Annotated in this window: 46 protein-coding genes, 1 pseudogene and 1 other annotated feature; of the genes and pseudogenes, 6 read left to right on the plus strand and 41 right to left on the minus strand. The window is 33.3% G+C overall.

The genetic code is table 11. The features are described 5' to 3' along the window. The 4 genes from HMPREF2647_RS11110 to tadA all read right to left on the minus strand — a co-directional run. Positions 1–296: YSIRK-type signal peptide-containing protein (locus HMPREF2647_RS11110; protein ID WP_083277827.1), on the minus strand; the 296-nt coding region annotated here is incomplete at its 3' end. Positions 297–611: 315 nt separating this feature from the next. Continuing rightward, positions 612–1178 carry an NADPH-dependent FMN reductase gene (locus HMPREF2647_RS00030; RefSeq protein ID WP_070859257.1) on the minus strand — a complete coding sequence of 189 codons (567 nt, stop codon included), beginning with the start codon at positions 1176–1178 and terminating at the stop codon, positions 612–614. 27 nt (positions 1179–1205) lie between these two features. Further along, on the minus strand, positions 1206–2072 hold the full coding sequence (locus HMPREF2647_RS00035) for an HAD family hydrolase (RefSeq protein ID WP_049415729.1): 867 nt from the start codon (positions 2070–2072) through the stop codon (positions 1206–1208). A 117-nt stretch (positions 2073–2189) separates the two neighbouring features. Further along, a complete protein-coding gene (gene tadA / locus HMPREF2647_RS00040; RefSeq protein ID WP_049415730.1) occupies positions 2190–2678 on the minus strand; it encodes a tRNA adenosine(34) deaminase TadA in 489 nt (162 codons plus the stop codon). Between the two features lie 63 nt (positions 2679–2741). Here tadA and HMPREF2647_RS00045 point away from each other — a divergent pair, with 63 nt between their 5' ends. Then, positions 2742–3359, plus strand: a complete 618-nt coding sequence (locus tag HMPREF2647_RS00045) for a deoxynucleoside kinase (RefSeq protein ID WP_070859258.1) — start codon at positions 2742–2744, stop codon at positions 3357–3359. Continuing rightward, a complete protein-coding gene (locus tag HMPREF2647_RS00050; RefSeq protein ID WP_049415736.1) occupies positions 3352–4014 on the plus strand; it encodes a deoxynucleoside kinase in 663 nt (220 codons plus the stop codon). The genes HMPREF2647_RS00045 and HMPREF2647_RS00050 overlap by 8 nt, the downstream gene beginning before the upstream one ends. A 130-nt stretch (positions 4015–4144) precedes the next feature. Here the strand turns inward: HMPREF2647_RS00050 and HMPREF2647_RS00055 are convergent, their stop codons facing one another. Next, complete coding sequence (locus HMPREF2647_RS00055; RefSeq protein ID WP_049415740.1) at positions 4145–4846, minus strand: HAD family hydrolase; 702 nt, start codon at positions 4844–4846, stop codon at positions 4145–4147. Positions 4847–5832: 986 nt separating this feature from the next. On the opposite strand from HMPREF2647_RS00055, the gene HMPREF2647_RS00060 reads away from it, so the two are divergent. Then, the gene (locus HMPREF2647_RS00060) at positions 5833–6027 is read left to right on the plus strand and encodes a hypothetical protein (RefSeq protein ID WP_002449037.1); all 195 of its coding nucleotides are present in this window, start codon (positions 5833–5835) and stop codon (positions 6025–6027) included. Positions 6028–6661: 634 nt separating this feature from the next. Here HMPREF2647_RS00060 and HMPREF2647_RS00065 read toward each other — a convergent pair. From HMPREF2647_RS00065 to HMPREF2647_RS00090, 6 genes and pseudogenes are all read right to left on the minus strand, one after another. Further along, entirely contained in the window at positions 6662–7741 is a 1080-nt protein-coding gene (locus HMPREF2647_RS00065; protein WP_049413884.1) for a branched-chain amino acid aminotransferase, read from the minus strand. A gap of 174 nt (positions 7742–7915) precedes the next feature. Next, positions 7916–8863 carry an NAD-dependent epimerase/dehydratase family protein gene (locus HMPREF2647_RS00070; RefSeq protein WP_049419853.1) on the minus strand — a complete coding sequence of 316 codons (948 nt, stop codon included), beginning with the start codon at positions 8861–8863 and terminating at the stop codon, positions 7916–7918. A 308-nt stretch (positions 8864–9171) separates the two neighbouring features. Further along, positions 9172–10125, minus strand: coding sequence for an ornithine cyclodeaminase family protein (locus HMPREF2647_RS00075; RefSeq protein WP_070859259.1), 954 nt, complete (start codon positions 10123–10125; stop codon positions 9172–9174). 311 nt (positions 10126–10436) lie between these two features. After that, the gene (locus tag HMPREF2647_RS00080) at positions 10437–10856 is read right to left on the minus strand and encodes an NUDIX hydrolase (protein ID WP_048761979.1); all 420 of its coding nucleotides are present in this window, start codon (positions 10854–10856) and stop codon (positions 10437–10439) included. A 4-nt stretch (positions 10857–10860) separates the two neighbouring features. Beyond that, positions 10861–11373, minus strand: coding sequence for a GNAT family N-acetyltransferase (locus HMPREF2647_RS00085; RefSeq protein WP_049415747.1), 513 nt, complete (start codon positions 11371–11373; stop codon positions 10861–10863). 155 nt (positions 11374–11528) lie between these two features. After that, a pseudogene (locus tag HMPREF2647_RS00090) lies at positions 11529–11672 on the minus strand (8-amino-7-oxononanoate synthase); the annotation flags it as partial. A 134-nt stretch (positions 11673–11806) separates the two neighbouring features. Between HMPREF2647_RS00090 and HMPREF2647_RS00095 the strand changes: the two are divergent. Continuing rightward, entirely contained in the window at positions 11807–12973 is a 1167-nt protein-coding gene (locus HMPREF2647_RS00095; RefSeq protein ID WP_049434287.1) for a M20 family metallopeptidase, read from the plus strand. Between the two features lie 182 nt (positions 12974–13155). On the opposite strand, the gene tuf is transcribed toward HMPREF2647_RS00095, so the two are convergent. The 28 genes from tuf to HMPREF2647_RS00230 all read right to left on the minus strand — a co-directional run bounded on the left by tuf (position 13156) and on the right by HMPREF2647_RS00230 (position 43897). Continuing rightward, positions 13156–14340: an elongation factor Tu gene (gene tuf / locus HMPREF2647_RS00100; protein ID WP_049434289.1), complete on the minus strand. Its 1185-nt coding sequence runs from the start codon at positions 14338–14340 to the stop codon at positions 13156–13158. A 191-nt stretch (positions 14341–14531) separates the two neighbouring features. After that, positions 14532–16631 carry an elongation factor G gene (fusA, locus tag HMPREF2647_RS00105; protein WP_070859261.1) on the minus strand — a complete coding sequence of 700 codons (2100 nt, stop codon included), beginning with the start codon at positions 16629–16631 and terminating at the stop codon, positions 14532–14534. 121 nt (positions 16632–16752) lie between these two features. Next, positions 16753–17223: a 30S ribosomal protein S7 gene (rpsG, locus tag HMPREF2647_RS00110; RefSeq protein ID WP_001137495.1), complete on the minus strand. Its 471-nt coding sequence runs from the start codon at positions 17221–17223 to the stop codon at positions 16753–16755. A 69-nt stretch (positions 17224–17292) separates the two neighbouring features. Continuing rightward, the gene (gene rpsL, locus HMPREF2647_RS00115; protein WP_016931318.1) at positions 17293–17706 is read right to left on the minus strand and encodes a 30S ribosomal protein S12; all 414 of its coding nucleotides are present in this window, start codon (positions 17704–17706) and stop codon (positions 17293–17295) included. A gap of 89 nt (positions 17707–17795) precedes the next feature. Next, the gene (locus tag HMPREF2647_RS00120) at positions 17796–18056 is read right to left on the minus strand and encodes a ribosomal L7Ae/L30e/S12e/Gadd45 family protein (protein ID WP_070859263.1); all 261 of its coding nucleotides are present in this window, start codon (positions 18054–18056) and stop codon (positions 17796–17798) included. 147 nt (positions 18057–18203) lie between these two features. Continuing rightward, positions 18204–21797: a DNA-directed RNA polymerase subunit beta' gene (gene rpoC, locus HMPREF2647_RS00125; protein WP_161795359.1), complete on the minus strand. Its 3594-nt coding sequence runs from the start codon at positions 21795–21797 to the stop codon at positions 18204–18206. Positions 21798–21986: 189 nt separating this feature from the next. Then, complete coding sequence (rpoB, locus tag HMPREF2647_RS00130; protein WP_002449020.1) at positions 21987–25538, minus strand: DNA-directed RNA polymerase subunit beta; 3552 nt, start codon at positions 25536–25538, stop codon at positions 21987–21989. Positions 25539–25741: 203 nt separating this feature from the next. Continuing rightward, positions 25742–26350, minus strand: a complete 609-nt coding sequence (locus HMPREF2647_RS00135) for a class I SAM-dependent methyltransferase (protein ID WP_050215260.1) — start codon at positions 26348–26350, stop codon at positions 25742–25744. Between the two features lie 171 nt (positions 26351–26521). After that, entirely contained in the window at positions 26522–26890 is a 369-nt protein-coding gene (rplL, locus tag HMPREF2647_RS00140; RefSeq protein ID WP_002488409.1) for a 50S ribosomal protein L7/L12, read from the minus strand. 39 nt (positions 26891–26929) lie between these two features. Further along, on the minus strand, positions 26930–27430 hold the full coding sequence (rplJ, locus tag HMPREF2647_RS00145; RefSeq protein WP_002449049.1) for a 50S ribosomal protein L10: 501 nt from the start codon (positions 27428–27430) through the stop codon (positions 26930–26932). Between the two features lie 30 nt (positions 27431–27460). Next, positions 27461–27614: a sequence feature (ribosomal protein L10 leader region), on the minus strand. 128 nt (positions 27615–27742) lie between these two features. Continuing rightward, a complete protein-coding gene (rplA, locus tag HMPREF2647_RS00150; protein ID WP_017175315.1) occupies positions 27743–28438 on the minus strand; it encodes a 50S ribosomal protein L1 in 696 nt (231 codons plus the stop codon). A 206-nt stretch (positions 28439–28644) separates the two neighbouring features. After that, entirely contained in the window at positions 28645–29067 is a 423-nt protein-coding gene (gene rplK / locus HMPREF2647_RS00155) for a 50S ribosomal protein L11 (RefSeq protein WP_001832298.1), read from the minus strand. 186 nt (positions 29068–29253) lie between these two features. After that, positions 29254–29802 (minus strand): transcription termination/antitermination protein NusG, encoded by a 549-nt coding sequence (gene nusG, locus HMPREF2647_RS00160; RefSeq protein WP_017175314.1) that lies wholly within the window; start codon positions 29800–29802, stop codon positions 29254–29256. A 17-nt stretch (positions 29803–29819) separates the two neighbouring features. Continuing rightward, positions 29820–30020, minus strand: a complete 201-nt coding sequence (gene secE / locus HMPREF2647_RS00165) for a preprotein translocase subunit SecE (RefSeq protein WP_017175313.1) — start codon at positions 30018–30020, stop codon at positions 29820–29822. A gap of 43 nt (positions 30021–30063) precedes the next feature. Beyond that, complete coding sequence (gene rpmG / locus HMPREF2647_RS10915; protein WP_049336738.1) at positions 30064–30207, minus strand: 50S ribosomal protein L33; 144 nt, start codon at positions 30205–30207, stop codon at positions 30064–30066. Between the two features lie 80 nt (positions 30208–30287). Continuing rightward, complete coding sequence (locus HMPREF2647_RS00170; RefSeq protein ID WP_017175312.1) at positions 30288–30878, minus strand: sigma-70 family RNA polymerase sigma factor; 591 nt, start codon at positions 30876–30878, stop codon at positions 30288–30290. 67 nt (positions 30879–30945) lie between these two features. Continuing rightward, entirely contained in the window at positions 30946–31476 is a 531-nt protein-coding gene (locus tag HMPREF2647_RS00175) for an NYN domain-containing protein (protein WP_017175311.1), read from the minus strand. Further along, entirely contained in the window at positions 31473–32222 is a 750-nt protein-coding gene (gene rlmB / locus HMPREF2647_RS00180; RefSeq protein ID WP_037541103.1) for a 23S rRNA (guanosine(2251)-2'-O)-methyltransferase RlmB, read from the minus strand. Before rlmB ends, HMPREF2647_RS00175 begins: the two co-directional genes overlap by 4 nt. Before the next feature lie 8 nt (positions 32223–32230). Continuing rightward, on the minus strand, positions 32231–32617 hold the full coding sequence (locus HMPREF2647_RS00185; RefSeq protein ID WP_017175309.1) for a Mini-ribonuclease 3: 387 nt from the start codon (positions 32615–32617) through the stop codon (positions 32231–32233). A gap of 1 nt (position 32618) precedes the next feature. Next, positions 32619–34019: a cysteine--tRNA ligase gene (gene cysS / locus HMPREF2647_RS00190; RefSeq protein ID WP_070859264.1), complete on the minus strand. Its 1401-nt coding sequence runs from the start codon at positions 34017–34019 to the stop codon at positions 32619–32621. After that, the gene (gene cysE / locus HMPREF2647_RS00195; protein ID WP_170999993.1) at positions 34003–34632 is read right to left on the minus strand and encodes a serine O-acetyltransferase; all 630 of its coding nucleotides are present in this window, start codon (positions 34630–34632) and stop codon (positions 34003–34005) included. The genes cysS and cysE overlap by 17 nt, the downstream gene beginning before the upstream one ends. A 386-nt stretch (positions 34633–35018) precedes the next feature. After that, positions 35019–36473, minus strand: coding sequence for a glutamate--tRNA ligase (gltX, locus tag HMPREF2647_RS00200; RefSeq protein ID WP_017175306.1), 1455 nt, complete (start codon positions 36471–36473; stop codon positions 35019–35021). Positions 36474–36750: 277 nt separating this feature from the next. Next, positions 36751–37824, minus strand: coding sequence for a PIN/TRAM domain-containing protein (locus tag HMPREF2647_RS00205; protein WP_049420612.1), 1074 nt, complete (start codon positions 37822–37824; stop codon positions 36751–36753). Between the two features lie 22 nt (positions 37825–37846). Then, positions 37847–39220: a DNA repair protein RadA gene (gene radA, locus HMPREF2647_RS00210; protein ID WP_017175304.1), complete on the minus strand. Its 1374-nt coding sequence runs from the start codon at positions 39218–39220 to the stop codon at positions 37847–37849. A 133-nt stretch (positions 39221–39353) separates the two neighbouring features. Continuing rightward, complete coding sequence (locus HMPREF2647_RS00215; RefSeq protein WP_017175303.1) at positions 39354–41825, minus strand: ATP-dependent Clp protease ATP-binding subunit; 2472 nt, start codon at positions 41823–41825, stop codon at positions 39354–39356. 15 nt (positions 41826–41840) lie between these two features. Continuing rightward, on the minus strand, positions 41841–42848 hold the full coding sequence (locus tag HMPREF2647_RS00220) for a protein arginine kinase (RefSeq protein WP_049382357.1): 1008 nt from the start codon (positions 42846–42848) through the stop codon (positions 41841–41843). After that, positions 42841–43404: a UvrB/UvrC motif-containing protein gene (locus HMPREF2647_RS00225; RefSeq protein WP_017175301.1), complete on the minus strand. Its 564-nt coding sequence runs from the start codon at positions 43402–43404 to the stop codon at positions 42841–42843. Before HMPREF2647_RS00225 ends, HMPREF2647_RS00220 begins: the two co-directional genes overlap by 8 nt. A 31-nt stretch (positions 43405–43435) precedes the next feature. After that, positions 43436–43897: a CtsR family transcriptional regulator gene (locus HMPREF2647_RS00230; protein ID WP_002449017.1), complete on the minus strand. Its 462-nt coding sequence runs from the start codon at positions 43895–43897 to the stop codon at positions 43436–43438. A gap of 153 nt (positions 43898–44050) precedes the next feature. Between HMPREF2647_RS00230 and HMPREF2647_RS00235 the strand changes: the two genes are divergently transcribed. Continuing rightward, the gene (locus tag HMPREF2647_RS00235) at positions 44051–45265 is read left to right on the plus strand and encodes a NupC/NupG family nucleoside CNT transporter (protein ID WP_049419862.1); all 1215 of its coding nucleotides are present in this window, start codon (positions 44051–44053) and stop codon (positions 45263–45265) included. A gap of 37 nt (positions 45266–45302) precedes the next feature. Here HMPREF2647_RS00235 and pdxT read toward each other — a convergent pair whose 3' ends face one another. Beyond that, entirely contained in the window at positions 45303–45857 is a 555-nt protein-coding gene (gene pdxT / locus HMPREF2647_RS00240) for a pyridoxal 5'-phosphate synthase glutaminase subunit PdxT (RefSeq protein WP_017175299.1), read from the minus strand. Positions 45858–45860: 3 nt separating this feature from the next. Beyond that, the gene (gene pdxS, locus HMPREF2647_RS00245) at positions 45861–46748 is read right to left on the minus strand and encodes a pyridoxal 5'-phosphate synthase lyase subunit PdxS (RefSeq protein WP_070859266.1); all 888 of its coding nucleotides are present in this window, start codon (positions 46746–46748) and stop codon (positions 45861–45863) included. A 95-nt stretch (positions 46749–46843) separates the two neighbouring features. Between pdxS and HMPREF2647_RS00250 the strand changes: the two genes are divergently transcribed. Then, positions 46844–48214: a MocR-like pyridoxine biosynthesis transcription factor PdxR gene (locus HMPREF2647_RS00250; protein WP_070859268.1), complete on the plus strand. Its 1371-nt coding sequence runs from the start codon at positions 46844–46846 to the stop codon at positions 48212–48214. Positions 48215–48395 lie beyond the last annotated feature (181 nt).

Here is a 48395-nt window from a genome sequence, read left to right on the forward strand (position 1 = left end):
TCTTTTGTTGTTACATCTTCTGTATTTTCTTCTGTTGATGTTGTAGCAGTTTCATTAGATGAGTCAATTTTTTGATTATTTTTGTCGTTATCATTCTCTATACTATTTAGAGAAGTATTTTCCATATGATTTTCTTCAGCTGCTTTTGCCTCATTGTCAGCGTGACCAAAAATCAATGTAGCACCAACTAATATTGAAGCTGTTCCTACAGTGAATTTTCTTATGGAGTACTTATTTAACTTATTCGAAATAAAATCCAATCTCTTGTTAATAGGACCTTGTCTTCTTTTACTCATATTTACCCCCTAATAAATAAATTATTTACACTTTAAAATGTAAAATACACATAATATTATATGTAAATACACTTCCAGGATAATGTATTTTACCATTTAACACAATACTTTTAAAAAATTTTACAATAAAAAAATAAATATTAGGTCCTACAATAGATAGGTACCTTTAATCTTTTTAAGTCAATTCAATTGAACAAGTGATAATTAGCTACAAATGATATATAATCTTTCTCGTTAAATAAAAAAAGAGCAACATACGTCGCTCTTTAAACTCGTTTCTTCCTTTATAAATGTGTTTTTTAACATTATTATAATTTATTTTAAATGTTCGTACGGACTATTATTGACAAATGATACAATTTGATCGACAAATAGTTTTGCGCGTAATTGGAATTCTTCGTCATTTAAATACAATGTACCGTCTTCTAATTTTGCATAGTCCGAATCGTGTGTTGCAATTTGTGTAGGTACAGCAATACCTAATAAACTACGAACAATAACACGTAAATGTGAAAGTGGTTCTGAACTTACGATACCGCCACTGTTACCAATTAAGCCCACTGGTTTCATTTTGACATAATCCATATTAATGTGATCTAACGCATTTTTTAAAATTCCTGAGTATGAACCATGATAATTTGGCGTACCAAAAATTAGGAAATCCGCTTCCATTGCTTTGTCTTGGAACTCTTTTGTATTCGCTTTAATTTCCTCTGTTGAATGTGTTGTTCCTGAAAAATCAAGTTGATTTAATGGTCTTTCAGCTAAATCAAAAATATCTACGTCGACATCATGATTATCGAATTGTCCTGTTAAATATTTAGCTAGTGCGTTGGTATGTGAACCTACTTGTGCACTTCCTACTACGATAAATCCTTTCATTTTATTCTAACACCTCTTAAATATTATTTATTTCTCTTCAGTTAAAACTTTCATAATTGCTTTACCTACACCACTATGTTCATTGGTATCTGTAACCAATTTAGCTATAGCTTTCACTTCGGGCATCGCATTGTCCATCGCAACAGGATAGCCTACGCGTTCAAGCATGGATACATCGTTTAAATTATCACCTAACGCCATGACATCTTGTAAGTCAATATGAAGTTGATTAGCAATAGTTTCTAATGCAATTCCTTTTTGAGCATCTGAATGCGTAATTTCTAAATTACCACGTGATGATGATGAAACAGCAAGACTTGATATGGCCGATAATTCTTTTCCAATACGTTCAATTTTTTCAAGATCTGGATTAAACGCCAGTACTTTCATTATCAGTTCGCCCGGAATATCTTCAATATCCTTGTAATTATCGACAATTTTGAGTGTACCGTTATCTATACGTTTTTGAATCCCTGCTTTAATCTTTTCAACATCACCTTGTTGGCCTGCATTTCTTGCAATATCTAAATAGATATCTAAATCACGTGTTGGATCTTCTGTATAAATCCCTCTATTCGTATACACTTGGTAGTACACGTCTTCTCGATCAAGAACCGCTTTAATTCGTTCTACTAATTCATGATTTAAATGAGAGGTATTCATAATATTGAATGATTCATCACGTATTTCTGCACCATTTAAACAAATATAAGGGACTTTTAAATCTGTTTCAGCCATAGGCGTGCTTGCTTCATAAAACGCACGACCCGTTGCAATGACTACTGTAATCCCTTTTGATTGAGCATATTTAATCGCGTTAATATTTTCTTCTGAAATTTCATGTGCTGCATTTAACAGTGTCCCATCCATATCTGTTGCAATCAGTTTAATCATGCCGTTACCTCATTTCATTAGCTAAACTTACAGCTATTATATTTTAGAACATACATATTCAGTGAACACAATTACAAAATTTAAATTTGTTTTACCGCTCCTATTTTAACAAATTTATCATCTTTTGTACGGTGATGTGTTTCTTTTAACTTTTTTAGCTCTTAAATCACGGAAAAATTGTCTCAATAAATTGCTACACGCTTCTTCTAACACACCCTGTTCAACAATTGCACGATGATTAAATTGTGGTTGTTGTAGTAAATCCATTAAACTACCACTGCATCCTCCTTTAGGATCCATCGCGCCATATACAACTCGTGGTATACGACTCATTACAACCGTTCCAGCACACATGACACAAGGTTCTAATGTGACATATAATGTACAATCTTCTAAACGCCAACTTCCTATGACTTTAGCTGCCCGTTCTATTGCTAAGTGTTCAGCATGAGCAGTAGGCTGTTGCAGGGTTTCTCTTAAATTATGGGCACGTGAAATAATGTCGTTATCTTTAACGATCACTGCTCCAATAGGAACTTCACCAAGTTGTCCAGCTTTTTTCGCTTCTTCAATTGCACATTTCATGTAAAATTCATCATTTGTCATATGTGTCATCCCTTACTTATGATAAAATACTCATTGTCTATTTTAACATTTGGAGATGTAATTATGAACAAACCATTTATTGCAATAGAAGGTCCGATTGGCGTTGGCAAATCGTCTCTTACTCATAAAATCAGCCAAACTTTTAATTATTATGAAGAAAATGAAATCATTAATGAAAACCCCTTTCTTTCTGATTTTTATGATGATATTTCAAAATGGAGTTTTCAAACTGAAATGTTCTTCCTTTGTAATCGTTATAAGCAAGCACAAGATATTGCAAAAATTAATCAAGGTGTGGTGAGTGATTACCACATTTATAAAAATAAAATCTTTGCGCACAATACACTTAACGAATCAGAATTTGATAAATTCAATCGTATTTTCAATATTTTAACTGAAGATCTTGAATTACCTAATATGATTATCTTTTTAGATGCTGATTTAGATGTACTGAAACGTCGCATTGCTAAACGTAACCGTAGCTTTGAACATCAAATTGAAGATAGCTACTTACTTAATTTAAAAAAGGATTATTTATCATTTTATGAAACATTAAAAAACGAAGGTGCTAATGTGATTTTAATCGACACTTCTGATTTAGATTTTGTGCAAAATGAATCAGATTATCAATTGATTTTAAACCAAATTAAACCCATGATAGGAGATATAAAATATGAATAATTATGGTATTCCTCAAAATGCAATTATTACAATTGCTGGAACGGTAGGCGTAGGAAAATCTACATTAACTCAAGCGCTTGCTGATAAACTCAATTTCAGAACTTCCTTTGAAAATGTGGACCATAACCCCTACTTAGATAAATTCTATAATGATTTTGAACGTTGGAGTTTCCATCTGCAAATTTATTTTTTAGCTGAACGTTTTAAAGAACAAAAACGCATGTTTGAATACGGGGGAGGCTTTATACAAGATCGTTCTATTTATGAAGATGTTGATATTTTCGCAAAAATGCATGAAGAACAAGGAACAATGAGTAAAGAAGATTTTAAAACTTACTCAGAGTTATTTGAAGCAATGGTTATGACACCCTATTTCCCTAAACCAGATGTTTTAATTTATTTAGATTGTGATTATGATGAAGTAATTGATCGTATTCATCAACGTGGCCGCGATATGGAAATGAATACTGATCCGGCATATTGGAAAAAGTTATTTAAACACTATGAAAATTGGATTAACAATTTTAATGCTTGTCCCGTAGTAAGAGTGAATATTAATGAATATGATATTCATGAAAATCCCGACTCTTTAGATCCAATTATCGACAAAATTGCACATATTATTCAAACATATCGAAATGTAGATCATCGATAAAAAAAAGAGACAGAATTTACTGTCTCACTTAGGCAAGAAGGACTAGAATTAAAAAACTTCGTATAAACACATTTTTAATTCAGTCCTTGGCTGCCAATATGTTATAAATGATACTTTAATCTCTTTGTGTTTAATTATTTTGTGTATATTTTTTTAATACTTCTGGTACACTCACAGCTGTTTCAATCACGTAATCAGCATCCACAAGTTCCTCTTTTTTTGCGATACCACTTAATACACCAATGGCTAAACCTAACTTTGCATTCACTTTAGTCTTCATATCATTATTTGTGTCACCTACAATGGCTACATCTTCCGGTTTAACATCATAATGATCAAAAAGTGGCTTCAGTACTTCAGGATTGGGTTTTTCAGCCGCATGCGCTTCAGTAGAAATGACTAAATCAAACGCATCTTTAGAATGTGTTTCTTCTAAAAATTGTGTCACCCCTTTTTCAGAGTCACTAGTCACAATACCAATTTTATAGCCTTCATGTCGTAATGATTGAATCATATCATAAACGCCATCTATCCAGTTGTTTTCTGGTTCACGGCTATCTATTAATGTTTGACTTGTATCACGCGTCCATTTAGAAACATCTTTACCTGATTCGTCATTAAATGCATGAACAATTTCATCTAACGATCCTGAACCCATAACAGAATCCGGACGAATCGTATCTTTAACAACGCCTAGTTTGCGAAGCGTTGCTTCTTTATTCGCTACAGGAAATGTGTCCAGGAAACTATTTACCAGGCGTACGCCAATTTTTTCCCAACTATGATCAAATTCAATTAATGTACCATCTTTATCAAATAATATCCATTCCATTTATATATACACTCCTTATTTTGTATTTCATTGTAATATACATTGTTCTTTTAAGTATAGTAAAAGAACTGCTTAGCATACGTTTATAAAAAAAGCCATACCTCTCTAGGTATGACTCAACTAAGAATATATAAAACTAGTTTTGAATAACGTTGGCATTACTATGCCTCAACGGGAATGAGACTATGTGTAAGGGAATAGTCTCTAAGAATATCATACATCGCTTCATTTTTATTGTCTACAACAAGTTGATACGTGTCAACATTCCATTTCATTATATATTTATAACCTTACAGGTGCTATATTAAAAAATTCTACTTTTCCACAGTTTTTGCATTCTGTAATAAATGTTTTAATATTTGATGTTTCAGTATTATCATCACCTCTTATTTAATGTATCTCAATGTTAATTCGTTATAATTTAAATTATATATTAAGAAACACGCTTCTTATTTAGTAACTATATTTAAATAAAAAGCGTGCTTTAATAGTATTTAATGAAAATATATATTCAATTCGATTAGGGGGAAACAATTAATTTCTCGGTTCACCATTTACAAGAATACCACTTACTAAATCATATACTTTTTTAATGAAATTAAAGATATCTAACATGGTTTTCATCTCCTTAAATATGTTTACAACTAATAGTTTAGTATATATTTTAATTTATAGGAGATTTCTGCCTAAGTTGATATGATTCATGCTAAAGTGTCTTGATTTCCCTATTATTCCATATTAAATGTTGCGTAGAAGTCCAAATTATTCATCAAATTCCAAAAAAATAAAAAAGATGTATTGAAAAATAATAAAAAATTTGCCTTATTGCTTTTATATCTATAAGTGGTTTAATTAATAGATAATACGGTGATTATAATCTTCACTAAAAAAATATAAAATTCTATAAAATATCTTTGTAATATGCTATTGAGTAATTTTAACAATGATATTCATCATATCATTACTAAAAATGAAAGGATATATTCATGTTAATCGTTATTTTTATTTTATTCGGAATCGGAATTGGATTATTTATATTTAGTTTCTTCTTAGCACAAAATGAAGGACTCGCTTATAAAACAATTAGCCGAGGGTTTTCTGCACTATTTGTATCACTCGGTATATTAGCATTAATGGGGTATCTCATTAATTTTATTTCTTCACATTATTTAAATATCTAATTCCTTATATTTTCTATTCTCAAAAAAGTGGAAAGACAACTTTAAATGATGTCTTTCCACTTTTTCAATTTACTTTGTTTTATTATTGGTATCTTGATTATACTTGAATCAAATATATATCGTATTAATACTCTAAGATTATCAAAAAAAGGGCTTTACGCCCCTAAAGATCTATATCATTTAAATGAATTTCAAATGTTGAGATTACCTAAGTAATAATGGTATTAGGTATATGGTATTTGTAATAGAAGAAAAACACTAAGTCAAGAGTTGTCTTTTAGGTAATCTCATTACTTATTATTACATAATAAAATTTAATTATCTATATTACTTAAATAAAAAAATAATAATTTTTATATTTAAATATAATTAATTGTTAAAATTATTAAAATGTTTATCTTTATTTATAAAGGGTATAATTTAAATGGCAGAATATTTTGTTATAATATTTTGCTCCTTATTTATTTTACGTCACCACTCTTACTTAGTTCGACATAAGCTATGTTAAGAGTGGTTTCTTTATGCAAAAAAGAAGGCAACCAACTTTTTGATGTGCTCCCAAAAGTTGATCTAAAATGAAAAATAACAAGCTAGAAACCACGTAGTCATAACGTTTCCAGCTTGTTTTTATAAGTTATTTATATTCCGGCACAATGACTCTCCAGCCATGTTTATCTTCTAATTTACCACTTTGGATGCCAGTGTATGTGTCATATAATTTTTTAGTGATTTCTCCAGGTTCGTTATTATTAATCACAATTTCTCTATCTTCATATTTTAATGTACCTACTGGAGAGATGACTGCTGCCGTACCAGAACCAAATACTTCTGTTAATTCACCTTTATCGTAAGCTTCGAATAATTCATCAATAGATACTTTACGTTCTTCGACTTCATAGCCTAATTCTTTTGCTAATTCGATAATTGATTTACGTGTAATACCAGGTAAAATACTACCATTTAACGCAGGTGTTACTAATTTGCCATTTTCAACGAAGAAAATGTTCATACTACCTACTTCTTCAACATATTTTTGTTCAACGCCGTCCAACCATAATACTTGATCATATCCTAAGTTATTCGCATTCGTTTGTGCTAATAAACTTGCTGCATAGTTACCTGCTACTTTAGCAAAACCTACCCCCCCACGAACTGCACGTACATATTCATCTTCAACATAAATTTTTGTTGATTTTAATGTATCACCGCCGTAGTAAGCACCTGATGGAGATAAGATAATTAATAATTTATATTTTTTAGAAGCACGAACACCTAAAATTCCTTCTGTAGCGAATACGAATGGACGAATATATAAAGATTGGCCCTCGCCTTCTGGTACCCAATCACGTTCGATATCAACAAGTTGTTTCAAACCATCTAATAATAATTCTTCATCTACTTTAGGCATTTCTAAACGCGCTAATGAATCATTGATACGTTTGAAGTTTTGATCTGGACGGAATAATACGACCTCACCATTATGTTTATATGCTTTTAAACCTTCAAATACAGCTTGACCATAGTGTAAACTTTGTGCTGCTGGAGAAATTTCAAACGGTGCATAAGGAATAATTTTTAATTCTTGCCAACCGCCTTTTTCTTCATCATAATCTACACTTAACATATAGTCAGTAAAATATTGCCCAAATCCAAGATTTCCTTCTGGTTTTTCTTTAAGTGTGTCACGTTGTTCAAATTTAACTTTTTCTGACATGTTGAAGCCTCCTAATATATTTCATGAATAAGATTTAATATAAATTATAGCAATCTCAGATAGTCTATTCAATAAATTTTCTAAAAATTCAAACAAAATAAAAAATGAAACCCTTTTCTTTTTTTATTCTTTAAAAGAGAGTCAAATTCCAAAGGCACCTTTTTAATTATGAACTTATGTCTTTTCTTTAATCGTTCGTATCATTGTTTCTGTCATTTTAGCCAAATGATACTTTGGATTAAAGCCCCATTCTTTTCGAGAATAACTGGTATCAATATTATCTGGCCATGTATCTGCAATCGTTTGTCTTACTGGATCGACATCATAATCTAAGGTGAATTCTGGAATATATTTCTGAATTTCTTTCTTAATCATCTCAGGTTCAAGACTCATTGCGCTTAAATTATAACCATTGCGTGTTACAAGTTTCTTACTATCCGCTTCCATAAGTTGAATAATCGCATCAATGGCATCATCCATATACATCATATCCATATACGTATTTTTAGCGATATAGCTCGTGTAGTGACCATGTCTAACCGCTTCGAAATATATTTCTACTGCGTAATCTGTAGTACCTCCACCTGGCTCTTTGACATGTGAAATGAGCCCTGGAAATCTTACACTACGTGTGTCGACACCAAAATTTTTAAAGTAATATTGGCATAATAATTCACCTGCAACTTTATTTATCCCGTACATTGTTGTCGGTTGTTGAATCGTATTTTGAGATGTGTTTTTCTTAGGTGTAGACGCACCAAATACCCCAATTGAACTTGGCATAAAGAAATGTAAGTCATACATTCTTGCAGTTTCTAAAGCATTTATTAACCCACCCATATTTAAATCCCAAGCCTGCAAAGGATTTTTTTCAGCTGTTGCAGAAAGTAATGCAGCCATATGCATAAGTGTATCTGCTTTAAAGTCTTCTACTACAGCCATCATTGCGTCACGATCTGTTACATCAAGTAATTCAAATGGGCTATCACTAATCAATGAATGTAGTTCTGGCTCACTAATATCAGTGGCTAATACATTATTTTTTCCATATAATTGTCTACATTTTAGTACCAATTCAGTTCCTATTTGGCCTAGTGCTCCTGTAATTACAATTCTCTTCATTGTCATTTCTCCCTTTGTTTTATATATCCTAATAGTGTCTTTTTAGAATTCCCCATATTCTTCGATTTACTATATTATAAAAATGCTTACATATATCATTAGATTGTACGTTAAAGTGATAATTTTATTCTTCTAATAAATTATTTGATTTAACTTACGTTTTATTTGTTAATTATTTTTAAAAGGAGGCGAATATGAAGAAATATTTTGTATCACTCTTATTGATTTTCTTTATACAATAAAAATACCGTATCAGCCATGGCTACGTTATCACTGATACGGTATCTATTTTTTTATACAGTATGTGGTTAATTAGTTTGTTGAGCTTTTTTATAAAAGTATTGTGCCACCACTATATCTACAATAGCTAAACCTACTGATTTAAATACTGTCACTTCTTCTTCATCATCACGTCCAGATATTTTTCCACTTACAATATCTCCTAATTCACCATGTAGTGATTGCTCAGTAATGATACCTTCTTCTAATGGTACTTTTAAATCACCTGTTTCTTCCATTGCTGCTTCTGTAGATTCAACAACTATTTTATTAGCAATCAACATCGTTTCTGAAGGGAGTTCTTGCATTTCAGGTTTAAATGAACCTACTGCATTTAAATGAACACCGGGATGTAATGAATGAGAATACACCGGTTTATTTGAATTTGTAGCTGTCACAACAATATCTGCGTTTTCCATAGCTTGATCTGCTTCATCGAAGACTTTTGTTGACACGTGATACGTTTGTTTCACAAATTCAGCCAATGTTTCAGCTTTAGCTCTTGTACGACTCGAGATATGAAGCATTTCAATATCTCTCACTGCTAATATTGCTGCAATGAGCCCCTCAGCTTGATCTCCAGCGCCAATCACACACAATGTTTTTGCATCTTCACGTGCTAAATATTTTGTAGCTACACCTGAAATGGCGCCCGTACGAATCTTAGTTAAATAACTACCATCAAGTACAGCAAGGGTTTCTCCTGTATCATAATCACTCAGCAATACGGATCCTGTAATTGTTTTTTTATCTAGTTTAGGATTATTAGGGGCGAAAGTGACTGTTTTAATATCGACAATATTTAATTCGTCTGATAAAGCTGGCATCACTAAATATCTATTTTCTTTATTAAAAGGTAATACATAACGTAATGGCGTTTCAGTTTTTCCTTCTGAAAACACCTGTAACGCGTGACCGACTTCTTCAATCACTTCTTTCATATCTAATAAGTTTTGTTGATCCTGTTCATTTAAAACGAGCATTTCATAGACCTCCACTGTTTGGATATTGTTAAACAATAGATTAGAAGTAGCAATCATCCATTTAATTATTATATGTTCTAATCAATTGAATATTAATATTTTTTATAGATTTTATTAACTTATTATTGTGATGATATACAATTGATGATATCTTTATATTATAAATGAAAGGTACAGTTTACATAGTAAAGTGCCTTGCGATTTCATAACACTATGAAACTATTTATAAACTTTTGACACCCATCACTTTTCTTATGAGAAAAGTGATTTTTTTATATCTTACTATAAATGATTGTTGTAATACCTGTTTTTCAATCTATAACACCTTCATTATAATAGGTAGCTTTATTATCTAAAAATACTTTTAAACTGTGATTATAATATGTAAGTTTTTGGTCTGCTTCTTCGATGGTCATCCATTTTGTTTCTGAAATTTCATCTTTCATTTGTATATCTATGACTTCATTTTGAATTGTAGCTTTAAACATAATAAATAATGTATGTACATTCATTTGAGTGGATTTACCTTCATTAATACTTACAATATCTCCAATCTTAGCATTAAGACCTGTTTCTTCCATTACTTCACGTTTCAAAGCTTCAACTAGTGTTTCTCCCTTTTCTACCTTTCCTCCTGGTAATGACCACCCCCCGCCATCTGTATTATTAACAAGTAATACTTTTCTTTCTTGATTTTGTATGAGTGCATATACGACTTTTAAATCTTTCACAGTTTCACCTTCCATCATTTAGAATTTCAAATCGACTTACTGGCTGGCCGTTTTTTTTAATGTACGAATTAATTTCATATCCTCCATGTTTTTTTATTACTTTTTGTGAAGCATAATTATAAGGATTACATGTCATTAATACTTTATGTATCCCCATTTTATTTAGTCTATTTAGTGCTTCTTCTAACATGCTTGAAGCATAACCATTTCCTCTGTATGGTTTGGCGACGCCATAGCCTACATGTCCTCCGATATTTTTTAATTTATCATTAAGTTTATGACGAATATTTACTGCACCAACAATATCATCATTTTTAAAATAAAATAATGTTGTAGAAGGAACGGCATTCATATTTACGGGTGGATGATTCAATTGTTCTACCATTTGTTCAAAAGATTGATAATGTGCGACATCAATATTAGATGGAATAATTTTCTCATTGTTATCATACCAATATTGTAAATATCGAATTAAATTTTCTTTATCTTTATACTCTAGTTTTCTTAATTCAAGCATGTATACACCTCTTTTTTACAATTAGTGTACCACTAAAAATGAAAAACAATCCATTTATACATTAAAACTAATAGATGACTCAAATTAATTAAATATTTATTTAATAATATTTAACCCTTTTCTAACTTTTAATACTTTAAATGCTTGATCTAACATTTTTTAGTGCGTGCGACATCATCACCTACGACATCGATAGCTTTAGATAATATACCGCTTTGGAAATCAATTTTGTCTTGTAAGCCTAAATGTTTTACTATTCCTGCGCCTTTATCTATCACAACTGAACCATGTGCCTCATCATTTCTCTTTTGTTATTGATTCATCATATAATATTTGATAGTGTGTCTTTTATTAAAATTACAATGAGTGACTACTGAGTTTTAGTAGAATTTGTTATACTAAAGTTCATAATAATTAGGAAGAAGTGGTCAATGTGTTTGATTGGTTTCAATTAGCCAGTGAAAAAGAAAATAGAATGATTCAAATGCGTCGTTATATGCATCAATATCCAGAGCCTTCTTTTGAAGAAACGTGGACACATAACTACATTCTCAATCAGTTAAGTCATTTAGACTGTGAGATTGTGTCACCTGTAGGACGAAATGGTATCAAGGCAACTTTTAAAGGGAAAGAAAATGGTCCAACTATTGCATTTCGTGCAGACTTCGATGCATTACCAGTCCAAGAATTAAACGACGTTCCATATAAATCTAAAAACGATGGTTTTATGCATGCATGTGGTCACGATGGTCATACTGCTATTTTATTAGGTGTTGCTGAAATTGTTCACGAACATCGTCACTTATTAAAAGGAAATGTTGTATTTATTTTTCAATATGGTGAAGAGATTATGCCAGGTGGCTCTCAAGAAATGATTGATGATGGCTGTTTAAACGATGTTGATAAAATTTATGGTACTCATCTTTGGAGTGGCTATCCTACTGGTACAATTTATTCAAGACCAGGTGCAATCATGGCTTCTCCAGATGAATTCTCGATTACCATTAAAGGTAAAGGAGGACATGGGGCTAAACCTCATGAAACAATTGATCCAATTGTAATTATGGCTGAGTTTATACTAAGTGCTCAAAAAATCATTTCTCGTACCATTGATCCTGTAAAAGAAGCAGTATTAACCTTTGGTATGGTACAAGCAGGTTCTTCTGATAGTGTTATTCCAGATTCAGCATTTTGTAAAGGGACAGTACGTACCTTTGATACAAAACTGCAAGCTCATGTTCAAGAGAAAATGGATAAGTTATTACAAGGTCTTGCATTAGCGAATGATATCACTTATGACATGGAATATATTAGAGGGTATTTACCAGTTCATAATCATGAAGAAGCTTATGAAACAGTTAAACAAGCGGCAAATGATTTACATTTACGTTTTAATAAATCAGAATTGATGATGATTGGTGAAGACTTTTCACACTATCTAAAAGTCCGACCTGGTGCATTTTTCTTAACTGGATGTGGCAATGCTGATAAAAGTATTACAGCCCCACATCACAATCCGCATTTTGATATTGATGAAGCAGCATTTAAATATGCTGCAAGTGAATTTCTTAAAATCTTAGAACTTGAAAGCGTTTTTTAATTCATTGTTAAATATGTATCGTAAATCTTAGAATATAAACGATTAAAACAGCTTATAGATAGTATTTATCTATGGGCTGTTTTATTAATATTTTTTACTAAATAAAAGCACAGTGAACTTAAGTCTTATTTTCAAATAAAAAAAGACTCCCAATAAGGGAGTCTTCTATATCAAATAATAAATTATTCGAAGATTTCAGTTACAACGCCTGATCCTACAGTACGTCCACCTTCACGGATTGAGAAACGAGTACCGTCTTCAATCGCGATAGGAGCGATTAATTCTACTGTCATTTCAACGTTGTCGCCAGGCATTACCATTTCAGTACCTTCTGGTAAGTTAACAACACCAGTTACGTCAGTAGTACGGAAATAGAATTGTGGACGATAGTTAGTGAAGAATGGAGTATGACGTCCACCTTCATCTTTTGATAAAACATATACGTCTGCTTTGAATTTTGTGTGAGGTGTGATTGAACCTGGAGCAGCTAATACTTGACCACGTTGTACATCTTCACGAGCAACACCACGTAATAAAGCACCGATGTTGTCACCAGCTTCAGCGTAGTCTAATAATTTACGGAACATTTCTACACCAGTAACAGTTGTTTTAGAAGTATCTTTGATACCAATAATTTCAACTTCTTCACCAACTTTGATTTGACCACGTTCAACACGGCCTGTAGCAACAGTACCACGACCAGTGATTGAGAATACGTCCTCAACTGGCATCATGAATGGTTTATCAGAGTCACGTTCTGGAGTTGGAATGTAATCATCAACTGCTTGCATTAATTCTAAGATTTTTTCTTCGTATTGAGCATCGCCTTCTAAAGCTTTTAAAGCTGAACCAGCGATTACAGGTACGTCGTCACCTGGGAAGTCGTATTCAGATAATAAGTCACGTACTTCCATTTCAACTAATTCTAATAATTCTTCATCGTCAACCATGTCAACTTTGTTTAAGAATACTACTAATGCTGGTACACCAACGTTACGTGATAAAAGAATGTGTTCACGAGTTTGTGGCATTGGACCGTCAGCAGCAGATACTACTAAGATACCGCCGTCCATTTGAGCAGCACCAGTGATCATGTTTTTAACATAGTCAGCGTGTCCTGGGCAGTCAACGTGAGCATAGTGACGTTTGTCAGTTTGATATTCGATGTGTGCAGTATTGATTGTAATACCACGTTCTTTTTCTTCTGGAGCGTTGTCAATCATGTCATATGATTGTGCTACAGTGTCACCATTTTTAGCTAATACAGTTGCGATAGCAGCTGTTAAAGTAGTTTTACCATGGTCAACGTGACCGATAGTACCAATATTGGCATGTTCTTTTGAGCGATCAAATTTTTCTTTTGCCATTATTAAATCTCTCCTATTCTAGTTAAAGTTATTTCAATATTATCTCTCATGATAGTTACTCACTATCATGAGACATAATGATTGTTCTAAAAAGAATTCATAGTTCTTTTATAATGCATTTTGGATAAAAAATCAATTCATAAAGATGAATGCTTAATTAATAAGCTCAAGCTGTATTTTACCTAGATTTACTAGTTAAAACAAGTTATATTATTCACCTTTATTTTTTTGATGATTTCTTCAGCAATTGATTTTGGAACTTCTGCATAATGGTCAAAGTACATAGTGTAAGTACCGCGACCTTGAGTGTTAGAACGTAATGAAGTTGCATAACCAAACATTTCTGAAAGTGGTACATAAGCGTTAACAACTTGTGCATTACCACGTGGTTCCATACCATCAACACGTCCACGACGAGCTGTTACGTCACCCATGATATCGCCCATGTATTCTTCAGGCATTTCGATTGTAACTTTCATCATTGGTTCTAAGATAACTGGATCACATTTTTTAGCAGCTTCTTTAAGTGCTAATGATGCAGCAATTTTGAAGGCCATTTCTGATGAATCGACATCATGGTATGAACCATCAAATAATTTAGCTTTAACATCAATTAATGGATAACCAGCTAATACACCGTTTTCCATAGCATCTTTAAGACCAGCTTCAACTGATGGAATGTATTCACGAGGAACTACACCACCAACGATAGCGTTTTCGAATTCGAAACCTGCGCCAGTTTCATTTGGAGTGAATTCAATATGAACATCACCATATTGTCCACGACCACCTGATTGACGAGAGAATTTACCTTGAACTTGAGCAGATTGTTTAAATGTTTCACGATATGAAACCATTGGTGCACCTACGTTACATTCAACGTTGAATTCTTTTTTCATACGGTCTACTAAGATATCTAAGTGTAACTCACCCATACCACCGATGATAACTTGTCCAGTTTCTTCGTCAGTATGTGCATGGAAAGTAGGGTCTTCTTCTTGTAATTTAACTAAAGCTTGAGTCATTTTATCTTGGTCAGCTTTAGACTTAGGTTCTACTGATAAGTGAATAACTGGTTCTGGGAATTCCATTGATTCCAAGATAATGTCATTTTTCTCACCACATAAAGTGTCACCAGTACCTGTTTCTTTAAGACCTACAGCTGCAGCGATATCTCCTGAGTAAACAGTGTCAATTTCTTGACGAGAGTTCGCATGCATTTGTAATAAACGACCTACACGTTCACGTTTATCTTTTGTTGAGTTTTTAACGTATGAACCAGATGTTAACGTACCTGAATATACACGGAAGAAAGTTAATTTACCAACATAAGGGTCAGTCATAACTTTGAAAGCTAACGCTGCGAATTCAGCATTATCGTCAGCTTTTGCAATGACTTCTTCATCAGGATTTTCAGCACGATGACCTACGATAGGTTTAACATCTAATGGTGATGGTAAGTAATCAATTACTGCATTAAGCATTAATTGAACACCTTTGTTTTTGAATGCTGTACCACAAAGTACTGGGTAGAATTCTACGTCAGTAGTTGCTTGACGGATAGCATTTTTTAATTCAGCTACTGAAATTTCTTCGTCACCAAGATATTTTTCCATTAATTCGTCGCTAGTTTCTGCAACTGCTTCGATTAAATTAGAACGAGCTTCTTCAGCTCTTTCTTTGTGATCTTCAGGAATTTCAATTTCTTCAATTTCTGTACCTAAGTCATTTGTATATTTGAAACATTTCATTTCAACTAAGTCAATGATTGCTTCAAATTCATCTTCGGCACCAATTGGTAATTGGATAGGTGCTGCATTTGCTTGTAAGCGATCATGTAATGTACTTACTGAATACTCAAAGTTTGCACCAAGTTTATCCATTTTGTTAACAAATACAATACGAGGAACACCATAAGTAGTAGCTTGACGCCAAACAGTTTCAGTTTGAGGTTCTACACCTGATTGAGCATCAAGTACAGTAACCGCACCGTCAAGTACACGTAATGAACGTTCAACTTCTACAGTGAAGTCTACGTGTCCTGGTGTATCGATAATGTTAACACGGTGGTCTTTCCAAGAAGCTGTTGTTGCAGCTGATGTGATTGTAATACCACGATCTTGTTCTTGTTCCATCCAGTCCATTTGTGAAGCACCTTCATGTGTTTCACCAATTTTGTGGATACGACCTGTATAATAAAGAATACGTTCAGTCGTTGTAGTTTTACCAGCATCGATGTGAGCCATGATACCGATATTACGAGTGTTTTTCAAAGAAAAGTCTCTAGCCATTGTTTTTCTCCTTCCAGTTATTACTGAATAAGTACTATAGAATATGGCGATGCCCTAAGCATGAACCATTTTACTTGGTAAACCAATATGACGGAACACACTCAGGGTTAAAGCTTCAATCTTACCAACGATAGTGAGCGAATGCTTTGTTCGCTTCAGCCATTTTGTGAGTGTCCTCACGTTTTTTGACTGCACCACCTGTATTATTAGCAGCATCTAAGATTTCGTTAGCTAAACGATCTTCCATAGTTTTTTCACCACGAAGACGAGCGTAGTTTACTAACCAACGTAATCCTAAAGTTGTACGACGTTCTGGGCGCACCTCAACAGGTACTTGGTAGTTTGAACCACCTACACGACGCGCTTTTACTTCTAATACTGGCATAATGTTGTTAATAGCTTCTTCGAATACTTCTAAAGCATCACGACCACTGCGTTGTTCTACAAGGTCAAATGCAGAATAAAGAATTCTTTGTGCTGTTCCGCGTTTACCATCTAACATAATTTTGTTAATTAATTTTGTAACTAACTTAGAGTTATGAATTGGATCTGGTAATACGTCTCTTTTAGGTACTGATCCTTTACGAGGCATTATAAAGTCCTCCCTTCCTATTATAATATATTCTTAAAAATTGATAGTAAAATTTACACAATCTTAAACTTAATTTTTAGGTTTTTTAGTTCCGTATAATGAACGTCCTTGTCTACGTCCGTCTACACCTGAAGTATCAAGTGCACCACGTACAATATGGTAACGCACACCAGGTAAGTCTTTTACACGTCCACCACGTACAAGTACAACACTGTGTTCTTGTAAGTTATGGCCGATACCAGGAATGTATGCGTTGATTTCAATGTTGTTTGATAAACGCACACGAGCGTATTTACGTAACGCTGAGTTAGGTTTTTTAGGTGTCATTGTACCTACACGAGTACAAACACCACGTTTTTGAGGTGAGTTTAAGTTAGTAAATTGTTTCTTTTTACTATTGAAACCTCTGTTTAACGCTGGTGAATCTGATTTTTTAGATTTACTTTGTCTAGGTTTACGTACTAATTGATTAATAGTTGGCATTGAATGTCCTCCTCTCTTCATTTTTTAATTCCACACATCCAGGTGGTTCATTTTTAGGTTAAATAAAATTTAGTAAGTGTAAAAACTTACTAATTCTCATTCAATAACGCAACAATTGTCGCATTAACATTAATACCTACTGCTTTTCCTAAAGTCGATTTGCTTTCGAAATAAGTAATCGGTATGCTTTTATGATTGATTTGGCTAAATACTTGAGCTAATAAGTATATCTCAACATCTTTAGCAATAATCAATGATGCAACTTGATCTTTTTTCAACGCTTTTAACGTTTGTTTAAGACCAACTACAAAATGTTGTTTGTTAAAGCGTGCAACTTTTTCATTAGACATTAAATATCCTCCAAAGTTCTGCTTGCATCAACCTTTACAATAATAACACTTTATATAATAATTAGTCAACATTTTTTATCATTTTCTGTAAATATTAAAAGAAAAGAACTTGGAACAAATTAAAGTTCCAAGTTACTTTCACATTAATTACTCAGTCACTTCTGCTTCGTCAGCTTCAGCAACTGGAGTACCCACTTTATCGTATTTAACGTCACTATAACGTCTCATACCTGTACCAGCTGGGATAAGTTTACCGATAATAACATTCTCTTTAAGTCCAAGTAAGTCATCGCGTTTACCTTTAATAGCAGCATCAGTAAGTACACGAGTAGTTTCTTGGAATGAAGCCGCAGATAAGAAGCTTTCTGTTTCAAGAGATGCTTTAGTAATACCAAGTAATACTGGTTTTGCAGTAGCTGGGCGTTTACGTTCTTTAAACGCTTCTCTATTTGCATCAGTAAAGTTATGAATATCTACTAATGAACCTGGTAGAAGTTTAGTGTCACCAGCTTCAATAATTCTTACTTTACGTAACATTTGTCTAACCATTACTTCAACGTGTTTATCATCAATTTCTACACCTTGCATACGATAAACTTTTTGCACTTCTTTAAGTAAGTAGCTTTCAGTCGCGTTTAAACCAGCAACAGCTAAGAAGTTCTTAGGTTCAATAGAACCTTCAGTTAATACTTCTCCACGTTCTACTGATTGGCCAATTTCTACTTTAATTCTTGAAGTACCTGAAGCAAGATAAGATCTTGTTTCATTAGCACCTTTAATCACAATTTCTTGTTGACGATCTTTTGCTAATTTAATATCTTCAACGACACCTTCGATTTCAGTAATTACCGCTTGACCTTTAGGGTTACGTGCTTCAAAGATCTCTTGGATACGTGGAAGACCTTGAGTGATATCGCTTCCTGCTACCCCACCTGTATGGAAAGTACGCATTGTAAGTTGGGTACCAGGCTCACCAATTGATTGAGCGGCAATAGTACCAACTGCTTCACCTACTTCAACTTTTTCACCTGTAGCAAGGTTTTTACCGTAACATTTTTCACATACACCATGACGAGTATTACATGTAAATGCTGAACGGATATACATTTTTTCAATACCTGCATCTGTAATTTTCTTAGCAATTTCAGGTGTGATTAATTCATCAGGACGAATAATGATTTCATCCGTTTCAGGATGACGAATTGTTTCTTTAGAATAACGGCCTTCAATACGTTCGATAAATGGTTCAATCATTTCTGTACCTTCTTTAATATCAGAAACTAATAAACCACGGTCCGTACCACAATCTTCTTCACGAACGATAACATCTTGTGCAACATCAACAAGACGACGAGTAAGATAACCTGAATCGGCTGTTTTAAGTGCTGTATCGGCAAGACCTTTACGCGCACCATGAGTTGAGATGAAGTATTCTAATACTGTTAAACCTTCACGGAATGATGAAGTAATTGGTAACTCAATAATTTTACCTGATGGCGCAGCCATTAATCCACGCATTCCGGCTAATTGTGTGAAGTTAGATGCGTTACCACGGGCACCTGAGTCACTCATCATAAAGATTGGGTTTGTTTTTTCAAGTGATTGCATTAATTCGCCTTGAATTTGATCTTTGGCATCTGTCCAAATTTCAACAACTGCATTGTAACGTTCATCTTCAGTGATTAAACCACGATTAAATTGTTTAGATACACGTTCTACTAATTTTTCGTGTTCATCTAAAATTTGTTGTTTATCTGGAAGTACTACGATATCAGATACACCAACTGTAATACCAGCTTTAGATGAGAACTTGAATCCTAAATCTTTCATGCGGTCAAGCATCATTGATGTATCTGTGATGCTAAATCTGTTAAATACTTCAGCAATAATATTACCTAAGAATTTTTTGTTGAAAGGTGCAGTAAGTTCTTGCTCTTCGAAGTAAGCTTTAAGACCACCTTCACCTAATTGTGTTGGATCAACAAAATATTTATCAGGTGTTTTATCTTCTAAGTTTTCTTGAGTAGGCTCATTAATATATGCAAATGAATCTGGAATGATTTCATTAAAGATCACTTTACCTACAGAAGTAGCTAAAATTTTATTATTTTGTTCTTCTGTAAATGTAGGGTTATTAAGTGAACGCGCATGTAAACCTATACGAGTGTGTAGATGAACATAACCATTTGCATATGCTTTAAGTACTTCATTTGTATCATTAAAGATTATACCAGTATTTACAGCATCTTTACGTTCTAAAGTTAAGTAATAGTTACCTAATACCATATCTTGTGATGGTGTAACAACTGGTTTACCATCTTTAGGGTTCAAGATATTTTGTGCCGCTAACATTAACATACGTGCTTCAGCTTGTGCTTCTTTAGATAATGGTACGTGGACCGCCATTTGGTCACCATCAAAGTCAGCGTTATAAGCTGTTGTTACAAGTGGATGTAAACGGATTGCACGTCCTTCTACTAAAGTAGGTTCGAAAGCTTGAATACCTAATCTGTGAAGCGTTGGCGCACGGTTAAGTAATACTGGGTGTTCTTTAATGACATCTTCTAATACATCCCATACTTCATCATCCATGCGTTCAATTTTACTTTTCGCATTTTTAATGTTTGTTGCGATTTCACGTTGAACTAATTCTTTCATGACGAAAGGTTTAAATAATTCAAGTGCCATTTCTTTTGGAAGACCACATTGATACATTTTTAAGTTTGGTCCTACCGCGATAACTGAACGACCTGAGTAGTCAACACGTTTACCAAGTAAGTTTTGACGGAAACGACCTTGTTTACCTTTTAACATATGTGATAAAGATTTCAATGGTCTATTACCTGGACCAGTTACTGGACGACCACGACGACCATTATCGATTAGTGCATCTACTGCTTCTTGTAACATACGTTTTTCGTTTTGAACGATAATACCAGGAGCACCAAGATCTAATAAACGTTTCAAACGATTATTACGGTTAATAACACGACGATATAAATCATTTAAATCACTTGTTGCAAAACGTCCACCATCTAATTGAACCATAGGACGAATTTCTGGTGGAATAATTGGTAGTACATCTAAAATCATCCATGAAGGATTATTTCCAGAATTTCTAAATGATTCCACAACTTCTAAACGTTTAATTGCACGTGTTAATCTTTGTCCAGTTGCTGATTCTAATTCATCACGTAATGCTTTTAATTCTTCATCTAAGTCAATTTCTTCTAATAGGTCTTTAATACCTTCTGCACCCATTTTTGCTACAAATTGACCTGGGTATTTATCATAATATTCTCTGAATTCAGCTTCAGATAATAATGATTTTTTCTCTAATCCAGTTGGACCTGGATCTACAACCACATAAGAAGCAAAATAAATAACTTCTTCTAATGATCTTGGAGACATATCTAATAAAAGACCCATACGACTTGGGATACCTTTAAAGTACCAAATGTGAGAAACAGGTGCTGCTAATTCAATATGACCCATTCTTTCACGACGAACTTTAGATTTTGTGACTTCTACACCACAACGGTCACAAACCATGCCTTTGTAGCGTACACGTTTGTACTTACCACAACTACACTCCCAGTCTTTTGTAGGTCCAAAAATTCTTTCACAGAAAAGACCATCTTTCTCAGGTTTCAAAGTACGATAGTTAATTGTTTCTGGTTTTTTCACTTCACCATATGACCAAGAACGGATTTTTTCAGGTGAGGCTAAACCGATTTTCATATAATGGAAATTATTTACATCAATCAAGGAGCCTACCTCCTTCAATTTAGATTAGCTGTGCTATTTGATTGATTTACATTTACTGAAACTGACATCACATACATAAGATGCACATCAGTGCGCAATCTAAATCTTGATGAGATTAAAATTACGCAACTCATGTTTATTCATCTTAAATTTATAATTTTATTATTCGTTAGTTTCTTTTTGAGTTTCTGGAACATCTTTTTGTTGTAAATCTACTTTGCGCTCAGTTGCATCTTCATCATCAACATCGGCCATTTCGATTTCATTATCATGTTCATCCATAACTTTTACATCTAAACCTAAACTTTGTAATTCTTTCATCAATACTCGGAATGATTCAGGAACACTTGGTCTTGAAATGTTTTCACCTTTAACGATAGATTCGTATGTTTTAACACGACCTACAGTATCGTCAGATTTATAAGTTAAGATTTCTTGTAATGTGTATGCTGCACCATAAGCTTCAAGTGCCCATACCTCCATCTCACCGAAACGTTGTCCACCGAATTGTGCTTTACCACCAAGTGGTTGTTGTGTAACAAGTGAGTAAGGTCCAGTTGAACGCGCATGCAATTTATCGTCAACCATGTGAGCAAGTTTAAGCATATACATTACTCCAACAGAAATACGATTATCGAATGGTTCACCAGTACGTCCATCATATAATACTGTTTTACCATCACGTGCCATACCAGCCTCTTCGATTGTAGACCATACATCATCGTCGTTTGCACCATCGAATACTGGAGAAGCAACATGAATACCTAAGTTTTTAGCAGCCATACCTAAATGTAACTCTAAAACTTGTCCAATGTTCATACGTGATGGTACACCTAGTGGGTTTAACATGATATCGATTGGACGTCCATCTGGTAAGTAAGGCATATCTTCTTCAGGAACAATCTTAGAGATAACCCCTTTGTTACCATGACGACCACACATTTTGTCCCCAACATGGATTTTACGTTTTTGAACGATATATACACGAACAAGTTGGTTCACACCTGGTGATAAAGTATCATCGCCTTCTTCACGATTAAATACTTTAACGTCTAGAACGATACCACCTGCACCATGTGGCACACGTAATGAAGTATCGCGAACTTCTCTTGCTTTTTCACCAAAGATGGCGTGTAATAATCGTTCTTCTGCAGTTAATTCTGTGACACCTTTTGGCGTTACTTTACCAACTAAGATATCTCCATCTTTAACTTCTGCACCGACGTATATAATACCACGATCGTCTAAGTTTTTAAGTGCATTTTCAGAAACGTTAGGAATATCACGTGTAATTTCTTCAGGTCCTAATTTAGTATCACGTGCTTCAGATTCGTATTCTTCAATATGAATTGAAGTATATACATCGTCTTTAACTAATCGTTCACTCATGATAACGGCATCCTCATAGTTATATCCGTCCCAAGTCATGAAACCTACAACGACGTTACGACCTAATGCCATTTCTCCTAATTCCATTGAAGGACCATCAGCTAAAATTTCATTGTATTCTACAACGTCACCTACAGAAACGATTGGACGTTGGTTATAACAAGTACCAGAGTTTGAACGTTTAAATTTAGCTAATGGGTAACGGTCTAATTCGCCTTCATGTTCAGTTCCATTTTCCTCAACTAAACGACGAACTAGAATTTCATTAGACTCAACATGTTCAACACGACCTCTATGTTTTGCAGTAATTGCTGCACCAGAGTCACGAGCTGCCACATGTTCCATACCTGTACCCACAAATGGAGCTTCAGGATTCATCAATGGTACTGCTTGACGTTGCATGTTCGCACCCATTAACGCACGGTTAGAGTCATCGTTTTCAAGGAATGGGATACAAGCTGTCGCTGCTGATACTACTTGTTTAGGTGATACATCCATGTAGTCCATTTTTTCTTTTGCCATAACAGTATTGTTACCACGGAAACGACATACCACTTCATCATCTAGGAAACGACCATTTTCATCTAAACGAGAATTGGCTTGTGCAACTACATAGCTATCTTCTTCATCAGCAGTTAAATAATCAATTTGATCAGTAATTGAATTTGTATCAATATCTACTTTACGATATGGTGTTTCGATAAAACCAAATTCATTTACACGTGCATAACTAGATAATGAGTTAATTAAACCAATGTTTGGTCCCTCTGGTGTCTCAATTGGACACATACGACCATAGTGAGAATAGTGTACGTCACGAACTTCCATTTGTGCACGTTCACGTGTTAAACCACCAGGTCCTAAAGCAGAAAGACGACGTTTATGTGTTAACTCTGCTAATGGGTTAGCTTGGTCCATGAATTGAGACAATTGAGAACTACCAAAGAATTCTTTAATTGAAGCAATTACAGGTCTAATATTAATTAATTGTTGTGGTGTAATTGAATCAGTATCTTGAATAGACATTCTTTCGCGAACGACACGTTCCATTCTAGATAAACCAATTCGGAATTGGTTTTGTAACAGTTCACCTACTGAACGTAAACGACGATTACCTAAATGGTCAATATCATCTGTATAACCAATACCATTCAATAAGTTAAAGAAATAACTCATTGAGGCAATAATATCTGCTGGTGTAATACATTTCACTTCTGAATCAGGTAATGCATTACCAATCACTGTTGTAGTGCGTTCTTCTTCATCATTTGGAACATACACTTTAATTGATTGAATTTCTACAGGTTCATCAATAACGCTACCTTCTAACTCGAACACTTCACTGTTTGCATTTGACTCTAAAACATTCATAATTTCGTCTAATTTACGACGATCTAAAACTGTTCCTTCTTCAGCAACAATTTCACCTGTTTCGCTGTCAACGATTGGTTCAGCTAATTTTTGGTTAAATAAACGATGTTTTAGGTGTAACTTTTTATTTGTTTTATAGCGACCAACACTTGCTAAATCATAGCGTTTAGGGTCGAAGAAACGTGAATATAATAAGCTTTTTGCGTTTTCAACTGTTGGTGGTTCACCAGGACGTAAACGTTCATAGATTTCTAATAAAGCTTGTTCAGTATTTTCAGTACTATCTTTTTCAAGCGTATTACGTAAGTATTCACTATCTCCTAATAAATCGATAATTTCTTGATCACTAGAGAATCCTAAAGCACGTAATAATACTGTTAAAGGTAATTTACGTGTTCTATCAATTCGAACGTAAACGATGTCTTTAGCATCTGTTTCATATTCTAACCACGCGCCACGGTTTGGAATAATCGTTGCGTCGTAATTTTCACGTCCATTTTTATCTATTTTTTCATTAAAATATACTGATGGTGAACGTACTAATTGTGAAACGATAACACGTTCTGCACCATTAATTACGAACGTACCAGTATCCGTCATCAATGGGAAGTCACCCATGAAAACTTCTTGTTCTTTAACTTCACCAGTTTCTTTGATAATGAGACGTACTTTAACACGAAGAGGTGCAGCATAAGTAGCGTCACGGTTTTTTGATTCTTCTAAATCATATTTTGGTTCACCTAATCTATAATCCACAAATTCTAAAGATAGGTTTCCAGTGAAATCTTCAATTGGTGAAATATCACGGAACATTTCTAATAAACCTTCTTTTAAGAACCAGTCATAAGATTTAGTTTGAATTTCTATTAAGTTAGGTAATTCTAATACTTCTGAAATTCTCGCATAATTTCTACGTTTACGATGTCTTCCATATTGGACAACTTGACCTGCCAAACAGATTCACCCCTCAAATATTGTGTTGAACTTATACACAAAATTTCACATAACAAGACAAAAAGAAAACGGCAACACAATTGATGACACCATTTTCGATTCTTCTCTTATTCTTGTTTATCGTGCTCAATTTGCGTAAAAGTACACACTTGTTGAACATAAATTTTTACATTTTATAACTATATCAGAATACCATTTTGAAATCAACCTTTTTGGCTCTTCAATATATAGTACCCTTTACTTTTGTTCACAGTTTCTACATTATTAAATATTTCTTCCATTTTCTTTTTAGCAGAAGGCATACCTTGCTTTTTCTGAATGACAACATAGAGTTCACCTTGATTTTTTAGCTTTTGATATGCTTCTTCAAAGATTCGATGAACAACATTTTTCCCAGCTCTAATTGGTGGATTTGTTAATACAAAGTCAAAATATTCATTCTCAACTTGTGACAGACCATCACTTTCTGTAATGATGACATTATCAATTTGATTTTGCTTTTTGTTCTTTTCAGCCAAATGTAATGCTCGATGATTCACATCCACCATAGTTATTTGGTGGTGTGGTGACACTTTAGCAATCATTAAACCAATAGGACCATAACCACAGCCAACATCAATGATACGTTTACTTGGACCTGGTGGATGTTCATTTAAAAACGTTTGTACTAATAAATCAGACCCAAAATCTACTTTTCCTTTTGAAAAAACGCCCGCATCTGTCGTTAGTTTTAACTGAGATTTATGATAAAAGTATTGAATTGTTTTTTCATCACTTTGTACTTCAGGATTTTCATCATAGTAGTGACTCATGATTTCACCTCTTTATTTGTTCATCTATTTGATTAGAAAATGAATTAAAACCCCGTTATCAACAATAACGGGGTTTTAATTTCTCAAAGAATGCAAGTAATCATTAACGCTTTCACTCTAAAGTGACTAAGTTAAAATGATTTACTTATATATTAAGTTAAGATACTAGAATTATTTTAATTCTACAGTAGCTCCAACTTCTTCTAATTGTTCTTTAAGTTTTTCAGCATCTTCTTTAGCAACAGCTTCTTTGATTACTTTAGGAGCGTTGTCTACTAATTCTTTAGCGTCTTTTAAGCCTAAGCCAGTTGCTTCTTTAACTGCTTTAACAACTTTGATTTTTGAAGATCCAGCTGAAGTTAATTCAACGTCAAATTCAGTTTTTTCTGCGCCAGCGTCTCCGCCACCAGCTGCACCAGCTGCTGCTACAGGAGCTGCTGCTGTTACACCAAATTCTTCTTCAATTGCTTTTACTAAATCGTTTAATTCTAATACTGACATTTCTTTAATTGCTTCAATGATTTGTTCTTGATTAGCCATTTTATTATTCCTCCATTTATTTTAAAATTTTATGCGCAATTATTCAGCGCTTTCTTCTTTTTGTTCTCCAACAGCTTTAACCGCATAAGCGAAGTTGCGTACTGGAGCTTGTAATACTGATAAAAGCATAGATACAAGACCATCGTGTGAAGGTAATGAACCAACAGTTTTAACTTCTTCTGCTGAGATAACGTTACCTTCCATAACGCCTGTTTTAATTTCTAAAGCTTCATGTTCTTTAGCAAATCCTGAGATCACTTTCGCTGGAGCAACTACATCATCAGTAGTTGTAGCGATAGCTGTAGGACCAGTTAAGAATTCATCTAAGCCTTCGATACCTGCTTTTTCAGCTGCACGACGAACTAATGTGTTTTTGTATACTTTATACTCAACACCAGCTTCACGTAATTGAGCACGTAAATCAGTTACTTCCGCAACAGTTAAACCACGGTAGTCCACAATAACAGTTGAAACTGAATTTTTAAGTTGTTCAGCGATAACGTCAACTTGTTGTTTTTTAGCTTCAATAATAGCAGACATTCAGACACCTCCATTTATATTTTTGGTGCTTTTTTAATAAAAAAAGCACTTTCTACCCACGGCAAAAAGTGCTTGAAAGATCATTATAATAATCATCACGTTCAAGTCAATTTTAGCCTCGGTAGGATATTGTTTTAAGTTAAAAATTAACTCCTACTGTCTTAGGTAAAATAATCACAATAAATAATATAACTTGTTTATTGTAATATGTCAATTGTTTTTTTGAAAAAAGACTGGAAGAAAATGTATCTTATCTTTTTCAAAATAAGCAATTATTATCTACCAGTCTATAATCTATTAATATATTTAAAATTAAAGTTTAAATGCTGAAGTATCTACTTTAACTCCAGGACCCATTGTTGTAGTTACAGCAACAGATTTGAAGTAAGTACCTTTAGCAGATGCTGGTTTAGCTTTAGCTAAAACATCTTGTAAAGCATTAAAGTTTTCAACTAATTTTTCTTCGTCGAAAGATACTTTACCAATCGTAGCATGTACGATACCTGCTTTTTCAGCACGATATTCAACTTTACCAGCTTTAATTTCTTCTACAGCTTTTTTAACGTCCATAGTTACTGTACCAGTTTTAGGGTTTGGCATTAAACCTTTAGGTCCTAATACACGACCTAATTTACCAACTTCACCCATCATGTCAGGTGTAGCTACTACTACGTCAAAGTCGAACCAACCTTGTTGGATTTTTTGAGCATATTCAGATTCACCTACGTAATCTGCGCCTGCTTCTTCTGCTTCTGTAATTTTATCACCTTTAGCGAAAACTAATACACGTTGTGATTTACCAGTACCGTTTGGTAGCACTACTGCACCACGGATTTGTTGGTCATTTTTACGTGTATCAATACCTAAACGGAATGCTACTTCAACTGATGCATCAAAGTTAGCGATACTAGTTTCTTTAGCTAATTTAATTGCTTCTTCAACACTATAGTATTTAGTACGGTCAACTTTATTAGCTGCTTCTTGATACTTTTTACCTTTTTTAGCCATTTATTGTTCCTCCTTTAGTGGTTTTAGCGGAATTTCCTCCCACGCTTACTTGTGTGATTTACACAAGTTAAGAGCAGATAACAGATGATGTCAATAATAAATATTAATTTACTAAAGACTAATCATAGACAATATATGTTGTCGTTTCTGTTACCTGCTATCGTCTATCAGTTTATTTCAAATTCAAACTAATTTTCATTTAATAATTATTGTACAGTGATACCCATACTACGTGCAGTACCTTCGATAATACGCATAGCTGCTTCTTCGTCTGCAGCGTTTAAGTCTTGCATTTTTGTTTGAGCAATTTCACGTACTTGATCTTTAGTTACTGTAGCAACTTTAGTTTTGTTTGGTTCACCAGAACCTTTTTCAACGCCAGCTGCTTTTTTAAGTAGTACTGGAGCCGGTGGAGTTTTAGTAATGAATGTAAATGAACGATCTTCATATACACTGATTTCTACCGGAATGATTAAACCTGCTTGTTCTTGTGTACGTGCATTGAATTCTTTACAGAATCCCATGATGTTCACACCTGCTTGACCTAATGCTGGACCAACTGGTGGTGCTGGGTTCGCTTTACCTGCAGGAATTTGTAATTTAACTACTTTTTCTACTTTTTTAGCCACGATGTGCACCTCCTTGATATCGTGATGTGGTCACAGGGCTCAGTTTTGCCCTCCCACTCATAAACATTTCGTGACGAAATGAGCGTTCTAAAAACGCGACCACATTATTTTAACATTAAACTTAATTAAAAATCAATAGTAAAATTTCATCTTTTTAAGCAAATCATACTTTATAATTTAAAATGATTATAATTTTTCTATTTGATCGAATTCTACTTCAACTGGTGTTTCTCTACCAAACATATCGACTAATACAGTTAATTTAAATTTATCTGCTTCGATTTCTTGAACTTCACCAACTTGATTTGCAAATGGTCCTGATTTGATGCGGACTTGTTCACCTACATCTAATTCTACATCAATTGTTTTTTCTTTAAGTCCCATTTGTTTTAAGATAAATCTCATTTCTTCAGGAAGTAATGGATTAGGTTTTGAACCTGCACCTGCTGAACCAACAAATCCTGTGACACCTGGTGTATTACGTACAACATACCATGATTCATCTGTCATAATAAGTTCTACTAAAACATACCCAGGAAATGTCTTTTTAACTTGTTTTTTTGCTTTCCCATCTTTAACTTGTGTTTCTTCCTCTTCAGGTATGACAACTCTAAAAATTTGCTCTGTCATATTCATTGATTCTACTCTTTTTTCTAAATTCTTTTTAACTTTATTTTCATATCCAGAATACGTATGCACTGCGTACCAACGCTTAGTCCCAACTTCTTCAGACATGTTGTCACTCCTTACTCTTATCTAAATAATTCAATTAAATTACCAATACCTACGTCTAATACCCAGAAAAAGACCATAAAGAAAATTACTGTAGCTACTACAATGACAGTATATTTAAAAAGTTCTTCTTTCGTAGGCCAACTTGTTTTTTCCATTTCGCTTTTAACGCCTTGGAAGAAACTTTCTTTATTCTTACTTGCGTCTTTATCTTTAGCCATAACCTTACCTCCATGCTCTTCAAAGTATATACTTATAAACTCATTACTTTGATTCTTTATGCATCGTGTGTTCATTACATCTGGAACAATATTTCTTCAGTTGTAATCTCTTAGCTGATGTTTCTTTTTTAGGTACATTATAATTTCTGCTACCACACATTTCACAAACTAAAGGTACTTTTCTCACATCAATTCACCTTTGCTCATATTAATACCAGTATACTATACATAAACTTATAATAAACTGTCAAACTCGTACTAAAATACTTAACATTTGTATTTTAATAAATATTGTTTCATTTTTATTTTACAACGTTGAATACTATTGTAAACTACTTTATCTTTTACATTTAGTCTTTTCGCTATTTCTGATGGGGAATAATCAAGTAGAAGTAAATTTGCAACTTCTCTTTCAAACATACTTAACTTCTTAAAACTATCTATCAAGTCTTCTTTACTTAATCTAGTTAAATATAGTTCTTCCGTCCTTTTTATCATTTGATTCAAACGATATTCTACTACACATTCATTGATTAACAATTGTTGACGTTGATTAAACGCATAACGTTTTCTCCAAAAATCTTTTTTTACAGAATAAACTAAACGATTTAAATAATGTTCGAATGGAACATTCGTATTAAAATTAAATGTGTGTAAAGCTAAATATATCTTTAACGAGGTATCTTGAATTAAATCTTCCAGTTCTTGATGATCTATACCTAGCATTCTAAACTTCATCATAAGTTTAGGACGTATCACATTCATTATATTTGCGAATAACTGTTCTTTCTCCAATGTATTTTGGCTATATTGAAAAGCTTTAAATATATCTTCTAGTTGTCGAAAATGATAAGTCATATACAAAACCTTTCTTTATAAGTTAGGCACATTGTATAAGACGCATCTTTTAAATATCAAGACTGTATTATTTATGTTTTTTACCATATCCTCGTCGTATTTTTTCAAATTCTGCAAGTACATCTTTTGATAACGAAATTCGAGTTCTTGGTTTACGTTCATTAAAATCATCTACTGATTTACTAACCGTCATTGCATTCTCTTTTAAATCTCGCCACATTTCTCTAGATGAAACACGATATGCACCTGCTCCAAAAATAGCATGTTGCTCGCTCATATCGCTAGTCACTACTGTAATATGTGTCGTATGTTTATTGTATAAATTATATACATAACGCTCAATATAGCTATCTGCAGTTTCTTTTTCTTTCGTAAAAACTGTTTTAACACCATGATACATGTATTCTCTTTCTATACCAGATTGTTCATATGCATCAAATACACATACAATCTCATCAGCGACAACTGCATTGTAATTGGCAATCACATCTAAGAGTTGTTCACGTGCTTCCTCTAAACTTTCTCTTGCTACTTTACTCAATTCCCTTGATTGACCAATCATATTGTAACCATCAATAATTAGATATCTATCTTTCATTGGGTGTCTCCAATTTGATGTCGTTTTCGATAGACTTCATACATCATTAAACTAGCAGCTACAGAAGCATTTAAGCTATTAACATGGCCTACCATAGGAATTTTAATATAGAAATCACATTTATCTTTAACCAATCTACTCATACCTTGCCCTTCACTACCAATTACGATAGCCAATGGCATATCAGCAGCCATATTGCGATAATCTGTAGCATTATCCGCTTCAGCTCCTGCTACCCAATATCCATTATCTTTCAGCTCATCAATTGTTTTTGATAAATTTGTAACACGCATCACTGGGACATGTTGAATCGCACCTGTTGACGCTTTTGCGACAGTTTGTGTGAGCGCAACAGAACGTCTCTTAGGGATAATAACTCCATCTACTCCACTTGCATCTGCCGTTCTAATGATCGAACCAAGATTATGTGGGTCTTCTAAACCATCTAAAATAATTATTGTAGAAAGGCCTTCTTTTTCTTTTTGAGATTGAATAAACTGATCAAAATCTGCATATTCGTATGGTGCAATCAGTGCAGCTACACCTTGATGAGGTGCATTTGCTAAATTATCTAATTTGGATTTTGGAACAGTTTGTATAATCAATTTCTGTGCTTTAGCATTTTTTAAAATATCATTAATTTGCTGCTTTCTTATTCCTTCTTGTATCCAAATTTTATTTATTGTATGACCAGACACAATTGCTTCTTTAACAGCGTGTCTACCGACAATAACGATATCTTCCACTATGTTCACTACCTTTCATCAACAATTTGTACAATCGTATCAAGTAACGCATCTAATCGTTCATTTTGATGATCTAAATAAAGAAATCCTATAACAGCTTCTAAACCTGAACTTTTACGATACGTTTGTACATCTGTATTTTTAGCTTTCGTATAACTTTTAGCGTTACGGCCTCTTCTAACAATATCTAGTTCTTCTTCAGTAAACCATTCTTTTGTTATTAATACCTCGAGCGTTTGTGCTTGGCTTTTTGCAGACACATATTGTTTCGATACTTGGTGTAAGCGATTCGGTTTACTCTGTAATTTAAGCACAATGTATTCACGTACATGCTGGTCTAATACAGCATCTCCCATATAAGCTAACGTTAATGGGTTTAATAGCTTTGCATCCATATTAACCCCTTCTAAATCTTACACCTTGAGGCGTATCTTCAAGAATAATATTTTGTTCTTTTAGCATATCTCTAATTTCGTCAGCTCGAGCAAAATCTTTATTTTTACGTGCTTCATTACGTTCTTCGATAAGTTTTTCTATGTCTTCATCAAGTAATACATCATTTTCTTTTCCTTCTAATGGCACACCTAATACGTCACTAAAAATGTGATATACTTCTTTAAAGCGCTGAATCACTTTAGTAGATGTTGTATTTTCTAATACATATTTATTAGCTAATTTCGATAAATCATACCATGCAGTTACAGCATTTGCTGTATTAAAATCATCATCCATTACAGCTTCAAATTGTTTTAAAATATCATTAATTTGATCAATATAGTCTGTTTGTGTTTCTAAATCAGTTGTGATTGCTTCTCTTTCTTTAATTAATTGATAACTATTACGTATACGCTCTAATCCACTTTTAGCAGCATTCACTAATTCAACGTTATAGTTGATTGGACTTCTATAATGAACACTGATCATGAAGAAACGTAATACATCTGGATCAATTTCTTTAATAATATCGTGTACTAAAATAAAGTTACCTAATGATTTACTCATTTTTTCATTATCTATATTAATGAAACCATTATGCATCCAATAATTAGCAAAAGGCGCGTGATTGTGTGCTTCAGATTGCGCTATTTCATTTTCATGATGTGGAAATTGTAAATCTGATCCTCCTGCATGGATATCAATTGTTTTTCCCAATTCATGATAAGCCATTACAGAGCATTCAATATGCCATCCTGGACGTCCTTGTCCAAATGGGCTCTCCCAACTAATTTCTCCAGGTTTTGCCTTTTTCCATAGCGTAAAGTCCAATGCATCCTCTTTTTGTTCACCTGCTTCTATACGAGCGCCAACTTTTAAATCATCAATAGACTGATGACTTAATTTACCATATCCATCAAATTTACGGGTTCTAAAATACACATCTCCATTACTTTCATATGCATAACCTTCATCTACAAGTTGTTTAATGAAGTCAATGATTTCATCCATATGATTCATTACTCGCGGATTAGATGTCGCTCTTTTAACATTAAGTGCCCCTACATCTTCATAGAATGCCTTGATATATCGATCAGCAATTTCTGGCACACTTTCATTTAATTCTTTAGACCGATTAATGAGTTTATCATCTACATCAGTAAAATTAGATACGTAATCAACCGTATAGCCTTTATATTCAAAATATCGACGTACCACGTCATAATTAATTGCTGGACGGGCATTACCAATATGAATGTAATTATACACTGTAGGTCCACATACATACATTTTTATCTTACCAGGCTCAATAGGCTTAAACACCTCTTTTTGACGTGTTAAAGTATTATATAATGTAATCATCTTTAATCTCTCCATTCTTAGCTTTTTCCAATTGTCGTTCTAGTTGCTTAATTTGTTCAAATAAAGGATCAGGCAAATTACGATGATCAAATGTTTTCCCAATTCGTTTTCCTTCTTGTTTAACAATATGACCTGGAATGCCTACAACTGTTGTATAACTTGGCACAGATTGTAAGACTACTGAATTCGCACCAATATTAACATTAGAATTAATTTGGATATTTCCTAAAACTTTTGATCCTGCTGCAATTAAAACATTATCTCCAATATCTGGATGACGCTTTCCTTTTTGTTTACCTGTACCACCAAGTGTCACGCCTTGATAAATAGTTACGTTATCTCCAATCGTACATGTTTCACCAATGACTACACCCATACCATGATCAATAAATAGACGTTTTCCGATTTTTGCTCCAGGATGAATTTCAATTCCTGTAAAAAAGCGAGATACTTGTGAAATCATTCTCGCCAAAACGTAGTGTTTTTTATTATATAATTTATGTGCAATTAAGTGACTCCATACCGCATGCAAGCCTGCATAAGTTGTGATTACTTCAAATGTTGTACGTGCTGCAGGGTCTTGTTCAAATACCATTTTTACATCATCTTTCATTCTTTTTATCAAGACGCTCGCCTCCCCATTTTCTATATATTATGAATATCTTACAGTCCATGTATAATAATTCAAATATTTAAAAAAAGCGCCCCTAACATTAACTGCTAGAGGCGCTATTGCACGGTTCCACTCTTCATTTTAGATAAAGTAAGTTGATGAACATACTAGTCTACCTTATCATACTCATTTCTATATTTAATTGAACATTCAAAGGTGCATTCGATATAGATAATGATATGCTCACAGCAACCGCATACTCTCTAACAACATTATCGTATATTTACTAATCCTTTAACTAACATATGTTTAATTTTATCATAAGAAGTTTTTTATAAAATTTCAAGTTTAAACATGTGTGTCTGACTTATTATATTAACATTGTTTTAAACATATTTTTTTAAACGAGATAGTACTTTTTCTTTTCCTAATACTTCAATTGTATTCGGTAATTCAGGACCATGCATTTGACCAGTCACTGCTACACGAATAGGCATAAATAATTGTTTACCTTTAATACCCGTTTCTTTTTGTACTTCTTTAATCGTTTTTTTAATTTCAGCAGCTTCAAATGGTTCAAGCGCTTCTAATTTACCATATAAATGAGACATTAATTCAGGAACTTGTTCGCCATTTAATACCTCTTGTTCTTCTTCACCTAATTCAGGCATATCATGGAAGAACATTTCTGATAACGGAACAATTTCTCCTGCATAACTCATTTCTTTTTGATAAAGACCAATTAATTTGCGTCCCCATTCTCTATCTTCTTCACTTGGATTTTCAGGAATTAAATTTGCTTTGATCAAGTGTGGTAAAGCAAGCTCAAATACTGTTTCTGTATCTTTTGTTTTCATATATTGGTTGTTAACCCAAGCTAATTTTTGTCTATCAAACATTGCTGGAGATTTAGAAAGACGTTGTTCATCAAAAATCTTAATGAATTCTTCTTTAGAAAAGATCTCATCTTCACCTTCAGGAGACCAACCTAGTAAAGCAATAAAATTGAATAACGCTTCAGGTAAATAACCTAAATCACGATATTGCTCGATAAATTGTAAAATTTGGCCATCTCGTTTACTTAATTTTTTACGTTGTTCATTTACAATTAATGACATATGCGCAAAACGTGGTGATTCCCAACCAAATGCTTCATAAATCATTAATTGCTTAGGTGTATTTGATACATGATCATCTCCACGAATAACATCAGAAATTTCCATATAGTGATCATCTACTGCTACCGCGAAATTATACGTAGGGACGCCATCTTTTTTCACGATAACCCAATCTCCAATATTATTAGAGTCAAAAGAAATTTCTCCTTTAACCATATCATCAAATGTATATGTTTTATCTTTTGGAACACGGAAACGAATAGCGGGTTTGCGTCCTTCAGCTTCAAATTGTTGACGTTGTTCTTCAGTTAGATGTGCATGTTTACCGCCATATCGTGGCATTTCTCCACGAGCAATTTGAGCTTCACGTTCTTCTTCTAATTCTTCTTCAGTCATGTAACATTTGTATGCTTTATCTTCATCTAATAATTGTTGAATAAGTGGATTATAGATGTCTGCACGTTCAGACTGACGATAAGGACCATGACCTTTGTCTTTATCGATAGATTCATCCCAATCTAAGCCTAACCATTTTAAGTTATCAAATTGTGAAGATTCTCCATCTTCAAGATTTCTTTTACTATCTGTATCTTCAATACGTACTACAAAATCTCCATCATAATGTTTAGCAAATAAATAATTAAATAATGCAGTTCTTGCATTTCCGATGTGTAAATATCCAGTTGGACTTGGCGCATATCTTACTCTTACGCGTTCACTCATTCGTTTCACTCCTAATTTTGTTATTCATTCTTTATAGCGAATGATTTCTTTCATTAGAAAAAAGTTATCCCAAACAATCTTTAAAGAATCGTTTTTGAATAACTTTAACTTCTAATCTATACTTAGATCAACTTCGCATTTCCTTATTATTGTAGCATTAATTGGCTGGTTTGATAAGTCTATTGCTGTTGTTGTTACGTTACTCATCAATATCTCATAGCGAAAAATGTTATACAATAATTTATAAATGAATACGTTTCACATGAAACCCTTTTCTCTATTCACTTAAGGACTCCTCTATAGTCTTAGCAAATATAATACGACCAGATGATGTTTGTAATAAACTAATGACTTCTAATTCAACCTGTTTACCTATAAGAGATTTGGCATGATCTACAACTACCATTGTTCCATCATCTAGATATCCTACCCCTTGGCCAGGTTCTTTACCCATTTTAGTTAATAAAATATTAAGTCGGTCACCTTGATGAACATTGGGTTTAATTGCTTCTGACAAATCATTAACATTTAATGCAGTAATCCCTTGAACATGACATACCTTATTCAAGTTGAAATCGGTTGTAATGACATGAGCATGATAAACTTGAGCTAATTCAACTAACAGTTTGTCAATATCACTATGAGATTTTTGAGGATGAATCACACGAGTTGGATAGTCTAAATCATAAAGTTGATTTAAAATATCTAATCCACGTTGTCCTTTTTCACGTTTGATACTATCATTAGCATCTGCAACTACTTGTAATTCATTTATAACTCCTTGAGGAATAAGAATTTCTCCATCTATAAATCCGCATTTAATAATATCTAAAATTCTTCCATCAATAATTGCACTTGTATCTAACAGTTTAGGTATGGCGCTGATATTATTTTTAGACATTGAACGTGCTATATTTTCTGGCAAAAACATAAGCATTTCATCACGCTTTTTCAAACCAAACTGGAATCCTAAATAACATAATAATAATGTAATAATAATAGGCACAAGGTGATTTAATATAGAATTTCCTATCATTTCTAAAATAAATGAAGCCATTACTGAAATAAATAAACCAACGACTAATCCTAGTGTAGCAAACAAAATTTCAACTGCACTACGTTGCATAATCCAAATTTCAGCTTCTTTAAGTAATCGTGTTACTTTATTAATAAATAACCCAAATATTAGAAAGAATACAATCATCCCTATTAAACCATCAACATAATGATTAGTATAAATGGGATGGTTGTTCATACCTAAATCATTTAAAATTTCTGGAATTAACATGATTCCAAATGATGCACCAAGAATGATGTAGATTATAATAATAATTCCTTTTAATACCTTCATACGTTATCACCCCTTTAAATGCCTATGATGAGCGATTACTAAACGCATATGTTAAGGCATCATGTACCGTTGTCACACCAACGACCTGAACACCTTCTGGGAATGTCCATCCACCTATATTCGTTTGGGGAATAATCACTCTCTTAAATCCTAGTTTTGCCGCTTCTTGTACACGTTGCTCGATACGCGATACTCGTCTTACCTCACCAGTTAATCCCACTTCACCAATATAACAATCCAAACCATCTACGGCTTTATCTTTAAAACTTGAAGCAGTCGCTACAATAATACTTAAATCTACAGCCGGTTCAGTAAGTCTCACTCCACCCGCTACTTTAATGTAAGCATCTTGTTGTTGTAAAAGATAATTTTCTTTTTTCTCTAAAACAGCCATAAGTAAGCTAAGTCGATTGTGGTCGATGCCTGTGGCCATTCGTCTTGGATTATTAAATGTAGTAGGTGTTACTAGAGATTGCACCTCAATCAATAGTGGTCGTGTGCCTTCCATAGTAGCCACAATTGTTGATCCTGGAACATTTGTAGAGCGTTCTTCTAAAAACATTTCTGAAGGGTTTTGTACCCCTTTCAAACCACTTTGTTTCATTTCAAAAATACCCATTTCATTTGTTGAACCAAAACGATTTTTAACTGCTCTTAGAATTCGATAAGCATGGTGTTCATCACCTTCGAAGTATAAAACTGTATCTACCATATGTTCTAATAGTCTTGGACCAGCAATTTGCCCTTCTTTTGTTACGTGACCTACTATAAAAGTTGCGATATTCATTTGTTTTGCAATATTCATTAAACTTTGTGTACTTTCTCGAACTTGTGATACTGAGCCAGGTGCTGAACTAATCTCAGGATGATAAATCGTTTGAATTGAATCGACAACAAGTATGTCTGGGCGCTCTTGTTCCACGGTTTGATGAATAACTTCTAAATCTGTTTCAGCTAGTACATTTAAATTACTAGAGTCTTCCTCTAGACGATCTGCACGCAATTTCGTTTGATTTAGTGATTCTTCACCCGTGATATAAAGTACATTAAGTTTCTGTGATAACGATGCACAAATCTGTAATAATAATGTAGATTTCCCAATACCCGGGTCGCCGCCAATCAGTACGAGTGATCCACTAACAATTCCACCACCAAGTACACGATTAAATTCTTTAGAGTCCGTTTGAACTCTCGGTGTTGCCTCATGCTTAATACTATTTAATTTCTGTACTTTTGCTTGTGTCTCTTTTGCTTTTACGCCATGCTTTGGATTGGAAGTCTTTTCAATAATTTCCTCCATTTGATTCCAAGCACCACAATTCGGACATTTTCCCATCCATTTAGGAGACTGATATCCACAAGCCATACATTCGAAAATTACTTTTTTCTTGGCCAAAACTGCACCTCCGATTTTTTTGAACATATCTATTTTATATGTATCCAGTTATAATGACAAATTTAAATATATATATAAATGAAAAGAAGAGTCTAGGATTTAATGACTCCTAGACTCTGAATTTAAGCTCTTTTTATTCTTCTGTTGCTGGTTCTTTTGTATCTTCTATATTATTTTCTTGTTTATCATGGATATCATATTTGAATTCATTACCATCATGATCAATTGTGACTTCTTTTCCTTCAATTTGATTACCATCAAGTATCAATTCACTTAAATTATCTTCAACTGTTTTTTGAATTGCTCTAATTAATGGACGAGCACCGTATTCTGGATCATATCCTTCTTCGGCAATTTTTTCTTTAGCTTTATCAGTAACTACAATATTAATATCTTGTTCTGATAAACGTTTTGTTAATTTATTTACCATCATAGTCACAATTTCTTTAAGTTCATCTTTTGTTAATTTATGGAAAACAATAATATCATCTACACGGTTTAAGAACTCAGGACGGAATGAATTTTTAAGTTCTTTCATCATAGTTCTACGAATTGTTTCATAATCTTGTCCTTCAGATGCACCACCGAATCCAGCGAAACGTTGATCTTGTAGTTCTTGTGCTCCTACATTTGATGTCATAATAATAACAGTATTACGGAAATCAACTTGACGCCCTTTTGTATCAGTTAGATGTCCATCATCAAGTACTTGTAATAAGATATTAAACACATCTGGATGCGCTTTTTCAATTTCATCAAATAGGATAACAGAATATGGCTTACGTCTAACTTTTTCAGTTAATTGACCACCATCATCATGGCCTACATAACCTGGAGGCGCTCCAACTAAACGACTCACAGCATGTTTCTCCATAAATTCACTCATATCAACACGTATCATTGCGTCTTCTTCACCAAACATTGATTCAGCTAATGCACGTGCAAGTTCTGTTTTACCTACACCAGTTGGTCCTAAGAAAATGAAACTACCGATTGGACGTTTAGGATCTTTTAGGCCTGCACGTGCACGACGAACTGCTTTACTAATAGAAGTTACAGCATCGTTTTGTCCAATTACTCGATCATGTAATGTTTCTTCTAAATTAAGCAAACGATCTGACTCTGTTTCATTAATTCTAGTTAATGGAATCCCTGTCCATCCTGCAATAACTTCAGCAATATCTTCTTTAGATAATGATGTTGATTGTCCGCCTTGAGATGTCTTCCATTCATTTTTAGCATCTTCATATTGTTTTTCAAGTTTTGATTGTTTATCTCTTAAGTTAGCTGCATTTTCAAATTCTTGTGCATGGACGGCAGCATCTTTTTCATTTTTAACTTTTTCAATTTCTTGTTCAATCTCTTTTAAATTATTTGGAGTTGTGTGACTTTTTAGTCTCACTTTTGAACTTGCTTCGTCAATCAAATCAATTGCTTTATCTGGTAGGAAACGATCAGATACATAACGGTTACTTAATTTAGCAGCCGCTTCCAGTGCTTCATCAGAAATATTAATACGATGATGAGCTTCGTAGCGATCACGTAAACCTTTTAGAATAGCAACAGTATCTTCTACAGAAGGTTCATCAACTTGAATAGGTTGGAAACGACGTTCTAATGCAGCATCTTTTTCGATGTTTTTACGATATTCATCTAATGTTGTTGCACCAATGCATTGTAATTCACCACGCGCTAACGCTGGTTTTAAAATATTAGATGCATCAATTGCACCTTCTGCGCCACCAGCACCAACTAGTGTATGCAATTCATCAATGAATAAAATGACATTACCTGCATGATGGATTTCATCCATGACTTTTTTTAAACGTTCTTCGAATTCACCACGATATTTAGTACCTGCCACGACTGTTCCCATATCTAGTGACATTACACGTTTATTTTTTAGCGTTTCTGGCACTTCATTATTTACAATAGCTTGTGCAAGACCTTCAGCAATGGCTGTTTTACCTACACCTGGTTCACCAATAAGTACAGGGTTATTTTTAGTTCTACGACTTAATACTTCAATAACACGTGTAATTTCTTTATCTCTACCCACAACTGGATCTAACGTACCGTCTTTAGCAATAACTGTTAAGTCTCGTGCTAGTCCATCCAATGTAGGAGTGTTGTTTGATTTATTTGCAGTTGCATTTTTAGTATTCATTTCAGGACTACCTAATGCTTTCACTACTTGTGCACGTGCTTTTGTAATATTCAAATCTAAGTTAGCAAATACACGTGCTGCTACTCCTTCATTTTCACGAATTAAACCTAATAAAATATGTTCTGTACCTACAAAATTATGATGCAATTTTCTTGCCTCATCCATTGATAGTTCAATGACTTTTTTAGCTCTTGGTGTATAGTGCAACGTACCAGAATGTTCTTGACCATGACCGATTAATTTTTCAACTTCTTCAATAACTTTATCTTCAGTAATATTAAAACTTTCAAGTACTTTAGCAGCAATACCTTCTGGTTCTTTCATTAATCCAAGTAGTAAGTGCTCAGTACCAATGTTCGAATGATTTAAACGAATTGCTTCTTCTTGTGCATGTGCTAATACACGTTGTGCGCGTTCAGTTAATCTACCAAATAACATATCGTTTACAACCTCCTAATTTGTATGTTTTCTTAATATATTTGCCCGTTTTTCATTTACAGATACGTTTTCATCTTCATCATTATATAAAAACGCAGATTGGATACTTACCATTAATTCATTAAACTTAAAGTTACTTAAATTTAAATATCCTAAATCTATGCCTAACTTAATTTCACTTAATCTATATGACGCTTCTTCCATTGATATCATACGGCTATTTTGTAATATTCCTAACGAACGATAAATACGGTCAAGCGTTTCTAATTCACTATATTGTGTCAAACGTTCACGAATTTGCATTTCTTCATTAATAATTTGTTGAACTACTTCTGTCAGCTGGTCAATAATATCTTCTTCTGTCTTACCTAATGTAAGTTGATTTGAAATTTGATAAATATGACCATAAACTTGTGAACCCTCTCCATATATACCTCGAATCGTAAATCCAAAACGATTAATTGTTTGTGCAATACGATTCATACGTTTCATTATAGATAATCCAGGTAAATGAAGCATCACACTTGCTCGCATTCCAGTCCCAATATTTGTAGGACAAGTAGTTAAATAACCTAAATCTTCATCGAAACTAATTTCTAATTGTTCATCAAGAATATCATCAATTTCTGAAGCTTTTTGATATAAATCTGTCAGAGATAAATCATTACCCATTGCTTGAATTCGTACATGATCTTCTTCATTAATCATAATACTCAAAGATTCATCGTCATTTAATAACACCGCTGAAGCAGGTTGTTTAATCAATTCTTTACTAATAAGATGTTTAGCCACTAACTTCATCTTACTTTGTTGGTCCATGGTATCTAAACGCATTAAAGATAAATTAGGTAGTGCATCTTGCACTTCATTGATTACTCTAAAACCTGCTTGTTCAGATGGAAACATTAAAGGATGAACATGATTTTCTAAATTACGTGCTAAACGAATACGCGAAGACATTACAATGGGAGATTCATCTGTTTCTTTCATCCATTCACTAATATGTGCACCCATATCATTCATCATGCTCCATCTCGCTTTCATGTTTCAAGGCTTTAATTTCATCTCTAATGACAGCTGCTTCTTCAAATTTTTGCTTTTCAATTAATATATTTAAGTAATTCGTTTTTTCTTCAATTTGTTTTTTTATTGCCAGTTTATGATGTGAAGAACGAGGCATCTTGCCTACATGTTCAAATTGTCCACCTTGTACTCGTCTTACAATATCAACAATATCCTCTTTAAATACTGCATAGCAATTTGCACATCCAAATTTACCTACATGAGCTATATCTTTCAATGTCATATTACATGTAGGACATCGTTTTTCTTCTTGAAATGCTACTTCATGAAAATTTAATCCGTGTTTAGTTGCTAAATGTTGTAAGATTTGTTTGACTACAAAGGCTTCTTCAATATCATCTTGAAACTCTGAATGTGACGCAGCATGTTCTTGTTGATTCCAAGGTTGCTCTCCTTGCGCACATTCTGAACACACCCACTTTTCAGAGGTACCATCTTTACTTTTTACTGTGAGTTTAACCTCTGCTTCATTTAAATGACAATTTTCGCAAAGCACACATAGACACCTCGCATTTCTTTATTATTTATTAATAGTAATTAATGATAGGTAATAATCGTTTGAGAATATTTGCTCTAATAATATCTCTAGAAACAACATCCATTGATAGTGTTTCACGATCAATAATCACTTGAATCATTCTTGCTTCTCTATCACTAATTAATCCTTTATCTAACAAACCATCAATTATATAATATGCTTGCTGTTGAGATATAGAAGGACCAATTAATTGCAATAGATGATTAATATAACCCGTTGCATCTTTATTTTCAATTTTTGTGATTCGGATATATCCTCCTCCACCACGTTTACTTTCTATTTCATAACCATGTTCATTTGTAAATCTCGTTTTAATAACATAGTTGAGTTGAGAAGGCACACAATCGAAACGTTGAGCAATATTAGCTCTTTGAATTTCTACCATATCTTCATTACTTTCTTCAAATAATTGTTTAATGTATTGTTCAATGATGTCAGACATGTTGTGCATGATTTACCACCCCTTTTGACCTTCTTTGACTATATTATATGACCAACTTTGACCTTTTTCAACCAATTTGTTTTTTTATTTAAAAATATTAATGTTACTTCTATTATTTTATTGTATTATATAAGATAAAGAGAATTTTAAAGGAGTAGAATTATGCATATTCTTATTGGGATCATTGGGATTATTGTCTTTTTAGCGCTGGCATTTTTATTTAGTTCAGATAAAAAGAATGTTCGTTGGCATTATGTTGGATTATTATTAATTATTCAACTTATATTCGCATTTATTCTTTTGAAAACGACTGCTGGTATTACAATTATTGGTGGTATTTCAAATGGATTTAACTATTTGTTACAAAAAGCTGCTGAAGGGGTTAATTTTGTTTTTGGAGGATTTAAATTTGTAGATCCAAAAAATCCACCATTCTTCTTTAGTGTCTTATTACCAATCGTATTTATTTCGGCATTAATTGGTATTTTACAATATACTAGAATTCTTCCATGGATTATTAATGTGTTAGGGTTCTTAATCTCTAAAATTAATGGTATGGGGCGTTTAGAATCATATAATGCAGTAGCAGCTGCGATTCTTGGCCAATCTGAAGTATTTATTTCATTAAAACAACAATTACCATATATACCTAAACAACGTTTATATACTTTAACTGCTTCTGCAATGTCTACTGTATCTGCATCTATTATCGGTGCATATTTTACATTGATTGAACCTAAATACGTTGTTACAGCGGTTGTATTAAACTTATTTGGTGGCTTCATTATTGCTTCTATTATTAACCCTTATACAGTTAATGAAGAAGATGATAAATTGCTAGTGGATGAATCAGAAACTAAAAAACAATCATTTTTTGAAATGTTAGGTGAATATATTTTAGATGGTTTCAAAGTAGCAGTTATCGTTGGTGCAATGTTAATTGGCTACATTGCAATCATTGCTTTATTAAATGGCCTTGTAAGTGGTATTTTTAGTTTAATTTCTGGCGGAGCAATCAAATGGGATTTCCAAACGTTAATTGGTTTTGTGTTTGCGCCATTTGCTTTCTTAGCAGGTGTTCCTTGGCAGGATGCAGTTAAATCAGGTTCTGTGATGGCAACAAAATTATTATCTAATGAATTTGTTGCTATGCAATCACTTGGAAGCTTGAAGGATATTTCTGAACATGCAAAAGGTATTACGTCTGTATTTCTAGTTTCATTTGCTAACTTTAGTTCTATTGGTATCATTTCTGGTGCGATTAAATCACTTAACTCTGAAAAAGGTGATGTCGTAGCACGTTTTGGTATTAAGTTATTATTCGGTGCAACACTTGTATCATTTATTTCAGCTGCTATCGCTGGATTCTTCATTTAATAAGAAAAAGCTTGAGACTTTAATCTCAAGCTTTTTTTTATTTAACTATATGTTCAATAAAATACTGAGTTATACGATAATCATCTGTTAATTCTGGATGGAAAGACACACCTAGGTATTTCCCTTGCTTAACAGCTACTATTTTATCACTAATAGAACTTAATATTTCTACATTATTTTCTACACTAACAATATGTGGTGCTCTTATAAAGACACCTTCTATATCTTTTGCAATACCTTTAACATCTAACTCAGCTTCAAAACTATCTACTTGTCTACCAAAGGAATTACGCGCAACAGTAATATCTAATTTTTTTAGATATCCTGTCTCACCTTCTACATCTTTTGCAAGCACAATAAGACCTGCGCAAGTTCCAAACATTGGTAAATCAGATTGTTGTAATTTTTCTTTAAAGCCATATAAATCCATAAGTCTTCTTAAAGTTGTAGATTCACCACCAGGGAGAATAAGACCATCAATTTCATCTAATTGTTCAACTTTCTTAACTGCTATACCTTCGTGACCACTTAATTCAATGTGACGAATATGTTCACGTACTGCACCTTGTAACGCTAATACACCAATCTTCATAAATTACCAACCACGCTCTTGCATACGTTCTTCTAATGAGATTTTATTTATATCTAAACCTTTCATTGCAGTTCCTAATTCAGCTGCTAATTTTCCAATTAATTCATAATCTTGATAATGAGTTGTAGCTTGAACAATAGCTTTTGCAAATTTTTCTGGAGCTTCAGATTTAAAAATACCTGAACCCACAAATACCCCATCAGCACCTAATTCCATCATTAAGGCAGCATCTTGAGGTGTTGCTACACCACCCGCTGCAAAGTTTACTACTGGTAAACGACCTTCTTCTTTAATTTGTTTTAATACATTATATGGTGCACCTAATTCTTTGGCATAAGTCATAATTTCATCGTCATTCATTACAGTTAGACGACTAACCTCAGAATTAACTTTTCTCAAGTGACGTACAGCTTCTACAATATTACCTGTTCCAGGTTCTCCTTTAGTACGTAACATCGCTGCACCTTCGCCAATACGTCGTGCTGCTTCACCTAAATTACGGCAACCACAAACAAATGGTACAGTAAATTGATCTTTTCTTAAATGAAATTCTTCATCTGCAGGAGTAAGAACTTCAGATTCATCAATATAGTCTACACCCATAGCTTCTAATACACGTGCTTCTGTAATATGACCAATACGTGCTTTAGCCATTACTGGAATTGAAACAGCATTCATTACTTCTTCAACAATTTTAGGATTGGCACTACGTGCTACACCACCAGCTGCTCTAATATCAGATGGTACGCGTTCTAAGGCCATAACTGCTACTGCTCCAGCTTCCTCTGCGATTCTAGCTTGTTCAGCATTCACAACATCCATAATGACGCCGCCTTTTTGCATTTCAGCCATACCGCGTTTAACTCTTTCAGATCCTACAATTTTAGACATTTATAAAACCCCTTTTCAATTGATTAAATCCATTTTAAAATATAAACTGATGTTTAAAAAGGTACAATTTTAATAAAAAATTAGGGGTCAGATTTATGACGAAGAAAAAATCATTATATATTTCTTTATATGAAAAGCTAAAAAAACAAATTATTGAAGGTGTATATGAATCAAACGATAAATTTCCATCTAAAAGACAGTTGAGTCAACATTTATCACTTAGTCATACTACAATTGAGCATGCCTATCAGTTACTTTTAGATGAAGGATTTATATACTCAAAACCACGTTCAGGTTATTATGTTTCAGAAATTCAATCATTACCAGTAACAAATAGTTATCCTGAAATAAGTGATATATTAGAAACTGATAAGACTACACAGAAAAATACGTATCAGTATCAATTCAATTTAGCTGAAATTGATGCTGAACATTTTCCTAGCCATTTATTTAAAAGGTATGCTAAAGAAGTATTTGAAGAAGATCAACTTGCCCTTTTGAGTAAAGGAAGCGTTCAGGGAGAATTTAACTTAAGACAGCAAATTTCTCATTATTTATTTAATAGTAGAGGAGTATCTTGTCATCCAGATCAAATCATAATTGGCTCTTCAACTGAACAATTATTAAATATGGTCACTGATTTATTAAAAGATTCATCATTTATTATAGAACAACCTAGTTATCCACCAATTAAACATGTACTGGATAAGCATAGAATAAGTTATACACAAGCTAGAGTAGAAAAAGATGGAATTAATATCGATGAAGTCTTTCAAAAAAATAATGATATTTTATATATCACACCATCTCATCAATTTCCAACAGGATATGTGATGAGTTTAAAGAAGCGCACACAACTTATAAAATGGGCACAACAAAAGAAAGAACGATATATTATTGAAGATGATTATGATTCAGAATTTAGATATTTCGGAAAACCTATTCCAGCATTACAGAATTTAGATAAAAAACAAAAAGTAATATATATTAGTACATTTTCGAAATCGCTTTATCCAAGTTGTCGTATGGCATACATTGTCTTACCAAATAAACTGCTAAAATTATTCCGAGAGATGAAATATGTTGAAAGCAATACTGTGCCTGTACATCTACAACATATGGTAGCACAATTTATGGCAACTGGTAGCTTTGAACGTCATCTTAATAAAATGAGAAGAATATATAAAAATAAATTAACTTTTATTTTAGAAAAACTAACACCATATAAAGGACAATTGAAAATTGAAGGCGCACTAACAGGAATGCACTTCACACTTGTAGTTAAAAATAATTTAACATTAAATGAATGCATAAAAAGAACGAAAAAATGCAATCTTAAATTAACACCTTATCCTTACAACAACAAAAAACTACAACATCCTACCTTCTTAATTGGCTTTGGAGGTATCCCAGAAGAAAAATTAGAAAAGCATGTTAATGCTCTTATTAAAGCACTTACAGTTTAAATAGAGGAAATGAGTTCTGACTCATTTTGGATTGGTAGTCATTGAACGTAGAGTTTTTTATGAAAGTCACTATGCTAACCATCCGTAGTGTATATTCATTTAGTCATCTTTTAATTAGTTATATATAGATATATATTTTAAAATAAAAAAAGAGACCTCACGGTCTCAATATCAACTCATC

The organism is Staphylococcus sp. HMSC035D11 (genome assembly GCF_001836075.1).
Classification (GTDB): domain Bacteria; phylum Bacillota; class Bacilli; order Staphylococcales; family Staphylococcaceae; genus Staphylococcus; species Staphylococcus hominis.

Bases quoted from the DNA above. Each gene is read 5' to 3' on its own strand.
- HMPREF2647_RS00030 (WP_070859257.1), bottom strand. From the start codon at position 1,178: ATGAAAGGATTTATCGTAGTAGGAAGTGCACAAGTAGGTTCACATACC.
- HMPREF2647_RS00035 (WP_049415729.1), bottom strand. From the start codon at position 2,072: ATGATTAAACTGATTGCAACAGATATGGATGGGACACTGTTAAATGCA.
- tadA (WP_049415730.1), bottom strand. From the start codon at position 2,678: ATGACAAATGATGAATTTTACATGAAATGTGCAATTGAAGAAGCGAAA.
- HMPREF2647_RS00045 (WP_070859258.1), top strand. From the start codon at position 2,742: ATGAACAAACCATTTATTGCAATAGAAGGTCCGATTGGCGTTGGCAAA.
- HMPREF2647_RS00050 (WP_049415736.1), top strand. From the start codon at position 3,352: ATGAATAATTATGGTATTCCTCAAAATGCAATTATTACAATTGCTGGA.
- HMPREF2647_RS00055 (WP_049415740.1), bottom strand. From the start codon at position 4,846: ATGGAATGGATATTATTTGATAAAGATGGTACATTAATTGAATTTGAT.
- HMPREF2647_RS00060 (WP_002449037.1), top strand. From the start codon at position 5,833: ATGTTAATCGTTATTTTTATTTTATTCGGAATCGGAATTGGATTATTT.
- HMPREF2647_RS00065 (WP_049413884.1), bottom strand. From the start codon at position 7,741: ATGTCAGAAAAAGTTAAATTTGAACAACGTGACACACTTAAAGAAAAA.
- HMPREF2647_RS00070 (WP_049419853.1), bottom strand. From the start codon at position 8,863: ATGAAGAGAATTGTAATTACAGGAGCACTAGGCCAAATAGGAACTGAA.
- HMPREF2647_RS00075 (WP_070859259.1), bottom strand. From the start codon at position 10,125: ATGCTCGTTTTAAATGAACAGGATCAACAAAACTTATTAGATATGAAA.
- HMPREF2647_RS00085 (WP_049415747.1), bottom strand. From the start codon at position 11,373: ATGCTTGAATTAAGAAAACTAGAGTATAAAGATAAAGAAAATTTAATT.
- tuf (WP_049434289.1), bottom strand. From the start codon at position 14,340: ATGGCAAAAGAAAAATTTGATCGCTCAAAAGAACATGCCAATATTGGT.
- fusA (WP_070859261.1), bottom strand. From the start codon at position 16,631: ATGGCTAGAGACTTTTCTTTGAAAAACACTCGTAATATCGGTATCATG.
- rpsG (WP_001137495.1), bottom strand. From the start codon at position 17,223: ATGCCTCGTAAAGGATCAGTACCTAAAAGAGACGTATTACCAGATCCA.
- rpsL (WP_016931318.1), bottom strand. From the start codon at position 17,706: ATGCCAACTATTAATCAATTAGTACGTAAACCTAGACAAAGTAAATCT.
- HMPREF2647_RS00120 (WP_070859263.1), bottom strand. From the start codon at position 18,056: ATGTCTAATGAAAAAGTTGCACGCTTTAACAAACAACATTTTGTAGTT.
- rpoC (WP_161795359.1), bottom strand. From the start codon at position 21,797: ATGAAAATCGGTTTAGCCTCACCTGAAAAAATCCGTTCTTGGTCATAT.
- HMPREF2647_RS00135 (WP_050215260.1), bottom strand. From the start codon at position 26,350: ATGAGTCACTACTATGATGAAAATCCTGAAGTACAAAGTGATGAAAAA.
- rplL (WP_002488409.1), bottom strand. From the start codon at position 26,890: ATGGCTAATCAAGAACAAATCATTGAAGCAATTAAAGAAATGTCAGTA.
- rplJ (WP_002449049.1), bottom strand. From the start codon at position 27,430: ATGTCTGCTATTATTGAAGCTAAAAAACAACAAGTTGACGTTATCGCT.
- rplA (WP_017175315.1), bottom strand. From the start codon at position 28,438: ATGGCTAAAAAAGGTAAAAAGTATCAAGAAGCAGCTAATAAAGTTGAC.
- nusG (WP_017175314.1), bottom strand. From the start codon at position 29,802: ATGTCTGAAGAAGTTGGGACTAAGCGTTGGTACGCAGTGCATACGTAT.
- secE (WP_017175313.1), bottom strand. From the start codon at position 30,020: ATGGCTAAAGATAAAGACGCAAGTAAGAATAAAGAAAGTTTCTTCCAA.
- HMPREF2647_RS00170 (WP_017175312.1), bottom strand. From the start codon at position 30,878: ATGACTTATCATTTTCGACAACTAGAAGATATATTTAAAGCTTTTCAA.
- HMPREF2647_RS00175 (WP_017175311.1), bottom strand. From the start codon at position 31,476: ATGAAAGATAGATATCTAATTATTGATGGTTACAATATGATTGGTCAA.
- HMPREF2647_RS00185 (WP_017175309.1), bottom strand. From the start codon at position 32,617: ATGGATGCAAAGCTATTAAACCCATTAACGTTAGCTTATATGGGAGAT.
- cysS (WP_070859264.1), bottom strand. From the start codon at position 34,019: ATGATTACATTATATAATACTTTAACACGTCAAAAAGAGGTGTTTAAG.
- cysE (WP_170999993.1), bottom strand. From the start codon at position 34,632: ATGAAAGATGATGTAAAAATGGTATTTGAACAAGACCCTGCAGCACGT.
- gltX (WP_017175306.1), bottom strand. From the start codon at position 36,473: ATGAGTGAACGCGTAAGAGTAAGATATGCGCCAAGTCCAACTGGATAT.
- HMPREF2647_RS00205 (WP_049420612.1), bottom strand. From the start codon at position 37,824: ATGAAGGTATTAAAAGGAATTATTATTATAATCTACATCATTCTTGGT.
- HMPREF2647_RS00215 (WP_017175303.1), bottom strand. From the start codon at position 41,825: ATGTTATTTGGTAGATTAACTGAACGCGCACAACGTGTATTAGCACAT.
- HMPREF2647_RS00220 (WP_049382357.1), bottom strand. From the start codon at position 42,848: ATGAATGATATGGGTGCACATATTAGTGAATGGATGAAAGAAACAGAT.
- HMPREF2647_RS00230 (WP_002449017.1), bottom strand. From the start codon at position 43,897: ATGCACAACATGTCTGACATCATTGAACAATACATTAAACAATTATTT.
- HMPREF2647_RS00235 (WP_049419862.1), top strand. From the start codon at position 44,051: ATGCATATTCTTATTGGGATCATTGGGATTATTGTCTTTTTAGCGCTG.
- pdxT (WP_017175299.1), bottom strand. From the start codon at position 45,857: ATGAAGATTGGTGTATTAGCGTTACAAGGTGCAGTACGTGAACATATT.
- pdxS (WP_070859266.1), bottom strand. From the start codon at position 46,748: ATGTCTAAAATTGTAGGATCTGAAAGAGTTAAACGCGGTATGGCTGAA.
- HMPREF2647_RS00250 (WP_070859268.1), top strand. From the start codon at position 46,844: ATGACGAAGAAAAAATCATTATATATTTCTTTATATGAAAAGCTAAAA.